This window comes from Petrotoga sp. 8T1HF07.NaAc.6.1, assembly GCF_016772115.1.
In the GTDB taxonomy this organism is placed as follows: Bacteria; Thermotogota; Thermotogae; order Petrotogales; family Petrotogaceae; genus Petrotoga; species Petrotoga mobilis.
Genome location: NZ_AUPG01000012.1, coordinates 1 through 57671, shown reverse-complemented (window position 1 = coordinate 57671; position 57671 = coordinate 1). Strand labels below are relative to the sequence as shown.

Annotated in this window: 63 protein-coding genes (1 of these 63 running past the window's edge); 36 read left to right on the top strand and 27 right to left on the bottom strand. The window is 34.0% G+C overall.

Translation table 11 applies throughout. The annotated features are described in order from the left end of the window. On the top strand, positions 1–545 hold the 3' portion of the coding sequence (locus NAAC61_RS08615) for an ATP-binding cassette domain-containing protein (protein WP_202695779.1). 388 nt of this gene lie to the left of the window's left edge; the window shows 545 of its 933 coding nt (coding positions 389–933); its start codon lies off the left edge, out of view; its stop codon occupies positions 543–545. A 289-nt stretch (positions 546–834) separates the two neighbouring features. Here the strand turns inward: NAAC61_RS08615 and NAAC61_RS08610 are convergent, their stop codons facing one another. After that, on the bottom strand, positions 835–1002 hold the full coding sequence (locus tag NAAC61_RS08610; protein WP_237729847.1) for a hypothetical protein: 168 nt from the start codon (positions 1000–1002) through the stop codon (positions 835–837). A 573-nt stretch (positions 1003–1575) separates the two neighbouring features. On the opposite strand from NAAC61_RS08610, the gene NAAC61_RS08605 reads away from it, so the two are divergent. The 29 genes from NAAC61_RS08605 (at position 1576) to sufU (ending at position 25150) form a co-directional block, all read left to right on the top strand. Beyond that, entirely contained in the window at positions 1576–2232 is a 657-nt protein-coding gene (locus NAAC61_RS08605) for a radical SAM protein (protein ID WP_202695777.1), read from the top strand. Then, the gene (locus NAAC61_RS08600; protein ID WP_202695772.1) at positions 2213–2926 is read left to right on the top strand and encodes an SPASM domain-containing protein; all 714 of its coding nucleotides are present in this window, start codon (positions 2213–2215) and stop codon (positions 2924–2926) included. The genes NAAC61_RS08605 and NAAC61_RS08600 overlap by 20 nt, the downstream gene beginning before the upstream one ends. Beyond that, complete coding sequence (locus tag NAAC61_RS08595; RefSeq protein ID WP_012208502.1) at positions 2907–4256, top strand: radical SAM/SPASM domain-containing protein; 1350 nt, start codon at positions 2907–2909, stop codon at positions 4254–4256. Before NAAC61_RS08600 ends, NAAC61_RS08595 begins: the two co-directional genes overlap by 20 nt. Positions 4257–4272: 16 nt before the next feature. Continuing rightward, complete coding sequence (locus tag NAAC61_RS08590; RefSeq protein WP_041534039.1) at positions 4273–4455, top strand: hypothetical protein; 183 nt, start codon at positions 4273–4275, stop codon at positions 4453–4455. Positions 4456–4737: 282 nt separating this feature from the next. Further along, on the top strand, positions 4738–5631 hold the full coding sequence (locus NAAC61_RS11240) for an ABC transporter ATP-binding protein (protein ID WP_337920002.1): 894 nt from the start codon (positions 4738–4740) through the stop codon (positions 5629–5631). Continuing rightward, positions 5628–6440, top strand: coding sequence for an ABC transporter permease (locus NAAC61_RS08580; protein WP_012208500.1), 813 nt, complete (start codon positions 5628–5630; stop codon positions 6438–6440). Before NAAC61_RS11240 ends, NAAC61_RS08580 begins: the two co-directional genes overlap by 4 nt. Before the next feature lie 85 nt (positions 6441–6525). After that, positions 6526–7497 (top strand): hypothetical protein, encoded by a 972-nt coding sequence (locus tag NAAC61_RS08575; protein WP_202695769.1) that lies wholly within the window; start codon positions 6526–6528, stop codon positions 7495–7497. A 13-nt stretch (positions 7498–7510) separates the two neighbouring features. Continuing rightward, a complete protein-coding gene (locus tag NAAC61_RS08570) occupies positions 7511–7879 on the top strand; it encodes a GntR family transcriptional regulator (RefSeq protein WP_103078649.1) in 369 nt (122 codons plus the stop codon). After that, on the top strand, positions 7860–8459 hold the full coding sequence (locus NAAC61_RS08565) for a hypothetical protein (protein WP_202695767.1): 600 nt from the start codon (positions 7860–7862) through the stop codon (positions 8457–8459). Before NAAC61_RS08570 ends, NAAC61_RS08565 begins: the two co-directional genes overlap by 20 nt. Then, on the top strand, positions 8456–9280 hold the full coding sequence (locus NAAC61_RS08560; protein WP_202695765.1) for an ABC transporter ATP-binding protein: 825 nt from the start codon (positions 8456–8458) through the stop codon (positions 9278–9280). The genes NAAC61_RS08565 and NAAC61_RS08560 overlap by 4 nt, the downstream gene beginning before the upstream one ends. A 117-nt stretch (positions 9281–9397) precedes the next feature. Continuing rightward, positions 9398–9616: a type II toxin-antitoxin system HicB family antitoxin gene (locus NAAC61_RS08555; RefSeq protein WP_103076169.1), complete on the top strand. Its 219-nt coding sequence runs from the start codon at positions 9398–9400 to the stop codon at positions 9614–9616. Further along, positions 9609–9860 carry a type II toxin-antitoxin system HicA family toxin gene (locus NAAC61_RS08550; RefSeq protein WP_103076168.1) on the top strand — a complete coding sequence of 84 codons (252 nt, stop codon included), beginning with the start codon at positions 9609–9611 and terminating at the stop codon, positions 9858–9860. Before NAAC61_RS08555 ends, NAAC61_RS08550 begins: the two co-directional genes overlap by 8 nt. 651 nt (positions 9861–10511) lie before the next feature. Then, positions 10512–11273: an ABC transporter permease gene (locus tag NAAC61_RS08545; protein WP_202695764.1), complete on the top strand. Its 762-nt coding sequence runs from the start codon at positions 10512–10514 to the stop codon at positions 11271–11273. A 15-nt stretch (positions 11274–11288) separates the two neighbouring features. Further along, a complete protein-coding gene (locus NAAC61_RS08540; protein ID WP_202695759.1) occupies positions 11289–12230 on the top strand; it encodes an ABC transporter ATP-binding protein in 942 nt (313 codons plus the stop codon). A 137-nt stretch (positions 12231–12367) separates the two neighbouring features. Continuing rightward, entirely contained in the window at positions 12368–12568 is a 201-nt protein-coding gene (locus NAAC61_RS08535; protein WP_202695757.1) for a hypothetical protein, read from the top strand. A 175-nt stretch (positions 12569–12743) separates the two neighbouring features. Further along, positions 12744–13454: a DUF5700 domain-containing putative Zn-dependent protease gene (locus NAAC61_RS11075; RefSeq protein ID WP_202695755.1), complete on the top strand. Its 711-nt coding sequence runs from the start codon at positions 12744–12746 to the stop codon at positions 13452–13454. Then, a complete protein-coding gene (locus NAAC61_RS11070) occupies positions 13367–13801 on the top strand; it encodes a DUF5700 domain-containing putative Zn-dependent protease (RefSeq protein WP_273542584.1) in 435 nt (144 codons plus the stop codon). The genes NAAC61_RS11075 and NAAC61_RS11070 overlap by 88 nt, the downstream gene beginning before the upstream one ends. A gap of 139 nt (positions 13802–13940) precedes the next feature. Further along, complete coding sequence (locus NAAC61_RS08520; protein WP_237729846.1) at positions 13941–14102, top strand: hypothetical protein; 162 nt, start codon at positions 13941–13943, stop codon at positions 14100–14102. A gap of 214 nt (positions 14103–14316) precedes the next feature. Continuing rightward, the gene (locus NAAC61_RS08515; protein ID WP_202695752.1) at positions 14317–15042 is read left to right on the top strand and encodes an ABC transporter ATP-binding protein; all 726 of its coding nucleotides are present in this window, start codon (positions 14317–14319) and stop codon (positions 15040–15042) included. Next, a complete protein-coding gene (locus NAAC61_RS08510; RefSeq protein ID WP_202695750.1) occupies positions 15020–15718 on the top strand; it encodes a hypothetical protein in 699 nt (232 codons plus the stop codon). Before NAAC61_RS08515 ends, NAAC61_RS08510 begins: the two co-directional genes overlap by 23 nt. A 496-nt stretch (positions 15719–16214) precedes the next feature. Further along, the gene (locus NAAC61_RS08505) at positions 16215–17420 is read left to right on the top strand and encodes a dihydroorotase (RefSeq protein WP_237729845.1); all 1206 of its coding nucleotides are present in this window, start codon (positions 16215–16217) and stop codon (positions 17418–17420) included. Further along, on the top strand, positions 17407–18276 hold the full coding sequence (pyrF, locus tag NAAC61_RS08500; RefSeq protein ID WP_202695749.1) for an orotidine-5'-phosphate decarboxylase: 870 nt from the start codon (positions 17407–17409) through the stop codon (positions 18274–18276). The genes NAAC61_RS08505 and pyrF overlap by 14 nt, the downstream gene beginning before the upstream one ends. Continuing rightward, positions 18260–19000 (top strand): dihydroorotate dehydrogenase electron transfer subunit, encoded by a 741-nt coding sequence (locus NAAC61_RS08495; RefSeq protein ID WP_202695747.1) that lies wholly within the window; start codon positions 18260–18262, stop codon positions 18998–19000. Before pyrF ends, NAAC61_RS08495 begins: the two co-directional genes overlap by 17 nt. Next, positions 18993–19895, top strand: a complete 903-nt coding sequence (locus NAAC61_RS08490) for a dihydroorotate dehydrogenase (RefSeq protein ID WP_202695745.1) — start codon at positions 18993–18995, stop codon at positions 19893–19895. The genes NAAC61_RS08495 and NAAC61_RS08490 overlap by 8 nt, the downstream gene beginning before the upstream one ends. A 180-nt stretch (positions 19896–20075) precedes the next feature. After that, a complete protein-coding gene (gene sufC, locus NAAC61_RS08485; RefSeq protein WP_103065231.1) occupies positions 20076–20849 on the top strand; it encodes a Fe-S cluster assembly ATPase SufC in 774 nt (257 codons plus the stop codon). A gap of 4 nt (positions 20850–20853) precedes the next feature. Further along, positions 20854–22269 (top strand): Fe-S cluster assembly protein SufB, encoded by a 1416-nt coding sequence (sufB, locus tag NAAC61_RS08480; protein WP_103065230.1) that lies wholly within the window; start codon positions 20854–20856, stop codon positions 22267–22269. 40 nt (positions 22270–22309) lie between these two features. Further along, positions 22310–23527 (top strand): SufD family Fe-S cluster assembly protein, encoded by a 1218-nt coding sequence (locus NAAC61_RS08475; protein WP_103065229.1) that lies wholly within the window; start codon positions 22310–22312, stop codon positions 23525–23527. Then, positions 23505–24731 carry a cysteine desulfurase gene (locus NAAC61_RS08470; RefSeq protein WP_103065228.1) on the top strand — a complete coding sequence of 409 codons (1227 nt, stop codon included), beginning with the start codon at positions 23505–23507 and terminating at the stop codon, positions 24729–24731. The genes NAAC61_RS08475 and NAAC61_RS08470 overlap by 23 nt, the downstream gene beginning before the upstream one ends. Further along, a complete protein-coding gene (gene sufU, locus NAAC61_RS08465) occupies positions 24719–25150 on the top strand; it encodes a Fe-S cluster assembly sulfur transfer protein SufU (RefSeq protein WP_233186682.1) in 432 nt (143 codons plus the stop codon). Before NAAC61_RS08470 ends, sufU begins: the two co-directional genes overlap by 13 nt. Positions 25151–25186: 36 nt before the next feature. On the opposite strand, the gene rpoD is transcribed toward sufU, so the two are convergent. Both rpoD and NAAC61_RS08455 read right to left on the bottom strand, forming a co-directional pair. Next, the gene (rpoD, locus tag NAAC61_RS08460; RefSeq protein ID WP_012208484.1) at positions 25187–26443 is read right to left on the bottom strand and encodes an RNA polymerase sigma factor RpoD; all 1257 of its coding nucleotides are present in this window, start codon (positions 26441–26443) and stop codon (positions 25187–25189) included. A gap of 221 nt (positions 26444–26664) precedes the next feature. Beyond that, the gene (locus NAAC61_RS08455; RefSeq protein WP_012208483.1) at positions 26665–27318 is read right to left on the bottom strand and encodes a histidinol phosphate phosphatase domain-containing protein; all 654 of its coding nucleotides are present in this window, start codon (positions 27316–27318) and stop codon (positions 26665–26667) included. A 257-nt stretch (positions 27319–27575) separates the two neighbouring features. On the opposite strand from NAAC61_RS08455, the gene NAAC61_RS08450 reads away from it, so the two are divergent. Then, positions 27576–28082, top strand: a complete 507-nt coding sequence (locus NAAC61_RS08450; protein WP_012208482.1) for a gamma carbonic anhydrase family protein — start codon at positions 27576–27578, stop codon at positions 28080–28082. 23 nt (positions 28083–28105) lie between these two features. On the opposite strand, the gene NAAC61_RS08445 is transcribed toward NAAC61_RS08450, so the two are convergent. The 11 genes from NAAC61_RS08445 to aroF all read right to left on the bottom strand — a co-directional run bounded on the left by NAAC61_RS08445 (position 28106) and on the right by aroF (position 39183). After that, positions 28106–29311 (bottom strand): acetate kinase, encoded by a 1206-nt coding sequence (locus NAAC61_RS08445; RefSeq protein ID WP_202695741.1) that lies wholly within the window; start codon positions 29309–29311, stop codon positions 28106–28108. A 73-nt stretch (positions 29312–29384) separates the two neighbouring features. Then, positions 29385–30323 (bottom strand): class II fructose-1,6-bisphosphate aldolase, encoded by a 939-nt coding sequence (gene fba / locus NAAC61_RS08440; RefSeq protein WP_012208480.1) that lies wholly within the window; start codon positions 30321–30323, stop codon positions 29385–29387. Between the two features lie 71 nt (positions 30324–30394). Continuing rightward, positions 30395–31087 (bottom strand): lipid-binding SYLF domain-containing protein, encoded by a 693-nt coding sequence (locus NAAC61_RS08435; protein WP_103065225.1) that lies wholly within the window; start codon positions 31085–31087, stop codon positions 30395–30397. A 139-nt stretch (positions 31088–31226) separates the two neighbouring features. Next, a complete protein-coding gene (locus NAAC61_RS08430; RefSeq protein WP_103065224.1) occupies positions 31227–31970 on the bottom strand; it encodes an undecaprenyl-diphosphate phosphatase in 744 nt (247 codons plus the stop codon). 171 nt (positions 31971–32141) lie between these two features. After that, positions 32142–32567, bottom strand: coding sequence for a type II 3-dehydroquinate dehydratase (aroQ, locus tag NAAC61_RS08425; RefSeq protein WP_202695739.1), 426 nt, complete (start codon positions 32565–32567; stop codon positions 32142–32144). Continuing rightward, a complete protein-coding gene (aroB, locus tag NAAC61_RS08420; protein WP_103065222.1) occupies positions 32564–34051 on the bottom strand; it encodes a bifunctional shikimate kinase AroK/3-dehydroquinate synthase AroB in 1488 nt (495 codons plus the stop codon). The genes aroQ and aroB overlap by 4 nt, the downstream gene beginning before the upstream one ends. Positions 34052–34062: 11 nt before the next feature. After that, on the bottom strand, positions 34063–35169 hold the full coding sequence (gene aroC, locus NAAC61_RS08415; RefSeq protein ID WP_103065221.1) for a chorismate synthase: 1107 nt from the start codon (positions 35167–35169) through the stop codon (positions 34063–34065). A 1-nt stretch (position 35170) separates the two neighbouring features. Beyond that, a complete protein-coding gene (locus tag NAAC61_RS08410) occupies positions 35171–35956 on the bottom strand; it encodes a shikimate dehydrogenase family protein (RefSeq protein ID WP_103065220.1) in 786 nt (261 codons plus the stop codon). Continuing rightward, positions 35956–37254: a 3-phosphoshikimate 1-carboxyvinyltransferase gene (aroA, locus tag NAAC61_RS08405; RefSeq protein ID WP_202695737.1), complete on the bottom strand. Its 1299-nt coding sequence runs from the start codon at positions 37252–37254 to the stop codon at positions 35956–35958. The genes NAAC61_RS08410 and aroA overlap by 1 nt, the downstream gene beginning before the upstream one ends. 31 nt (positions 37255–37285) lie before the next feature. Further along, positions 37286–38128 carry a prephenate dehydrogenase gene (locus tag NAAC61_RS08400; protein WP_103065218.1) on the bottom strand — a complete coding sequence of 281 codons (843 nt, stop codon included), beginning with the start codon at positions 38126–38128 and terminating at the stop codon, positions 37286–37288. A 35-nt stretch (positions 38129–38163) separates the two neighbouring features. After that, positions 38164–39183 (bottom strand): 3-deoxy-7-phosphoheptulonate synthase, encoded by a 1020-nt coding sequence (gene aroF / locus NAAC61_RS08395; RefSeq protein WP_103065217.1) that lies wholly within the window; start codon positions 39181–39183, stop codon positions 38164–38166. A 462-nt stretch (positions 39184–39645) separates the two neighbouring features. Here aroF and NAAC61_RS08390 point away from each other — a divergent pair, with 462 nt between their 5' ends. Together NAAC61_RS08390 and NAAC61_RS08385 are read left to right on the top strand one after the other, a co-directional pair. After that, positions 39646–40317 (top strand): zinc metallopeptidase, encoded by a 672-nt coding sequence (locus NAAC61_RS08390; RefSeq protein WP_103065216.1) that lies wholly within the window; start codon positions 39646–39648, stop codon positions 40315–40317. A 13-nt stretch (positions 40318–40330) separates the two neighbouring features. Continuing rightward, a complete protein-coding gene (locus NAAC61_RS08385; protein ID WP_012209023.1) occupies positions 40331–40600 on the top strand; it encodes an acylphosphatase in 270 nt (89 codons plus the stop codon). A gap of 32 nt (positions 40601–40632) precedes the next feature. Here the strand turns inward: NAAC61_RS08385 and trpA are convergent, their stop codons facing one another. The 8 genes from trpA to NAAC61_RS08345 form a co-directional block, all read right to left on the bottom strand. Next, positions 40633–41409 (bottom strand): tryptophan synthase subunit alpha, encoded by a 777-nt coding sequence (trpA, locus tag NAAC61_RS08380; RefSeq protein ID WP_103065215.1) that lies wholly within the window; start codon positions 41407–41409, stop codon positions 40633–40635. Next, the gene (gene trpB, locus NAAC61_RS08375; protein WP_012209025.1) at positions 41406–42587 is read right to left on the bottom strand and encodes a tryptophan synthase subunit beta; all 1182 of its coding nucleotides are present in this window, start codon (positions 42585–42587) and stop codon (positions 41406–41408) included. The genes trpA and trpB overlap by 4 nt, the downstream gene beginning before the upstream one ends. 472 nt (positions 42588–43059) lie before the next feature. Continuing rightward, positions 43060–43683 carry a phosphoribosylanthranilate isomerase gene (locus NAAC61_RS08370; RefSeq protein ID WP_103065214.1) on the bottom strand — a complete coding sequence of 208 codons (624 nt, stop codon included), beginning with the start codon at positions 43681–43683 and terminating at the stop codon, positions 43060–43062. Further along, positions 43680–44441, bottom strand: coding sequence for an indole-3-glycerol phosphate synthase TrpC (trpC, locus tag NAAC61_RS08365; RefSeq protein WP_103065213.1), 762 nt, complete (start codon positions 44439–44441; stop codon positions 43680–43682). Before trpC ends, NAAC61_RS08370 begins: the two co-directional genes overlap by 4 nt. A gap of 113 nt (positions 44442–44554) precedes the next feature. Continuing rightward, the gene (trpD, locus tag NAAC61_RS08360) at positions 44555–45589 is read right to left on the bottom strand and encodes an anthranilate phosphoribosyltransferase (RefSeq protein ID WP_103065602.1); all 1035 of its coding nucleotides are present in this window, start codon (positions 45587–45589) and stop codon (positions 44555–44557) included. Further along, positions 45582–46172, bottom strand: coding sequence for an anthranilate synthase component II (locus tag NAAC61_RS08355; protein ID WP_199171193.1), 591 nt, complete (start codon positions 46170–46172; stop codon positions 45582–45584). The genes trpD and NAAC61_RS08355 overlap by 8 nt, the downstream gene beginning before the upstream one ends. 1 nt (position 46173) lies before the next feature. Then, positions 46174–47652, bottom strand: coding sequence for an anthranilate synthase component I family protein (locus NAAC61_RS08350; RefSeq protein WP_103065604.1), 1479 nt, complete (start codon positions 47650–47652; stop codon positions 46174–46176). 446 nt (positions 47653–48098) lie between these two features. Continuing rightward, entirely contained in the window at positions 48099–48260 is a 162-nt protein-coding gene (locus tag NAAC61_RS08345; protein WP_233581217.1) for an Rpn family recombination-promoting nuclease/putative transposase, read from the bottom strand. 570 nt (positions 48261–48830) lie between these two features. Here NAAC61_RS08345 and NAAC61_RS08340 point away from each other — a divergent pair. Together NAAC61_RS08340 and NAAC61_RS08335 are read left to right on the top strand one after the other, a co-directional pair. After that, the gene (locus NAAC61_RS08340; RefSeq protein WP_237729844.1) at positions 48831–49928 is read left to right on the top strand and encodes a type II TA system antitoxin MqsA family protein; all 1098 of its coding nucleotides are present in this window, start codon (positions 48831–48833) and stop codon (positions 49926–49928) included. A 476-nt stretch (positions 49929–50404) separates the two neighbouring features. After that, the gene (locus NAAC61_RS08335) at positions 50405–51241 is read left to right on the top strand and encodes a DegV family protein (RefSeq protein ID WP_202695735.1); all 837 of its coding nucleotides are present in this window, start codon (positions 50405–50407) and stop codon (positions 51239–51241) included. 147 nt (positions 51242–51388) lie between these two features. Here NAAC61_RS08335 and NAAC61_RS08330 read toward each other — a convergent pair whose 3' ends face one another. Next, on the bottom strand, positions 51389–52285 hold the full coding sequence (locus NAAC61_RS08330; RefSeq protein WP_237729842.1) for an ROK family protein: 897 nt from the start codon (positions 52283–52285) through the stop codon (positions 51389–51391). 372 nt (positions 52286–52657) lie between these two features. Here NAAC61_RS08330 and ispD point away from each other — a divergent pair, with 372 nt between their 5' ends. Further along, positions 52658–53341: a 2-C-methyl-D-erythritol 4-phosphate cytidylyltransferase gene (gene ispD, locus NAAC61_RS08325; protein ID WP_202695733.1), complete on the top strand. Its 684-nt coding sequence runs from the start codon at positions 52658–52660 to the stop codon at positions 53339–53341. Here the strand turns inward: ispD and NAAC61_RS08320 are convergent. The 4 genes from NAAC61_RS08320 to dapD are packed head-to-tail and all read right to left on the bottom strand — an operon-like array spanning position 53338 to position 57516. Further along, on the bottom strand, positions 53338–54447 hold the full coding sequence (locus tag NAAC61_RS08320; RefSeq protein WP_202695732.1) for an amidohydrolase: 1110 nt from the start codon (positions 54445–54447) through the stop codon (positions 53338–53340). The genes ispD and NAAC61_RS08320 overlap by 4 nt on opposite strands. Further along, positions 54444–55583 carry an aspartate aminotransferase family protein gene (locus tag NAAC61_RS08315; protein ID WP_202695731.1) on the bottom strand — a complete coding sequence of 380 codons (1140 nt, stop codon included), beginning with the start codon at positions 55581–55583 and terminating at the stop codon, positions 54444–54446. The genes NAAC61_RS08320 and NAAC61_RS08315 overlap by 4 nt, the downstream gene beginning before the upstream one ends. Continuing rightward, the gene (locus NAAC61_RS08310; RefSeq protein WP_202695728.1) at positions 55580–56779 is read right to left on the bottom strand and encodes an aspartate kinase; all 1200 of its coding nucleotides are present in this window, start codon (positions 56777–56779) and stop codon (positions 55580–55582) included. The genes NAAC61_RS08315 and NAAC61_RS08310 overlap by 4 nt, the downstream gene beginning before the upstream one ends. A gap of 35 nt (positions 56780–56814) precedes the next feature. Then, complete coding sequence (dapD, locus tag NAAC61_RS08305) at positions 56815–57516, bottom strand: 2,3,4,5-tetrahydropyridine-2,6-dicarboxylate N-acetyltransferase (RefSeq protein WP_121958880.1); 702 nt, start codon at positions 57514–57516, stop codon at positions 56815–56817. Between the last annotated feature and the right edge of the window lie 155 nt (positions 57517–57671).

Below are 57671 nucleotides of genomic sequence, written 5' to 3'. Positions count from 1 at the left end.
AAAAAAGATTAGGTACATTTTCAAAAGGTATGAAACAGAAAGCGAAACTTTTGACTATTCTTATACATTCCCCAAAATTACTGATAATGGATGAACCAACAGATGGATTAGACATAGCTTCAAAGGAAGAAACAATAGAATACATGAGAAAATTAAAAAAGAAAGGAACATCAATGTTAATAGCAACTCATGATCCTTATCTTGTTGAAAACCTTTGTGATAGAATAATCATGATAAATAAAGGTGAAATCATATTTGAAGGGACAACACAACAGTTGCAAGAGGTTGCACAAAATGAACCTTGTTATGTAATCGAGTTGATGGAAAAGGTAAAAAAGGAAAAATTAGAAGAGATATTGAATAATATTGGCGAGCCACAAAAGATCATAGTTGAAGAGAATACAATAAAAATTTGGACTGATGATGAAAATATAGCTAAAAATGTTTACAAAAAAGTTGTAGATGAAGGGCTGATAGTAAAGAACTTTAATAGATATTTACCAACTTTTTCTCAAGCTTATAAGAATTTTTTGGAGGGGAAATAAAGTCAATTATTTTTATTCCTGCAATACAATAAGTCTCCTGTATAAATAACTCTTACTCACTTTAGAAATTATGAAACACAGATTCTATAAATGTTTTAAATTTATTCAGAAACACTTCCCCACTTCTAATTCTCACTAATTCTTAATTTCTTTAACTTTTTCGGTACTTGTAGCCAAGGAGGGGGAGAGGCTCCGCCCTAGACCCATTTTAAATTCAAAATTCCATTTTTAGAAAATTCTCATTTCTAAAGTCCCTAAAATAACTCTGTGTTGCAGGGATAAAATAAAATTAGTAGATTTCAAACTCTCTTTCTTTACCTTCAAAAACATAGAAAGAAATTGCAGATAATCTTCTTTTTAAAGTGTATTTCTTCACAAATATATTAATTTCTTTTGGTACTTTTGGTCTTAATTCTTTTGGTATGTTCTTTATTTCATAATACCTTCCATAGTTCATTATGAACTTTTCTATTATCTCTTTTTCTTTTGAATCAAGTTTTATATATTTTTCAAATATAAACTATCTTTTTGTAGTTTGGAATGTCTTTTTCTATTCTTTCAAAGCATTTGAATTATCTCCTTATGAATATCTACTTTTGTTCCACAATTGTCATTTAAAAATAACATAATATTTACTTTGATTCCAATGTTAACAAGTCAATAGTTAATCGTTTTTCCCTTTTTAATCAATTATATCATAACTATCATCAATAAAGAGAAAGCGAAAGTAGCATATAAAACATGATAAAAAACATCGTAATTAAAGTTTACATAAGGTTTTTTGAGGTAATCTCTGAAAATAGGTTTCAATCTATATTTGAACCTGATAAAAAAATCGCTTGAAAATCATATAAAAAAGTGTATGATAAAAATAGAACACTGAAATTTTATTTATCAAAATAAATTATCGGTGTGAAGAAAAAAGTAAAGAGTCTTATTGTAATATTCTTAATCACTATTAGATAAGCCGCATCTTAAGTGTAGCATTAAGATAACTCTACTCGAAATAAAAGAAGGAGGTTATTTGAAAATGCTAAGATATAAAAACTCGAATTATAATGTTATTTTTGAGGATGGAGACAAAGTTGTTTTTGTTAATCTTTTAACAGAAGCTATTGCGACTGTAAATAAAGAAAAATATAATAAAATAAAAGAAATAATGGAATCGCCAAATAAAGAATGGTCAAGAGAATATGCAGATTTAAAAAATGACCTTATATATGGCGGTTATTTAATAGAAGAGAATTTTGATGAAATACAACATTTAAAGGCAATGAACTATAGAAGCAGATATGATGCTAGTTTTATAAGTTTCACAATAATGCCTACAATGAGATGCAATTTGGATTGTATTTATTGCTATGAAACACATGAAGGACCAACTATGGATGAGAAAACAACTGAAACAGTTGCAAATTATATTTCAACTGTGGCAAAAAGTAAACGAAGAATACATATTGGCTGGTTTGGTGGTGAACCTCTTTTAAAATTTGATACTATGAAATATATTAATGAAAAAGTGATAAAAGCTTGTGAAGAATATAAAACTAATTTTTCTTCTTCCATTTCAACAAATGGATACTTACTTTCAGCTGAAAAAGCCAAGCTATTTGACGAATTAATGATACGCAACGTACAAATAACTCTTGATGGCCCAAAGGAATATCATGACAAGTATAGGCCTTAAAGGAGGAGGACCAACGTATGATATCATGTTTGAAAATATAAAAAATTTCTTCGAATTGACAAAAGAATCAAGAATTACTCTAAGAGTTAACGTTGGCCCAGATAATTATGACGCAATATATAAGTTGGTGGATGCGCTTGAAATTCTTCCAAAAGACCGTCTAAGAATTTATTTTAGATGGATATTTCAAGGTGGGGAAACGGAAAAAGAAATTCATCGTGAAGTTATGAATTTTAGAGGGGAAAATTCTTACGAAAAATTGGCTAAGTTCTATTACTATGCATCTCAAAAAGGATTTGAAACTTTTCTTCCTATTCTTTCTAATCCGATTTATTGTGAATATGACTGTGAATCTTCTATTTTAATAGGGCCTAAAGGCGAAGTTTTCCCTTGTACAGTTGCAGTAAATGAGGGGAACGAGTTTGGAAAAGTAACAAACAATGGCATCGAATATGATAAAACAAAGTACCTTTTATGGTATAAACACGATGCTTTTCAAGATGAAGAATGTAAAAAGTGTGAGTTACTCCCTCAATGTTTTGGAGGATGTAGAAATGCTATAGTGAATTCAGGAGTTAGAGGATGCCCAGAAGAAAAAACTGCTTTAGAATCTTTCGCAAGATTGTGGTATTTCACAAAAGACATGGAAAGAAAGCTGAAAGCGGTGAAAAAAGATGAAAATATCAAGGTATAATCAACTTATAGAAAAAGATAACTATCTCATTTTATTTAATAGCATTTCAAATGCCATTCTATATGTTGAACCAAACAAAGTAAAAGAAGTTAAAGAAGTTCTTGAAAGTGGAAATATAGAAGAAATAAAGCTATCTGATGAAGATATAGAAAAGTTGAAAAAAGGATTATACATTATCCCTGATGAATTTGACGAAATAACATATTTGAAGATGAGGTTAAACAATTACAAATACAGTGATAGATTTTTAAGATATACTATAAGTTTAACTGAAGAATGTAATTTTTCTTGTGTTTATTGCTATCAACAAATGTTGATAACTTTAATGGATAAGAAACCCGCAAAAATAGCAAAAAATATTGTAAACACAATTCTAAATATGACGGAAAAAAGATTTGAAGAAGAACATCCTAAAGTATTGAGCATAACTTTTTATGGAGGAGAGCCGCTTCTTGCACTCGATGAATTAGAAACGTTAAGTAAAGGTTTTGAAGAAATGTGTAAGAAGTTCGAAGTAAAGTATGAAGCGAATGTCGTAACGAACGGTTATTTGTTAACTCATGACATTGTCAATAGACTACTGAACTGTGGAGTAAACTCCGTAATAATAACAATTGATGGAGATAAGACTCTTCATGACAAATATAGAAAGACTAAAAGTGACAAGCCTACTTTTGATAAAATTATGGAAAATATAAACTATGCACAAGATAAGATGTATGTAACCATTAGAACAAATATCTCTAAAAATAGTATAGAAAATGTGAAAAAAATGATAAAGATACTTGCAGAAAAGGGATGGAGAGTTGATTTTGATTTTCAACCAGTTGAGGTAGTGGAAGAACTATCTACGGGATTTAATGATGAGATGCTTACATTGAGAGAATTTGCTAATGTGGAAGTAGAACTATACAAAGAAGTCATCACACTCATACCCGATTATCCATTCAATCCATTTAGAAGATTAAGAATGGCCAGATGTGATGCCTTATGTAAAAATAGTTGTGTAATAGATGTCGATGGGAGTATTTACAAGTGTTGGGGAGAGATAGGAAATAAATTTTCTTCTGTAGGTAAAATAACAAAAGAAGATATAGAATTAAACCATAAATTTGAAAAATGGATAACTTACGAACCGTTCGAAGATCAAAAATGTATGGAATGTTCTGTACTTCCAATGTGCATGGGAGGATGCGTTTTTAATGCAGTTGTTGTTGATAGGTTAAATAGCTCTCCATGGAGGAAACCATACACATGCATTCCTTTAAAATACAATCTAAAAGAAATGGTTTCTTTATTATCTGATAAAAAATTAGGAGTAAAAATTTAAAAGGGGTGGTGATATTATGGAATTCATAAATGAACCTGTGTTTGATAAAGACAGATATTTAGCTGCTTGTGGAGAAAATGGCGAGAAGGAAGGTTGCGAAACAGTTAAAAATTGTGATTATTGCCACAATCCACAGTGTAACAATCCATGTCAGGATAAAAAATTTCCTTGGCTATGTGCAAATGGAGAAAACAATTAAATTAGCCTCATTTGCAATTAGAAATGATGGCAGAGATTAATCAACCGAAAAGTGGGGTTCAATCGTAGTATCTTTAGGATGAGATTTACTGCATCCACGATATGAATAAAAATGTGATCTTAAAAATATCGAAAAGGTAATGATTATTGCATGATAATGATGTAAAATAATGTATGTTTGTTTAATTTTTATCTTTCGTAAGATATGAATGAAGGGACGATATTCTGGAAACGATAAAAACACAAAACCTAACGAAGATATTCAAAGTAAAAAAGAAAAAAAATAAGAGCCATACAAGATATAAACCTATCCATTCAAAATGGAGAGATATTTGTTTTGCTTGGACCTAATGGTGCAGGGAAAACTACCTTTCTAAAAACCATCTCCACTCTCATACTACCGACATATGGAGATGCTTGGGTTAACGGATACAACATCAAAAAAGATGAGTACAAGGTAAGAAAATCGATAGGGTTATCAACAGGATTTGAAAGATCGTTTTATTACAGATTGAATGGTTATCAAAACCTCGAGTTCTTTGGTACTTTGTACGGTATAAAAAGTAAGGACTTAAAAGAAAGGATAAACTTTTTACTCAATCTGTTCAATTTAGAAGACGCCAAAGATTTAAAGTATATGAAATACTCAACTGGTATGAAGAAAAAACTTTCTTTAGCAAGAGCATTATTACATGATCCTGATGTATACATATTCGATGAGCCAACATCTTCTATCGACCCAATAAGTGCAAATGAGATAAGAGACATAATTCTATCTCTCAAGGATAAAAATAAAACTATTATACTTTCCACACACGATATGCATGAAGCAGAACTTCTTGCCGATAGGATAGGTATATTGAACAAAGGGAATATGCTCGCTGTTGATAAAAAAGAAAACTTAAAAAGAGTATTAAAAAAAGAAATAATAAAAGTGAAAATAGATAAAGGTATCAATGAAGATTTAATCGCACAAGACGGCATCAAAGAAAAGATAAACCTATTTAGAAAGATAAAAGATAACGAATTTGAAATAGAAGTCGAAAATTCTTCAGAAGTACTTGATCAACTGATAGAAAAACTGAAAAACCAAGACAGAAAGATACTTACAATAAATGTTGAAACACCTTCAATAGAAGAAGTATTCATAAACTTTGTAAGGAATGATAAAAAATGAGTTTTTTAAAAAAATTATGGATATTCATTAAAAGAGGATTCATAACAAACTTCAGTTATAGAACGTACGCAATACTTGGAATAGCAAGTATGCTGATAGGTGTTTTAAGGTTTGGATTCATGGCTAATTTTTTGCAAGAAGGGAACACCTTCCCCATGCTCGAACCATACGGTGGAGACTTAATGGCATTTCTAATAACAGGAACAATGTATATGAGCTATGTCTCAGTTGCATTAGATTCTTTTAGAAATTCTATAAGGTCAGAACAAACAATGGGAACACTTGAATATTTATTGATGAGTAACACACCATTGTGGCAACTGTTAATATTCAATGGAATAAATAGTTTCATATGGACTACAATAAATGTAGGAGTTATTTTTTTGTTTCTGGTTTTGATATTCGATATTCAAATGACAATAAATATAATTTTATCGTTATTCATTTTAATACTTTCAATAATATGTATAAGTGGGATAGGTCTTATGAGTGCAGGAGTAATAATGGTAACAAAGATGGGAGATCCAATAAGTTGGATTTTTAGTACACTGTCTGGCCTTGTTAGTGGGGTACTATACCCAATATCCATATTACCAGCATGGTTGAGGAGTTTTTCATATTTTTTGCCGCCCACATATGCTTTAAGTGCATTGAGAAAGTCCTTACTGACAGGGGCCACCTTTGCTGATGTGAAGAACGAGATAATAGTTTTGATCATCATGAGTTTACTGACGATTCCTTTGGGATTGTTGTTGTTCAGATTCGGTTTCAATAAAGCAAGAGAAACAGGTAGTTTGATAGAGTATTAGACATTATTTAACTCAAAAAGTTGACTTTTTTGTACAATATGTGTTATAGTTAAATATAACAACAAAACATTGGGGGTGAATGTAAATGTCCAGGTACAATTATTTGTTAAAACTTGTCTTTGCAGCTGTTTTCGGTATTTCTGCTCTTTTTATACCTTCCTTCTTTTTGAAAACCATTTTTTCGACAGTTGCGATTGTTTTTCTGGCTCTTAACCTGAAAAGCTTTAAAATCTTGTTTGTTATTTTAGCGGTAGTTTTATTTGTGATTCCAGCAAGTATATTTTCTTATTTTATAGACTCGCATATAGATTGGGATAATTTATGGAATAATATTTTCAACTGGGAAGAATTATATAACCAAAACGGTTATAGCTACAATTCTAATACTGAAGAAATCCAGCCTGATATCTACATAGAAAGGGCTGAAAACCTACAAATTAATGGAATAAATTATGAAATAATTTTTGATGAAACGTCTGATCAGATCTACATTCCTAATCAAATTAATCGTATGAGAAATGAAGATACTTTAACTTTAACATCAGACGTTCAAGATCAAAAATATATCTTAGTAATTGGCTCAAAAGTACCCTACAAGAATATAAGAATAAACTCAACAGGTTTGAATGTATTGGGGAATTTAGAAGTAGAAAATTTTGATTTAAATACCACAGGGCTTGATTTCAATGTAACACTTGAATCGAGTAATCTTTCGATAAATTCTGCAGGTTTAAGTTTAGGTGATAATATACACGTAGACCAAGCTGAAATTAATGTATCAGGGATTAGTTGGGATGGCTTGGTAGATGCCGAAGAGTTAACGTTAAACGGTGCTGGTATGGAAATTGATCTCTCAGTAATTAACGCAGAACATATCTATATTAACGGCGCAGCATTGACAGGTACCATACAATACATGGATAAATGGGTAGGTACGAGGTATTTATCAATTAAAGGGGCTTATGGTGATCTAGAACTTCTAGAACCTTCGGATAATGAAGGAAGGTTAAAGCTCGATACCCAAGGCAGAATTAAGATCAGAAGAAAAAAATATTGAAAGGGTTGTAAATATGCTGTATGAAGTAGATAAACACAGTGGGATACCATCTTATTTACAAATAATGAACCAAATAAAAAAGGAAATAATTATGGGAAATCTAAAAGAAGGTGATCAATTACCACCTGTTAGGGAGTTGAGTACAGTTTTCAAAGTCAACATAAACACGATTTTAAAAGCTTTAGATAAGTTAGAAACATCAGGATACATAGAAGCCCAACATGGAGTAGGTTTTTTTGTTTCAAAGAATATAGATTTAAAAAAAGGCATTGTTGATGAGATTAGAAATTGTGTAGAAAAATTAAAAAAGGAAGACATAGACTTAGAAACTATAAAATTAATTTTGGAGGAGGTTTGGAAAGATGGTCAATTTTCTGAATAAGTTGGAAGTGTACTTTCAAAAGGAGTTTACTGAAAAAAGTGGAAGAATATTTATATTTTCTTTGATTTTTTTATTTTTCATAACCTTTGAAAAACTGTTTTTAACGTTATTTTTCATATTCCTTTTCCTTACAAACATGATCGGACATGATTTAAGAAACGGGAAGTTCTCACTTATAATATCCCTTCCTTATTCGTACAGAGAGGTATTCTTCTCATCTTATATACTTTCTCTACTTTTGATAGTCATACCTAGTTCTATTGGACTAGCTTTTTTTAATTTTGGAAATTTGTACCCATCAATACCACTTTTAAAGATCTTGGGTGTCTTAATATTTGCAACAGCTTATTTTGCTATTATTATAATCTCTGTTACATTAGGGGGAGATACCTTTGGGATACCGTTTTTGATATTAATAGCTGATTGGATACTTGGAGAAATTGGATCCAGTTCTTCTGTAAATCCCTATAAATATATTAGTCCATCATATCAAGGGAATGTTTGGGCAAGTTTGATATTTTCTGTGTTTCTTTTACTCATATCTTTATATCTGTTTGAAAAAAGAGGTGTACAAAAATGATAGTAGAAGTGAAAGACTTAGTTAAAAATTTCAATTCAAAACCGATATTGAACAAGATCAATTTTAACGTAAATGAGGGTGAAATCTTTTCTCTAATAGGTCCCAATGGTGCAGGGAAAACAACAACTTTGAGATGTTTGTACGGGGAGTTGAAACCAAACAATGGTGAGATAAAGCTTTTTTCTGAAAAAATAACTCCTAAGATAAAAGCAAAAGTTTCGGTGATGACAGAAGATAGATTGACATTTTCTAATTTTAAAGGAAGTGATTACCTAAAAATTTGGGGTATGTTGTATCCTAACTTCAATGAGGAAACATTTTCTAATTTTGTTTTACATTACAACTTCGACATAAACCAAAAAGTGGAAAGATATTCCATGGGTATGAAAACATTGTTTTATTTGGCACTAACAATATCCAGTAACGCTGATCTTTTGCTCTTAGATGAACCAACTCAGAACCTTGATCCCGTTATAAGATCGGAGGCTTTAAAAATTTTAAGAAATTATGCAAATGAAACGAACAAGACGATAATCATATCTTCTCACGAAATATACGAACTCGAGGAAATATCCTCATCTTTTGCGATTATAAAAGAAGGTAAAATATTATATACAGACGATATGGATTCTGCTAAAGAAAAGCACAGGATGATAAGAAAAGGTGAACCCATTCCAAGTGGTGAAGTTGTTGCTAACTTTGAAGAAGAGGTATTGGTAAAAACTGAAGAAGAGATTGGAAGATTTGCGACATTTAACGAAATTGTTCTGGGATATTTAAGAAGTATCCAAGCTTTCACCCCTTTTGAAGTTAAAAAATAACGGTTCTATTTCTCCCTTTTCAAAAAGACAAAAACAAAGAATGGATGCTTTTCTGACAATTTTTCCCCATATGATATAATATTATCAGAAACTAGAAAATAAAAGGGGATGAATCTGATGAAAGTCAAAGAAATAATATTTATAGTAGAAGAAGACCCAGAAGGTGGATATAATGCAAGGGCTTTGGGAGAATCAATCTTTACAGAAGGATCAACCTTAGATGAGCTGAAAGAAAATATTAAAGATGCTATAAAATGTCACTTTGATAAAGAAGAAGATGTTCCCGATATTATAAGATTGCATATTGTAAAAGAAGAGACATTCAAATATGTCTAAAATTCCAAGAAATATCTCAGGAAAAGAATTAGCAGATCTACTTCGAAAATATAATTATAAAATTTTAAGAAAGACAGGAAGCCATTTAAGATTGAATTCCGAATATATGGGGTATTCGCATAACATAACCATACCTGATCACAAATTTCTTAAAATAGGTACGTTAAATAACATATTAAGAGATGTCTCAGAATACTTAAAAATCACGAAAGAGCAGCTGGTAGAAGAAATTTTCAAAAAATAAAAAATTCTTTTCTAAACCTAAATAACCAGTCTTTATCACTTGAAGAATTTGAAATTAAAGATAAAACTACATTTGCAAAATTGATCGCAAAACTAATGATAGAATCAAAAAAGACGCCCAACATGGGCGTTTTTCAATTAAAAATTGCCGATAATTTCTACAAACTCTTCTCTTTCTTCCCCTTCAAAAGCATAAAAAGAAATAGCAGAAGGTTTTTTACTCAATAGCAATAAAAATATAAAATAAAATTTACTTCGAAAGCCCTTCCTTTGGAATGTTAACATCACTTGAAAATTCTGTATTTTTTTCTAAATTTCATTATATCATAATTCTCTTATAATAACTAAAAGAAAGACAAATGCATTACATCTGATAAAAACAATTGTAAATAATTTTAACATAAGTATTTTTCGACCGATCTCTGTAAAGCTTTATCAATACATCTTTGAAGCCAATAAAAAAAACAATTGAAAACCATATGGGAAAGGGTATAATGAAATTAAAAAGTATAAAAATTAATTTTAGCAAGTGCTATTTAAACAAAGATTAAATCAAAGGATGGCCTTGAAACATTAGTAGATATTTGTTATTATCAAAAAATATATAAACAAAAGTGAGTTATTATTTTATTTTTAAATGGAGGGATGAAGGATGATAAATGCTTTTGTTGCAAATTTCAGGAAAACTTTTATTGAAATGAAGAGATATTTTTTTGACACAGTTTCTTCATTCATAATACTTTTCATCATCTTCTATCTTATATTTTTTGGATTTAAGATAGCAAGTGGCCCTAATTTTGGAGATACCATTGATGGAATCATTGTGAGTTATTTCATGTGGATAATGTTTTTAGCTTCGTTCCAAGGTGTTTCATACTGGATAATTCAAGAGGCAGAAAGAGGAACTTTGGAACAACTGTTTATGTCTCCAGTAAAATTTGAGTTTCAAATGATTTTTCATGTGATAAGTGATTTTTGTATAAACGTTCTAATGATAGTACCTTTAATGTATTTAGCAGCTTTTACAACAGGAAGAACTTTGAATTTTGACCTTGTTACTCTCCTCTATTTAATTATTCTTGGTTCAATTAGTGCGGTTGGTGTTGGTTTAATTCTGGGAGGAATGGCTTTGATATTTAAAAAGATTTCTTCATTCATTCAAATATGTACTTTTGCTTTCCTTGCAATTTTGATGTTTGAAGTTGATGCGCTTTGGTTTGAACTTTTGCCAATGGTAAAAGCAACGGGAATGATGAGAAGTATGGCGGTTACAGGGACAAAGTTTTATCAGTTCCCGATTCAAGACCACGTAATTTTGTGGATAGCTGCAGCGTTATTTCTTTTGGTTGGAATAGTTATATTCAGGGGTTTTGAAAAACGTGCCATGGTTAGAGGAACGCTGGGACAATATTAAAGGGTGGTGAAATAGATGAACGTTATTGAAGTTAATGACTTACTAAAAAGATACCCACAAAGAACTTCAAAAGAAATGCTTACAGCGGTAGATAAGATTTCATTTCACGTGAAAGAAGGAGAGATCTTCGCACTCCTTGGCCCAAATGGTGCGGGAAAAACAACTACCATCAAAAGTATATGTGGCCTTCTTGTTTTCGATGAAGGAAAGATAAAAATAAAAGATTATGATTTGAAAACAGAGAGGTCTAAAGCTCTTAAACAGATAAGTGTAGTTTTGGAAGGGAGTAGGAACCTTTATCACAGGCTAACCCCAATTGAAAATATACAGTACTTTGTTGGAATCAGGGGGAAAAAGATATCGAAAAATGAAGCCTTAGATATTTTAGATTTTTTGGGAATTAAAGAAAAAGCCAATGAAGTGGTTTATACACTTTCAAGGGGAATGCAGCAAAAAACAGCCCTAGCTGTTTGTTTAGCAGCGGATACTGATGTTCTGCTATTGGATGAACCTACTCTTGGGCTCGACGTAATTTCTAATGTAGAATTTAGAAGATTGTTAACAAACGTGAAAGAAAAAGGAAAAAGTATTCTACTTTCTACCCATGATATGGCATTAGTTGAAGAAATAGCAGATAGAGTTGCGATAATAAACAATGGGAAAATAGTTGTGTGTGAAGATAAGAAAAAGCTAATGGATGTATTCAGTGCAACGGGTTACAAGATTAAAGTTAGATCAGAAGATACCTTAGAAAGAGAACTTGATAAAATTGGCATTACAGAATTGACAAAAGAGAGTAACGTTTACGACCTTACAGTTGACTTTAAAACATCTTCAGAATTATATGAGGTTATTGATTTTTTCAAATCACGTAATGTAGAAATAATGAGCATAGAAAAGCAAATGGTGAATTTCGAAAAGATATTCATTTCATATACTAATGGGAGCAACAGTTGAATCGAATTCTTCTTTTATTTGAAAAACAGAGAAAGTAGGATGAAAGCTTTGTTGTTAATCTACATGACAATGAAAACGAAATATTGGATATAGTTACTCAAAAAGGTAATGTGTATCTTTTGTCAGAGAACGGCTTAGTGTATTTCATAGATTCAAGGAGAAATGGAAATATTCGTGATGAAGATCTGAATATAAGATTGTATATAAATAGCCCAAATTTGCTCTACTATCCGAAGTTTGCCTTTGATAAAAATGTAAATGCCGATGGGAAAAATATCCTCTATATTTACAATCACAGGGACCTTAAGAGATATTTCTTTGAGGTTTCTCTACCTTAAAAAATAAGGAAATGGGAAACTTTTTAAACCATAAAAAAGTTAAAAGAGAAAAGGAAATATGATGGAATAAAATACGATCGAATGTGGGATATTGTTAGGAGCGGAGTGAAAGAGCCCTAAAGAAGGGTTAGAGATTCTGAAGTCAGCAATAAATATTATATGAGGAGTGTGGATTATGAGTGTGAATTTTATCTATGATCAAGTAGAATGTGTCCTGAAAATATTAGGAAAAATGCATAATAACGAGACTATCACACAATCTGATTGGGAAGATTTGTTTTTAAGCAAAGGATATCAGTGGTTAGCAAAAAGAGACGATGACATGTATGAAAAATTAAAGATAAAAGAAACTAATGAAAGTGATTTTAAGTCATTTTTGCTGGGTGAGGGTCAAGTTAGTAAATACGAAAATTTTTTGAGATCTATGGGGATCTCTAAATCCAGTGATATAGAAAGTTTTATAATTGAAAGACCTCTGAAAGATTACGAAAATTTCTTGAGAGCTTATAAGTTGTTTAAATCAATCGATATAGAACATATTATTCTTGATACCAAAAATTATCTTCCGAAAGATGCAAAAATTGAAACCTATATTATTCCTGTTATAAAACCTTTAAATAATAGCTTCGTACATACAATTGAAAATATGTTAGTTTTGTTTTTGAATTTAACACCGGATATCTCAAAAGAAAAATTGGAAAATACTTTGATACATGAACTACATCATATTGGCTTTGCTAACGTTCACAAACCTGAAAAATATAAATACCTATCAAAGCAAGCACAAATGCTAATAGAATGGACGACTGCTTTTGGCGAAGGTTTTGCAATGTTGGCGGCTGCTCGCGGCCTGATAATCATCCAAACAAGTATTGCAAAGTCTTAAAAGAAATATGGGATGTTAATATAAAAAGATTTAATGAAGATTTTTCTAAAATAGAGAATTTTTTGTTAAAGATATTAAATGAAGAGTTTCCTGATAATGAGGAATTATATAAGGAAGGTTTTGAATTAATGACAAATAATGGGGGTCAAGGTTCTTGGTACACAGTTGGTTGGAAAGTTTCTGTAGTGATAGAAAAGGTTGAAGGAAAAGAAAGGCTACTTGAATGTATGTCAGATTTAACCAAGTTATATTCAACGTACAATGAAGCCGTAATTACGTATAACAAGAAATATAATGAAGAATTGAAAAGTTGGTCCCAGAAGATTATAGATGCTTTAAAAATGTAAATCGTATTCTATTAAAACAAAGTAAAAAATTATAAATACCTATGTAGTAATGTATATAGGATAATACGCGGCTACATATACATTCTGATGTAACACAAAAGCTACATTGAAGGGAAAGTAGGGAAGGGGTGAAATAGTTATGACGATAGCGGAAAAATTGAGAAACGAAGGTAAACTTGAAGAAAGAAAAGAATTTGCAATTAGATTACTAAGCAGAAGACTCGGTAGACAATTAACCGAAGAGTTAAAAGATAAGATGAGGAACGCAGACGAAAAAATTATAGATTACATAGGAGAGTAAATGTTTGATTGAAGTATTTGCTTTATGTGAAAAAAACAACATATGAAAAAATTTACAAGATTGAAGGAAATAACTAGAATTTTTTTCTAAGGAAAAGATTATCAGGTTAGAAATTATTTGGAAGATATTTGTGGAAATTGTGAAGATCTCTGGTTTTGTTCTCGTTGTATCAGCAGAGGACTTATGAAAGCAAGAGAAAAAGGGGGAATTGTAGATGGTATCAAAAAACAAAGGAACACTTATCTCTGTTAAATCTTTAACAAAGGAACTTGGTGGTAACAAAATACTAAAAGGTATAACCTTCAATGTTGTAGAGAATGAGATTTTGGCGTTGGTAGGTCCCAACGGAGCAGGAAAGACTACAACAATAAGGTGCCTTACGGGGATCTACAACCTTGGTAAAGATCAAATAATCAAAAAAGATGGCTTAACCATCGGGGTGGTTTCAGAAAAGGATTTGCTCTGGGAAAAAGAAACGGGATGGAAAAATATCGAAATATTCAGAGAATATCTCGGTGGAAAACTATCAAATGACCAAATAGAAAGCTATGCAAAGTATTTAGACATCTCAGAATTCTTACCAAAAAAGGTTCATACTTATTCAAAAGGAACAAGAAGGAAGTTTTCTTTTATTTTAGGACTTTTAAAAGACCCAGAACTTCTCATACTTGATGAACCCATGAGTGGTTTGGATCCTGTTTCCAGGATAAAGATGAGGGAGTTAATATTTAAACTCAACAAAGAAGGAAAAAGTATATTCTACACCTCTCACGATTTGGCCGAAGTGGAAAAGTTAGCCCACAGGGTAATGCTGATGAAAAAAGGAGAAATAGTGTTGGATAACTTAAAAAGTGATATATTAAGCAATTACAGAAACTTAGAAGAGTTATTCTTAGAAAAAGTGGGGGTGTATATAGATGAAGAAAATAATGAAATATAATTTTAGGATGCTATTAACCAGTTTTGTCAATTTCTATTTTCCGGCAATTTTATTAATAGCCGTAATAACTTTTACGCTTTATGCCATCGTAAATGAGGCTCCTAATGAGGCACCAGAGTTTATTTTCAATAGAATATTTATTCTCATGGCTTTATTTATGTACATGGTAGGAGTCATCATGATGTTCAGAAACTTAGTTATACCAGAAAAAACAACAGGTAGAATAGAACTTTTACTCTCGAATGGCTTTGAAATACAACCTTATCTATATAGCTCTATTATTGTTGGTTGGATAGTTATGGAAGTTGAATTGATATTAACGTTCATCATTTCAAACATTATAACAAGTATGTTTCTAGAAAAAAACTTTTTTACTGGTTCACTCTTTAAAGTAATTATATTCGTCTCTGTCTTTGGTTTTGGATTATTTTCTATTATGTATTATCTAATTTTTAGAATCCGACGAATAAGTATAATCGATAACTTATTTCTTGTAATAGGATTCATAGTTGTTTTTGGTGGCAGTTATTTGACTTCGTTGTTTCCTGTAACAGAACAGTTCAACGACATACTGTTGTGGATATTGTTAGGAACAGGGGTATTTCTATTTTTCTTCACAGTAGTAGCGGGAAAAAAGATAACAAAAGAGACTGTAGTGTTAACGATTCCAGATTAAAGGTATTTGAGGATAGAGGTTATAATGTGTAGGAAGTAGGGCCAATTGTGGGGCAGGGATCGGGCTGGAGGGCGCTATAGATTAAGTTTTAGAGTTTGTAGGGGCAGCAAAAATTTGTATATAAAAGATGTGATTAATTATGAAAAAGAAAATACTTAAAAACACAGAAAGCAAAGAGGGAAATAATATTTTCAAAAGATTAAAAGACAAACTTAATAATTATAAGAAGAAGCTAAGGTATAACGCCATAACTCATAAAACGCCATATAGAAAAAGTAAAAAATAAACTTGATGAGGGATAATATCAGTATATCTAACAAAATAGTTGTTTAGATAACATTTTAATTATAATTAATAGTCATTGAAATAAGATAAGGGTAGGAAGGTAGTGTTAAACTTGAAGTCAAACAAAGTTAACACTACTTTTTTTCTATTTATTAATGTTAGTAGTAAAATTGAGAGAATAAAAAAGAATCTATGTAGGGGGTGAATTAAAATGAGTGTTCTGATTAAAAATTGTAGGATCGTGGATGAAGAGAAAGATTTATTCGGGGATTTGTACATTAAAGATGGGAAGATAGATAATTATGGGAGAAGTTTGAATTACGATACATATACTATAGATGCACAAGGTTTGATTGTTATGCCTGCTTTTGTAGATATGCATGCGCACTTCAGAGATCCTGGTTATACTTATAAAGAGGATTTACATTCTGGAAGTTTAGCTGCGTTGAAAGGCGGATACACATGTGTGAATCTAATGGGTAATACCAATCCTATATGCAGTGATATGGAAGTTGTTAAGTATGTGTTGAACAAAGCTAAGGAGTTAAATTTAATCGATATTCACCAAACGGTTTCTATCACAAAGAACTTTGATGGAAAATCTTTAGAACATTTGGATTATATAGATAATAATGTGAAATTCATATCCGATGATGGAAAAGGTGTTCAGTCAAATTTGACTATGTATTTAGCGATGATAAAGGCAAAAGAGAAAGGTTTAACTATCATAGCACATGAAGAAGACAATGAAATAGTAACGATAGACACGAGACTTTCCGAAAACTTGATGACTTTTAGAGATATATACCTTGCGAAATTGACAGGTGCTTGGCTTCATTTAGCCCATGTAAGCACGAAAGAGGCAATAGAAGGTATAAGAAAGGCAAAAAGAGAGATACAAAATCTTACCTGCGAAGTTACCCCCCACCACTTAGCCTTATACAATTACGATTACAAAGTAAATCCTCCAATAAGAGAAAAAGAAGATGTTTTGGAAATAATCAAGGGAATAAAGGATGGAACTGTAGATATTATAGCAACTGATCACGCCCCTCATTCAACGCAAGACAAAGAAAAAGGCGCACCTGGTATCTCGGGGTTAGAAACTGCTTTCCCCGTTTGTTATACGAAGTTGGTAAAAAATGAAGAAATTTCACTGAATCGCTTATCTCAACTTATGTCTTCAAAACCAGCACAAATGTTAGGGGTTAAAAAAGGAAAAATACAAACAGGATACGATGGGGATGTAGTTATTGTAGATTTAGAAAAAAAGGTTAAAATCAACAAAGACGAATTTTTATCCAAAGGCAAAAATACACCTTTTGATGGGATGGAATTTTATGGAGAAGTTATAGCAACAATTAGAAAGGGAGAGATCAAATATAAAAAGGGGAGTGTCAAATTTGATAATAGATAGATTATTCAACGAGGTTGAAAAAAAGGGGAATGTTTGTGTAGGATTGGATACCCATTTGGATTATATACCGGTTAACTTAAAAGAAAAGTATCAAGATATTGATGAAATTTTGTTTGAATTCAACAAAGAGATAATAGACAAAACATATGATTTGGTACCCGTCTATAAATTACAAATAGCATATTATGAAGCATATGGCATAAAAGGTCTTTTAGGGTATAAAAAAACGATAGAGTATTTGAGAAGTATAAAAAAGATAACAATCGGGGATATAAAAAGAGGAGATATTTCATCCACTGCTCAGATGTACGCTAAAGCTCATTTTGAAGGGGAGTTTGAGGTTGATTTTGTAACCCTGAATCCGTATCTTGGTTTTGATTCCTTAACCCCTTACCTTAAATACATTGAAAGTGGAGAAAAGGGAGTCTTCGTACTTCTAAGAACATCGAATCTAGGAGCCAAAGACATACAGTATTTGAAAGTATCTCCAAAAGATGAATATCTTTATTACATTGTCGGGGACAAACTCAATGAAATAGGGGTTAAGTACCGAGGGAGTTGTGGTTATAGTTCAATAGGTGCAGTTGTAGGTGGAACACATATTGAGGAAGCAAAAGAAATTAGAAATAGATATAAAAATATGTTCTTTTTGATCCCTGGGTACGGTCATCAAGGGGCTACGGGAAAAGACGTTTCCCTTTATTTAAACAAAGGTAATGGCGGCGTTATCAACTCTTCAAGGGGAATAATTACCGCTTATAAAAATTACGAGGATGGGGACCAAAGGTTTGCAGATTATGCCAGAAAAGCCGTACTTGAAATGAGGGAGGATATACAAATTGAAAGAAGGGTATAGGGAAGCAGATATTTCCTCTAATGCTGAAATTGCAAAAGATATATTCGAGTTGAAAGTTCAGATCGAATCCAACGACAGTTTGGGTGATCCTGGACAGTTTTATATGCTGCGTAGTTGGGATCTGGATCCTCTTTTGTCTAGACCTTTTAGTATATGCAATGTAGAAGAAAGCGTTGTGACTTTTTTGTACAAAGTTGTTGGGCGAGGAACTAATTACCTATCTAAACTAAAACCAAAAGATAAGTTAAAGCTTTTAGGTCCCTTGGGAAATGGTTTTAATTTGAATGTGAGTGGAAAGGTCGCCTTAATTTCAGGTGGTATCGGCATAGCTCCAATGATTTATCTTGCAAAAAAGTTGAAAGCTGAGATAGATTTTTATGCCGGATTTACAAATGAAGTTTATTATATGGATTACGTACAAAAGTATGTGGATAAGATCCATATAACGACCGATGATGGTTCTATTGGTGAAAAAGGTTTCATAACGGATATCTTCAAACCAGAGAAATATGAAGTTGTTTACACTTGTGGTCCCTCCCCTATGATGAAAAAAGTAGTTGAAAAATGTGAAAATAAGATTCCTGTTTTTGTCTCTATGGAAAATGTCATGGCTTGTGGTATGGGGGCATGCTTGGGATGCAGTATAAAGACAAAATCTGGGATGAAAAGGGTATGTAAAGAGGGGCCTGTTTTTAAGGGAGAGGAGGTATTTTTTGATGATTGATACCAAAGTGAACATCGCTGGGGTAGAGTTTAAAAATCCTGTAATAGCTGCTTCTGGGACTTTTGGTTTTGGTAGAGAGTTTTCAGAATACTTCCCCATCTCAAAATTAGGTGGACTATCCACCAAAGGACTAACTTTAAGGCAAAGAGAAGGAAATAGTGGTGTACGGATTCATGAAACTACAGGTGGCATTATGAACAGTATTGGTTTACAAAATCCCGGCATAGATGCATTTATTGAAGAAGAGCTTCCTTTCCTAAACAGCCGAGATACGGTGATAATTGCCAATGTGAGTGGAAATACGATCGAAGAATACGTTATTTCTGTTGAAAAACTAAACGAAACTGAAATTGACATGATTGAGTTGAACATTTCCTGCCCCAACGTAAAAGAAGGAGGCATCTCTTTTGGTATCAAGGCAGAGATAGCCAACAACGTTGTAGCGCAAGTTAGGAAAGTCTGCAAAAAGCCCCTCATTGTAAAATTATCTCCAAGCGCTGAAAATATAGTTGAAATGGCTGAAAGTTGCGTTGAAGCAGGAGCAGACGCACTATCACTTGTAAACACTTTTCCTGCCTTAGCGATAGATATAACTAAGAAAAAAGCCATTTTTGATAATATAACTGCGGGTCTATCGGGACCTTGTATCAAACCAATCGCCTTGAGAATGGTGTATGAAGTTTCAAAAGCTGTTGATGTTCCTGTTATAGGTATTGGTGGAATTATGGATTATAAAGATGCAATTGAGTACATAATGGCAGGTGCATGGGCTGTGCAAGTAGGTACCGCTAATTTTATCAATCCCAAGGCTTGTGTTGAAATAATTGAAGGTATAGAAGGGTACATGCAAAACGAAGGGATTTCAACTTTAGAAGAAGTAAGAGGGATAATTTAAAGTGTTGGTATTTTAGAATAAGTTGAAATTAACCAATTATGGATATTCTACTTTAAATTTTAAGAGTTGTTTAATGTACTTCTTTTTATACAATTTTTCTTGACTTAAAGTTGACTAATATGGTAGAATTTAAAAGTAAGATATATAAAAAAAGATATCAGATTAGAAGGAGGAAAAGTGATGTCAGCTCTTTTAGAAATACAGGATTTAAAGGCAAAAGTTAGAGATGAAGATGTCGAAATATTAAAAGGCGTTAACTTAACTATAAATAAGGGTGAGATACACGCGTTAATGGGTCCAAATGGGTCTGGAAAGTCTACATTGGCCCATGTTATTATGGGAAATCCAAAGTACCAAGTTACCTCAGGAGATATCTTATTCGAAGGGCAATCCATTTTAGATCTTTCTACAGATGAAAGGGCTAAACTAGGTTTGTTTATGTCTTTTCAGACTCCTGAAGAGGTTGAAGGTATAAAAATGAGACAATTTTTGATTAATTCTTTCAGAAACATTCATAAAGAAGATAAAATTACACTATTGGAATTGAATAAAGTAATTTCCGAGTTATCTCAAAATTTAGATCTCAACGGAGAATTTCTGGAAAGATATATCAATACAGGGTTTTCTGGTGGTGAAAAGAAAAAAAGCGAAATACTACAAATGGGTTTTCTTAAACCAAAATTGAGTATATTAGATGAGATAGATTCCGGTTTAGATATTGATGCCTTGAGGATAGTGGCAGAAAACATCAACAGAGTAAAAACTGAAGATATGGGCATATTACTGATTACCCACTATCAAAGAATCTTGAACTTTGTTATTCCAGATTACGTGCATATATATATAGATGGGAAGATAGTTAAAACGGGATCAGAAGAATTAGCCAAAGAAATAGAGGAAAACGGTTACTCAACGCTAGAGCAAGAGATGGGAATAACTATTTCCGAGAGGTGAAATTATGGCAAAAAATGAAAATGTTAACATAGAAGATTTGTTGGTAGACCAGAGCAAATTTGATTTTAGAAATCCCGAGACGTACGCCTACAAAACCATTCCAGGATTAAACGAGAAGGTGGTTCAGGAAATATCCGAGCAAAAAGAAGAGCCTGCCTGGATGAGAGACTTACGTTTAAAATCTTTACATATATTTGACACATGGAGAGATCCTCGATTCGGGGTTGATGTTTCTGACTTAGATGTAAGTAAAATCGTTGCATACATTAGGCCAAAGGCAAAAAAGTCTACATCATGGGATGAAGTTCCTGCCGAGATAAGGGATACTTTCGATAAACTAGGAATACCAGAGGCAGAAAAAAAGGCTTTAGCTGGCGTTGGAGCGCAGTACGACTCGGAAATCGTTTATCAAAACATAAAAAAAGAACTTGAAAATTTGGGAGTAATATTTTTAAATATGGAAAGTGCCGTTAAAGAATACCCGGATTTAGTTAAAGAGTATTTCATGAAGGCAGTAGCTCCTACAAACCACAAATATGCTGCTTTACATGGTGCCGTATGGAGTGGAGGAACATTTTTATACATTCCAAAAGGTGTAAAGGTTCCATTGCCACTTCAAGCCTATTTTAGGATGAATAACCCGGGAATGGGGCAAATGGAGCATACGATAATCGTTGCCGATGAAGGTAGCGAGGTGGCATTCATAGAAGGTTGTTCTGCTCCTTATTATGAAATAACAAACCTCCATGCAGGGATGGTAGAAATATATGTAAAAAAAGGCGCCAGGGTAAAATATGCAACGATTCAGAATTGGAGCAAAAATACATACAATTTGAATACAAAAAGAGCAATAGTTGATGAAGATGGTATAATGGAGTGGGTATCAGGCTCTTTGGGTAGTCATAAAACGATGATATACCCATCTTCAATACTCAAAGGCAAAGGAGCGAAAACGGAAACTAAGGCGATCACTTATGCCGGGCCAAACCAACACATGGATTCAGGATCAAAAGTTTTCATGTTCGCGCCATATACCAGTGCAAATGTCGATGCTCGAAGTATAAGTATCGGTGGTGGTTGGGCTTTTTACAGAGGATGGTTGAAAGTAGGAGAAAACGCCAAAGGTGCAAAAGCTTCAGTATCTTGTCAAGCATTGATGCTTGATAATGAATCTAAAAGTGATACGGTGCCTCTTATTGAGGTTTACACTGATGATGCAGATGTTGGACATGAAGCTCGCATAGGTAGAATCAAAGAAGAGCAGATTTACTATTTGATGAGTAGAGGGTTAAGTGAAGCTGAGGCTAAAGCCATGGTGGTTAGAGGTTTTGTAGAGCCTTTTGCAAAAGAGCTTCCATTAGAGTACGCTATTGAATTGAACAGATTAATTAATTTAGAAGTAGAATCAAGCATAGGATAACATTTTTGATCGAAATAGTTATAACAAGGAGTGAACAATAATGGACACAATTTTTGAGAAACCTATAGATATGAGGCATAAAGATCTAAAAGCGGTTGAATGGCAAGTCCCCCAAATTACACCAAAAAGAGATTACGGGGATTATGAATTTCAAGCATCACTGGAACACATCTCTAATGAAATGTTAAAAACATTCAAAAATTATAGATACGAAGCTTACAAAAATTGGGGTTTCCCTAAATGGAAAAGGGCTAAATTAAATGGGTATGAACCAGATAAATACGTTTCCTTTGTCCCTGTTAGCACAACAGGGAAGATATTAGGTTTGAATGGAATCGACCAGGATGGAATAGAAATTTTAGCCAAATACGACTTTGAAGGTGCTCATAGGAAGTTTTTATTGATGGCTGAAGCTTTTTCTAATACTGGTTTTTATCTGAAAACCAACGAAGGAGAAGAAAGAGAACTGATTACTTTGACGTATGACTGGAAGTTCCCAATTTATGAGACCTCAGTTTATAACATAAGCCCATTTTCTAAAGCCACAGTAATTAGGTATTTAATGCCAAGCAAAAATGAAAAGTTATTTAGAACAACTTCAAATAGAATAATAGTGAAAGAAAATGCTTCTTTAGAGCTGATAAATATAAACTTATGTAACAACGACAGTATAAATATTGATAACACACTTATTGAAGTGCAAAAAAATGGAAAAGTTGAAGTCGTTGATATAAATATTGGTGGAAGAATTTCTTCACCTCATATTGTGTTCAGACTTGCAGGAGAAGGCGCACAGGCTCATTTGTTCCCTTATTTTTTGGGAGATGAGGATAACGTTATTGACATGCTTTATTTAATGAGGTTCTATTCACCTGAAACAACTGGGGCAATCGATGCCAAGGGCGTTATAAAAGATGAATCAAAGGCGATATTCAGGGGTTTCTTGGACTTGAAAAAAGGTGCAAAGGAAGCCAATGCATCCGAATCAGAGTACACTTTAACCCTTTCTGAAAAAGCCAAAGCTGAAGCGCTTCCCAGTTTGTTGGTGGATGAAAATGAAGTAAATGCTGCACATGCTGCTACTGTAGGTACTATTGAAAAGGAGAAATTATATTATCTGATGACTCGTGGATTTTCGTTGGAAGAAGCCAAAAAATTAATCTCTTCAGGTTTATTTGAATCCGCTATAGACAGAATTAAAGTTTTTGATGAAGGGATGAGTCAGGTGGTAAAAGATGTTATCTTCCAAAGAATATGAGGAGATATTTCCAGCTTTAAAAAGAAAAATAAATGGGCATAAATTGATCTATCTTGACAATGCTGCCACCACGTTAAGGCCAAAGGAAGTTATGGATGCTGTAAATGAATACAGCCTCAACCATCATTCCAACGTCCACAGATCAGCGCACACTTTAGCAGCTGAAGCTACTCAGTATTATGAAGATGCGAGAAGTAAAGTTGCAAATTTCATAAACGCTGAAGCCGAAGAAGTTATTTTCACAAAAGGTGCGACTGAATCTCTTAATCTTATAGCATATTCCGTTGCAGTTTCAAATATTTTGCAGTCTGATGACGAAATTTTGATATCTACAATAGAACATCATGCAAATTTTGTTCCCTGGCAGCAAATAGCCAAAATTTTTAATTTAAAGATAAAATACTATCCCGCTAAAAGTGGGATTTTTGATTTATCTGATTTTCTCAAGCATATTACAAATAAAACGAGGTTAGTAAGTATTACCGCTTTGTCAAACGTTACCGGTCAACTTATTCCAGTTAATACTTTAATAAAACAAATTAGAAATATCAGACAAGATGTAATTATTGTTGTGGATGGGGCTCAAGCTGTACCTCACCTTCCTATCGATGTAAAAAAAATGGATTGTGATTTTATAGCCTTTTCTGGCCATAAGATGCTTGGACCCACGGGAATAGGTGTGTTGTATGGTAAAAGAAAGTATTTAAACATGATGACCCCTTTTTTGTTTGGGGGAGAAATGATCGATAAAGTTTCTACCGATGGAACTACTTTTAACGTGTTGCCTTACAAATTTGAGGCGGGAACTCCAAACGTTGACGGAGCCGTAGGATTAGCTAAAGCCATAGAAATACTTGAAAGTATTGGCATGGATAATATTCAAGAACATGATAAACAACTCACCTCTTATGCATTGAAAAAATTAAAAGAGTTAGATTTTTTAGAAATATTCGGCCCTCAAGACGAAACGCAGCAGTCAATAATATCCTTCAATATGAAAGGTGTTCATCCACACGATGTAGCGCATATGTTGAACGATTTGACTGGAATAGCCATTAGAAGCGGTCATCATTGTGCACAGCCATTGATGAAAGAGTTTGGTACAACCGCCACTTGTAGGGTAAGCTTCTATTTGTATAACGAAGAAGAAGATGTTGATAAATTATGTGAAGGATTAAAAAAGGTTTGGGAGTGGTTAAAATAGGTTTAGAAGAACTTTACTCTGATATAATATTAGATTATGCAAAAAATGAGAGGTACAAAAAAGAGATACAAAACGCTAAGAAAGCTGAAGGGAAAAATTTATCTTGTGGAGACGAGATAACCCTTTATTTAAAAGTAGAAGATAATATAATAAAGGAAATTACTTTCACAGGGCATGGCTGTATTATAAGTCAGGCAAGTGCATCGATGATGTGTGAATACCTTGAAGGAAAAACAGTAGACGAGGCAAATAAAATTTTTCAAGAAATTATAAAGATGTCACAAGGCAAAGAATTTGATAAAGAATTAGTAGATGGAATAGAAATTTTTTCTGATATCTCCAAATTTCCTATGAGAACTAAATGCTTCACCCTTGCTTGGCATACGTTGGATGACGCCCTCAATGGTGGAAACAAGTAAAAATTAAAAAACCGCCTCAGCGAGGCGGCTTTTTTCTTAACTTTCTACAATATCTTTTAGTTGTGCTACTCTGTTTGGATGTCTCAATTTCCTCAACGCCTTAGTTTCTATCTGCCTTATTCTTTCTCTTGTGACGTTAAAGAACTGTCCAACTTCTTCTAGTGTCTTTTGTTTGCCATCTAAAAATCCATATCTCATTTTCAAAACCAACGCTTCTTTAGAGTTTAAGGTGTCAAGAACTTCCTCCAGTCTTTCTTTCATAATCATTTTTTGAGCTTCTTCTTCCGGGGTTGTTTCTTCGGTACTAATAAAATCTCCTGTTTCAGATTCTTCATCATCACCATTACCGCTAGATATAGGTGAGTTTAAAGAAAGTACATCTTTTGCACTCATTAGGATTTCATTAATCTTATCTTCTGGTTTATCTAGAATTTCTGCAAGTTCTTGTGCTGAAGGATAATCTCCGTTTTCTTGTAAATACTCTCTGATAACTTTGTTCATTCTGTTTATAGTCTCAACTAAATGAACAGGGATTCTAATCGTTCTTGCTTGATCAGCTATGGCTCTGGTAATAGCCTGTCTAATCCACCATGTTGCATAGGTTGAGAATTTGAAACCTTTTCTCCAGTCAAATTTGTCTACAGCCTTTATCAATCCGATATTTCCCTCTTGGATCAAATCCAAAAAAGTCAACCCTCTACCCGTGTACCTTTTGGCTATACTGATAACTAACCTTAAATTTGCCTTTATCAGTTCGTCTCTGGCTTTCTGATCACCTTTTTGAGCTCGTCTTGCTAGTTGCCTTTCTCTGGAAGGACTTAAAAGCTCAACTTTGCTTATTTCTTTGAGGTATATTTTTATAGGATCACCTAAAGAAATATTGTCATACATTTTAAGCTCTGTATCCGAAAATAACTCTTCAACCTCTTCATTTTCATATTCCGTTTCATTTAAGGCATCTTTCTCTTCTTCTTCAACTTCTTCTTCTAAAATTTCTATACCTTCTGCTTCCAAAGCCTCGTAAATCTTTTCTATGTAATCACTGTCAATTTCTTCCGATAAATCTGTAGGGATCGCATGATCAATATCGGAATAAGATAATTTATTGCCTTTGTTCTTTGCTTTATTTATTAATAATGAAATGAAAGTATCTACTGATTTTGCTTCTTCGTGGGACTTTTTCACTTTTACTTTAACGGTATCTCCGTCTTTTTCGGCATCTTCAAAATCGATATTCTCTATGCTTTTCATAATTTTTTTCTCTTCTTTCTCACTTATTCTTTTGTTTTTCACTTAATTCCCTCCTTTCATTAAAAAACCAGACTCGCTTTAAAAGCTCTAAAACTTTACAGAGCGCTTCTTAACACCTTGGCACACCCGGAACCGGAACAAGCCCCTTCAATTTAGAAAGTCTAGCAATGAAACTATTTATTTAGACACCTATAATATGATTTGGTTCTAAAAGTACATAAAGAAATAAAAATTTTTGGTAAATCTTCTATTAAAAATATTATTTACAATAATTCTAAAGGGTTTCTTTCCACAATCTTTTTTGCCTCTTCTATGTTCAAACCAGCAGACATAGCTACTTTTAAACTAAAATCATAGTCTAAAAAGTCATCTGGCCCGTGCGCGTCACTATTTACGAGTAATTTTGCATCATATTTTTGAGCCAATTTTGCTACATGCCCATTGGATAAACTATGACCCTTTCTGGCACTTAATTCTAAGAAAACTCCATTGCTAGCAGCCAGGGCAACTTCTTCCTCGGTAATTAAACCAGGGTGAGCTAATATATCTACATATTTTGAATTTACAGCGTAATAGTCAGTTTTTTGAAAAACCGGTTCAACTATAGTTTCTCCGTGAACCAATACAACATCTGCACCGTTTTCTTTTGCATATTTTGCAAGTTCATCTATTAAAGAGGGAGGAACGTGAGTAATTTCAACCCCTTTTAAAATCTTGATCCCTTCAAAGAAACTGCTTTCGTTATCAACAAATTTGTTCAAACTACTTAAAACAAAATCAATGTTGGATTCATCCACATGATCGGATATTGCAATGGCTGCATAACCGTGGGTTTGTGCACGTCTTATCTGTTCGCTGCAGATTAATTCTCCATCACTCAAAATTGTGTGTGTGTGAAAATCATAGACTTTATTCAAAAAAAAGACCTCCTCATTTTTGTCTTAATAATAGTATACAAATCTTTAATTCTTTTAAATCTAATAGTAACTCATTTACCTTGAAGTTTAACACATTCTATATTATAATAGTAGTGAAAAAAGAAAGATCCCCCTATCCCCCTGAGATAAACCCAGACATTCTTGCCGGATCCCTCGTGGATCCGGTTTTTTTTTAATCTTTTTTTGATGTATAATTATATCACAAAAACTTTTAGCTAAATTAAAGAGGTGAAATTATGCTTCATGAGTACAAAGGCAAATATCCTGTTGTTCAAGAAGATGTTTTTTTAGCTCCTGGTTGTCAAATTATTGGAGATGTAAAGATTGCTAAAGGATCTAGTATTTGGTACAATGCCACATTGAGGGCAGATATTGGTTCTATAACCATTGGAGAATTCTCAAACATACAAGATAACTCAGTGGTTCATATCGACACCGAATATCCAACTATAATTGGTAATTACGTTACTATTGGGCACAACGCTATTATACACGGCTGTGAAATCTCCGATAACTGTCTCATAGGTATGGGAGCAATTATATTAAACGGTGCAAAGATAGGTGAAGGGTGTCTTATTGGGGCAGGAGCTTTGGTAACAGAAAACAAAATAATTCCTCCCAAGAGTTTAGTTTTAGGGGTTCCAGCAAAGGTCATAAGAAATCTTACTGATGAAGAGTTCGAACAAATTAAAGAACACGCTAAAGAATACTTTAATTTGGCAAAAAGTTATAGCAAAAAATAGTAATGCCCTTTAAACAGGCATTACTATTTCTCGTTCACTTCTTCCACTATTCTTTTAGTATCTTGAGCTATCATTAATTCCTCATCAGTTTTTACTATTAAAATGTCAACATCAGAATCCGAAGCTGAGATAATTCCGTTTTTTCTATTCAACAAAGTATTTTTTTCTTTATCAATTTTAACTCCAAAGAAGTCTAAGTAATCACAGACGTCCATTCTTACATGTTCGTCATTTTCTCCCACACCCGCTGTGAATACCAGCACATCTAACCCTTTTAGTGCGGTTATATAACTTCCTATGTATTTTGCTAAACGATATACATACACATCGTATGCCAACTTTGCCTTTTTATCCCCATTTTCTATTCCTTTTCTGATGTCTCTCATGTCGTTGCTCGTTTTACTCAAACCGTAGACACCACTTCTTTTGTTCAACAAATCGTCCACTTCGTCTACGCTGTAGCCTTTTCTTATAAGGAAAAAAACTATTCCTGGATCTATATCTCCGCTTCTTGTTCCCATTATCAATCCTTCCAAAGGTGTGAAGCCCATCGATGTATCAATCACTTTTCCTCTGTCGATTGCAGCTAAAGATGCACCGTTACCTAAATGTGCCGTTATCATCTTTAATTCTTTCATATCTTTTTTTAATATCTCAGAGGCTTTTTGAGATACGTACCTGTGACTGGTCCCATGAAATCCATAACGTCTTATCTTGTATTTTTGATAAACTTCGTAAGGTAAACCATACATGTACGCTTTCTCTGGCATCGAATGGTGAAATGATGTATCAAATACCGCTACTTGAGGTACGTTGGGTAATAATTTTTTAGCTGCTCTTATGCCCATCAAATTGGGAGGGTTATGTAAAGGAGCAAGATCAGAGTTCTCTTCTATAGCTTTAATAACTTCTTCATCTATCAGTACGGAAGAGAAAAACTCTTCTCCTCCATGTACTACCCTGTGCCCAACCGCATCTATCTCATTTAATTCTTTTAAACATCCATATTCAGGATCAGTGATCAATTCCATAGCTTTTTTCAACGCTTCTTCATGGTCTTTTATCTTGGTTATGTTTTTGTACTCTTTTCCTTCGTTTTCTTGTTCAATATCTGATTCTTGTTCCCCTATTCTTTCAACCAACCCTTTAACCAGACAACTTTCGTTTTCCATTTCTAATATTTGATATTTTAAGGATGAACTTCCGGAGTTGATCACTAGTATTTTCATTCGAAATCCTCCTGTTAATATTTTTGGTTAAAATAAAAAAGTACAACCATGGAAGCCATGGCTGTACTTTAAATCAAGCTTTATTAGCAGAACCTAAAAGCTCCAATCTATCTGAAACAACCTTTTTCACATAAGACTTTGCCGTTTCCATGTATTTTCTAGGATCAAACTCTTTGGGATTGTTCTGCAAGAATTCTCTTAGTCCTGCAATAAAAGCCATCCTAAGGTCAGTATCTGTATTTACTTTATTTATACCTAATCGAACGGTTTCTTTCAATATATCTGAGGGTACACCTTTTGATCCTCCGAAATCAGCTCCATAATTTTCAGCTATTTCGACCATTTCTTGCACAACACTTGAAGCACCGTGTAGTACCAAAGGCATTTTTGTCAATTCTTTAACTTTTTTCAATCTATCAAAGTCTAATTTAGCTTCTCCTTTAAACTTAAATGCTCCATGGGAAGTGCCAATAGCCGGAGCTAGAAAATCAACTTGGGTTTCCTCTACAAAATATTTCGCCTCATCGGGATTAACTAGAACAGATTCAGCTGAAGCAACGTTGTCTTCTATTCCAGCTAACTTTCCTAATTCTGCTTCCACTGAAACACCTGCTGCATGAGCTATTCTTACAATATCTTTTGTGGCTTTTAGATTTTCTTCCAATGGTTTATCAGATGCATCTATCATTACAGATGAATAACCAGCTTTAATTGCGGATATTATATATTTAAAATTCTTCCCGTGGTCTAAATGCAGAGCGATTGGTATATCTAAAGAATCTGCAAACTCTCTAACCATTTTTACAAACAGGCTTGCTCCTCTCAAAGGATCACCCATGCCAGCATACTTCATTGCCCCTTCACTTGTTTCGATTATCAGAGGAGATTTTTTCTCTATCCCTCCTTCAACTATAGCCTGGAGAAACTCAAGATTGTTAATGTTGAAAGCTGCAACCGCATAGTATTCCTTATTCGCCTTTTCTAAAATATCCTTTGTATTTACGTAAGGCATAATTTGTTTCCTCCTTTTATTGAATTTTTGTTATTATTTTTAGAGTCTCTAAAACTTTAGTAGCGCCCTTTTTAAGTTACTTCTTTATCTTTTAATTGTCTTTCTAGTACCGCCTTTTCTAGTAGTTCTACAAGCTCTTTTGCTTCGCTATCAACTTCTTTTTCTTTTAAAATTTCTTCAGGTGAAAGAGGTTCATTATAATAATCCTCATTCGCATTATCATCTGCTCTTATGTAAGCCCCTTCAACAGACACTCCAGCGTAGAAGCCCTTTGCAATTGAATAAGAATAAATGGAGGCTTGTAATTTATAATCTAAATCTGCAGAAAGCTGTCTACCCAATGGTCCAGCAGAAATACCAACTGAACCTCCTAAGGTAAAGTTGTTTCCCATGAACCCTTCCATTCCTTTTTCATTCATTACAACTAAGATTAACGCTGCGGATTGTACTCCTATTTGTGCTCCCCAGCTTAATCCATATATATTTACAAATGACGGCCCGTACCATTTTCCTGTTTCACTGTCTTTTCTTAATACAATGCCTTCACCATACTGTCCACCAACCACATAACCCAATTTATAAAATGTAGGAAAGATTACTAAGCCTTCTGACAATTCTACTAATTGAACAAAAGCTCCGCTATCTGGTTTTGATAATAACTCTTCTACAGCTAAGAGAGCTTCTTCTACGGTATCTTGAGCAGTGGCATATAAGCTAAATGAAAACAGTAGGATAATGAGAGTTGCTAAAATACTTTTTTTCATTTTTCATCCCCTCGCTTTTAAAACTTTACTTTGTTTAGAAACTTTAAGGCTGATTAGTCTAATAAAAATTTTTACTTTTTCGATTCTCTCTTAATATTATATCAAATAAAAAGATTATTTAAAAACGATGTATTTATTACTAAATAATAATGGCTACGAGTCCGATAGCAAAACAATAATATGAAAAATATTTTAGTTTTCCAACCAGTACCGTTTTTTTCAGTAGATACAGACCAAACAAACCAAACACGAACGCAAACAACCCTCCTAAAATTACCCAAGGAGAAAAAGTAACCTTATTTATTTCAAAAATACCCGCCCCAAAGGTTACAGGAAGGCTCATCAAAAAGGAATATTTTAGGGCATCTTCCCTTTTTGTTTTCATTAAAAGAGCACCGAACAACGTTGCACCGCTTCTAGATATCCCTGGAAATATTGCAAGGGCTTGCATGAGACCTATAATCAAGGCATCAACATAAGTTATCTGTGTTAAACTCTTTTTACCTTTTAGTGTGTCAGAAATTAATAAAAAGATGGCCGTCACTATTAAAAAAATCCCTATCAAATTAAGAGAAGAAAAGGCTGATTCGATCAAAGATTCCAAGGTAAAACCTACAACAGCAGCTGGGATTGAGGAAATGATTAATTTAAGGATTAGAGTAAGTGATTCTTTTTCCCATTTAAAGAGTCCCTTGATCAAATTGACAACTTCTTTCCAAACAAAGAACAATACGGCAAAAAAGGTGGCTAAATGAAGAAGAGCGAAATACGGTACATTTGTATCGATGTCCATGAATGATGAAAATATTGCAAGATGTCCAGAGCTGGATACTGGTAGAAATTCCGTTAGACCTTGTACGATTCCTAAAATGATTTCTCTCACTTTTTACCTCCTAAGTTGATAGATTTTTATAGTATTTTTATAAGCTCTAAAACCTTGATAGATAGCGCCCCTTCGCCCCGCTCCCCGCCCATAAGGAAAGGTTTGATAAGCCATCGCCCCGCTCCCCACCCATAAGGAAAGGTTTGGTAAGCCTTCACCCCGCTCCCCACTTCAGCCTTTCAACTTTTGTTTTAGGTATTCTAAAGCTAATATATATCCATAGAATCCTAGTCCAGATATGACCCCATCGCATGAGGAAGAGGTAACAGATGTTTGCCTAAAACTTTCCCTTGCCATGATATTTGTTATATGAACCTCCACTTTCGGCACATTTACAATTTCCAAGGCATCTCTTATCGCATAAGAATAATGTGTATAAGCACCTGGATTGATTATTAAAGCTTCAAAATCCAATTTTTGAATTCTATCTATGATTTGGCCTTCTGAGTTTGATTGAAAAAACTCCACATCTATACTATTATTTTGTGCAAAATGGTTTATCTGGTTTTTTAAGTCTTCGTAAGTTTCAGCTCCATAGATATCTTTAGGACGTTTCCCCAACATATTCAAGTTAGGTCCATTTATTATCAGAATCAAAAGATTTCACCTTCTTTTATTTTGATTTCTTCTATTATAATATTTCCTGGTGACTTTAAAATTGGCAGTTTTATTTTTTTATTTGCGCCTATTTTTTTGTCATTTGATAAATAATAATATATGTCTTTTTCTCCTATTTGAATGTTTTTAACTTTTTCAGGAACAAGTGTTTCTAATGTGTCTTTAATTTCTAGATAATCTTTTTCTTTCAAATATTTTTTCTTGTAGAAAAATTCTATTTCTTTGATCAAACCCCATCCTACGGATAAACCATGTGCGATTCCTGTAGTGGCTTCAAAGGCGTGACCTAAAGTGTGTCCAAGATTTAAACAACTTCTCAACCCCGTATCTTTGAAATCTTGTTCCACTATACGAAGTTTTTCCTCTACGGATCTTTTAATAAAAAAAGATAATTTATCTAGATTCCTGTTAAGTATTTCTTGCAAATTCTCTTTAAAATACTCATAAAAATCATTCCCTGAGATCAATGCCATTTTATAACCTTCGATTAAACCTTCTATGAATGTTTCTTCATCTAAGGATAATATAGAAAGTGGATCTATAACCACTTCTTTGGGTAGGTTTATTGTTCCAACGACATTTTTATATTTTTTGAAATCTATTCCATTTTTTCCCCCTATTGCGGCATCGATCTGAGAAAGAAGTGTGGTAGGGTAAAAAGAAAATTTCATTCCTCTTTTGTAAGTGGAGCCAACAAAACCCGTAAAATCGGTTATAGTTCCTCCGCCAATCCCAAGAAGCAAATTATCTCTAGAGACATTGTTTTCAAGGAGATATTCGTAAGCCCTTATTACAAAAGAAATGTCTTTTGTTTTTTCCCCATTTGGTAAGACAAGTTTTTTCTGTGGTAGGTATTCTCCGTATAGTTCATTGACCTTTTCGCTGGTAAAAACTATCGAATCTGAGGGGAGAGACTTCAGGCTTCCTGCATTTATTGATACTTTTTGAAAAGATGAATCTATTTCAGCATCGTTTTTGATATCGTATTGGTAGAGAATTTTGGCAACCGATTCCCATTCGGTTAAATTTGTGATATCTACCGTTTTGAATTGTTCATACAATTCTTTTCGATCTTGGTATATCTTTATAATATTTTCTTTGTTGTTTGCTAGAAGGGGCCTATTTTCTAAACTTACGCGATCTTTAAGCTTTTCAGGATCCACTTTCAGGTATAAGGCATTTTCTTTTTTCAATATGGCTCTGTTTTTAGCGGCTAAAATTATTCCTCCTCCAGTTGATACAACTAAGGATTGAGTGTTTTCTGCTAATTTTTCGAGAATGTCGGTTTCCAATTTCCTGAAGTATTCTTCACCGTATCTTTCAAAGATGTCTTTTATTTTAAGATTTTCATTTTTTTCAATTTCTTCATCTATGTCGATATGGGGTATGGAAAGAACTTTTGAAATCTTTTTTGCGAGGGTTGTTTTACCTGACCCCATCATACCTACCAAGAAGATTTTCATCGAATATCACCCTATTTCTTGAAGTATCTATCTTTTATGAGTTCAATATTATCGTTTCCAAATCCGTCTATAATTTCTTCCATTAATATAATAGCTAGAGTACATTCTGTTATTACAGTCGCTGCGGGAATAACAACAGAATCAGATCTTATATAAGGTGCTTCTTTTGGTTCTTTGGTTTTAAGATCAACAGAAGGAAGAGGATTTGCAAGTGTAGAAATAGGTTTGAAGTAGGTAGTAACTATTATATTTTCTCCATTAGTTATCCCTGCTTCTATGCCACCTGCGTAATTCTTTGTTCTGTGTATAATACCATCTTCAACTTTGAAAGGATCTTGGAATTCAGAGCCAGGTATACTTACATCTTCTTTGCCTATAAAAACCCCTTTCACAGAAGGGATCGACATAAAGTATTTTCCTATTTTTGAATCAACTCTGTTCAAAACATCGGCGTAACTTCCCAATCCAGGTTTCACATTTGTGGCGAATGTTTTTACACTGCCTCCCAAGGTGGTTGCTTTTTTTAGGGCATTTTCTTTTATTTCTTCCATCATTTTTTCAGAAATATCTTCAAAAGGACATTGAACTTCCGATTCATTTCTTTTTTGAATATAGTAAGTGAAATCTTTTTGGATTTCTTCGAACCTTTCTTCTTCAACACTGACTTTTCCGATCGATTTTACAAAACTCATCGTTGTAATACCGAAATTTTCAAGAAATTGTTTGGCAACGCTCCCTATCGCAGTGAGTACACTTGTCCAGCGCGCGCTGTTTCTTTCCGTGTATATATTCAAGTCATCTAATCTGTATTTATACCAACAGGAATAATCCCCATGTCCAGGCCTTGGAATATGTCTTTCTTCTTTAATGGGATTTTTTGCTTTGTTGTTTATAATTAAAACCAATGGAGCTCCAGTAGTTATTCCCTCCCATAATCCGGAAACGATGATTACTTCATCTTTTTCTAATTTCATCCTGTTCCCCCGGCCGTACCCTAACTGTCTTCTTCTTAGATCTGTGTTTATTTTTTCTATATCTATCTTTAACCCTGCTGGTATTTCATCTATTAATCCAATCATCTGTGGACCATGTGAATCTCCAGCTATCTTTACTTGCATTTTATTCACCTCGAGCAAAAGTTTTGAATGTTTCATCGAATATTTCTGGTGTATAAATCTGCCAAATCTTCAAATTTTCAATTGCTTGATGGTACCAAAAAGTACGTCCATCTATACATTTGACACTATTTTCTTTTGCAATCTTTTGAAGAGGGGTATTATTGTAAACAATATCGTAAATTAAAGATAGATTAGAAAGATCTCTAACTTCTAAATTAAATGATTCTCCAAACATTCCAATAGAAGTGGCGTTTATGAAGGTTTTAGAACTAAGGATTATGCTTTGTAGGCGATCAAAAGATTCAATTTTTATATCTATTTTTGACAAGAAAATCTTTCTTAATTTTTCTGCTTTTTCAACCGTTCGATTTACAAGAAACAACTTTTTTATACCCATTTTTGACAAAGCGTAGATGATGGATTTGCTCGCACCACCCGCTCCAACTAAAAGTACTGGTTCTTGCAGCATCGATGATTTTAACGAGTTATAAAAGCCTTTCCAATCTGTGTTGTAACCTTTATTATTGAAAATGCAGTTAACCGCATTTATTTCTTTAGCTTCTTCAACAGGTTCGACGTATTTAATCACCTTTTCTTTGAATGGAACCGTAACGTTGAGCCCATCGTAAGAATCAATATATTTGATAATTTCATCGTCAAAATTATCAGGTACTATGACTATATCTTCATATACAGCATCGATATGAGCTTTTTTAAAGTATTCATTAAAAACCTTTTTTGATAAGCTTTCTTTGTGGGGGTATTCTAATAATCCAAATTTTTTCATCATATACTCCTTATCTTCTCAAAAATCTCTGTAAATTCTGGGAAAGATATATTCACGCATTCAAAATTATCAATTTCTATAGGATTATCTGCTATCAATCCGGCTATAGCAAGTGACATGGCTATTCTATGATCGTTGTAACTTTCACAAGTACAGTTTCCTCGTATTTTCTGATTGCCAATTATATCAAAACCATCTTCTTTTTCTAAAATATCTATGCCTAATTTTTTTAATTCTCTGGTGATTGCTCTTATTCTGTCTGTTTCTTTGTAACGTAATTCTTTTGCGTCTTTTATAGTTGTTTTCCCTTTCGCTTGGGTAGCAGCTATCGCCAGTATAGGGATTTCATCGATAATCAAAGGAATCATCTCACCTTTTATTTCAACACCTTTTAACGAACTACTTTTTACGAGTAAATCCCCAACTGGCTCATTGTTTAATGTTTTTTCGTTGATTATCTTTATATCCGCTCCCATCATCTTCAACACGGATAATATGCCAGTTCTAGTTGGGTTGATTCCCACATTTTTTATCAATAACGTCGAGTTTTTTGTTATAAGGGCAGCAACTATGAAAAAGGATGCGGATGATAGATCACCCGGTACAAAGAACTCCCGACCTTCAAGATTTTTAGTGAGACCTTGGATAACAACGGTTGTATCTTTTTGAGTGATATCAGCACCAAAATATTTTAACATCCTTTCAGTATGATCACGAGATTTGGCAGGTTCTATTACTTGAGTTTCTCCTTTCGCATACAAAGCTGCCAACAAAATTGCCGATTTAACTTGGGCGCTTGCAACTGGGGTTTTATAAACAATGGGGGATATATCTTTCGTACCCAATATTGTGATGGGAGCAAATTCGCCATTTTTCCTCGCAAAAAAACGTCCACCCATTTTACTTAGTGGATCTATGACTCTTTTCATAGGCCTTTCCCTCAAAGAGTCGTCCCCTGTAATTACACTGTAAAAATTTTGAGCCGATAATACACCCATCATTAAGCGCATTGTGGTTCCAGAGTTTTTTGCGTTTAGAACGTTTGATGGTTCAATGAAATTATCCTTTCCCTTACCCTCTACAATTACCTCATCTTCGCTAATTTGTTTGATACTGGCGCCTATTGAATTTAATATATTTAACGTACTTAAGGTATCTTCAGAACTTAAAAAATTGTGTATTTTTGTTTCACCTTCAGCGAGGGAACCAATGATTAGTGCCCTGTGTGATATTGATTTATCACCTGGTAGGGTGATCTCTGCATTTATATTTTCTGTTGGAGTTACTTCAATTTTCATCTTTTCCTCCCAATATTGAGTTTTTTTGCCTTTACAACTCGAATTTACTTATTTTGATCATATCATCTTTTATTTCGTTGTATTTATCTTCGATTAAATTCTTCTTGAAGGCATTTAACTCTTTTTCAAAGTTCTCAATTGAATCTAGTATATTCTCCTTGTTTTGTTTGAATATATCGATCCACATTTGGGGATCGCTTTTTGATAATCTTGTTGTGTCTTTAAAACCAGATCCGACTAATTTTAGATAATTTTCATTATCTTCTTTTAAATTCATCAGAGTTTTTACTAGATAATAAGCAGTTATCTGCGGCAAATGGCTTGTTGTTGAAAGAATTTCATCGTGAGTTTTAGCATCTATTATTATTGGAATGGCTCCGATTTTTGTGATCAACCTTTCAAACTTATTAAAATATACTTGGTCACAATTAGCACTTTTTATCAATACATATTTTTTGCCTTTGAATAAATTCGCCTTGGCGTTTAATGGACCAGACTTTTCTGATCCTGCCAATGGATGACCTCCTATGAAATTGACCCTTTTGTTTTTAAAAGTATCAAAGAGTTGCATAATTTCATATTTAGTACTACCCACATCGGTTATAACTGTATTTTCTTTTACTAGACTAATTGTATCATGTAAAATACTTTTTATACTTTCTACTGGCGTTGCAAAAATTATTAAATCCGCTTTTGAAATTTCTGATATTTTGGCAGGTTCATCGATAGCTCCTAACTTTAAAGCTTCTTTTAAAGAGTTATTATCGATATCGTATCCAATGATATTTTTAACTTCTTTTGTTTCTTTAAAGGCTAATGCTAATGAAGTTCCAATCAATCCAGTGCCAACAATTATCGCGGTGTCGAATAACATTAATCGTTCCTCCCAATAACAACGTTGTTTGTGTCTCAGGCTAAGATTTTACTGTCTATTTCTAATAAGGCTTTTATTTGATCCATTAATTCACTGAATTGCTCAAAATTTAGAGATTGCTTACCGTCAGAGAGAGCGTTTTTAGGATCCGGATGGACTTCTATTATTAATCCATCAGCACCAGCGGCTACAGCAGCTTTTGATAGAGGAGCGACGTATCTCCAATCTCCACTGGCGTGACTTGGGTCGATTATAATAGGTAAATGGCTGTATCTTTTGATTACAGGTATTGCACTGATGTCCAAGGTATTTCTGGTTTCATCAGTAAATGTTCTAATTCCTCTTTCACACAGTATAACTTGGTTGTTCCCTTCAGAAATGATATATTCTGCTGACATTAAAAATTCTTTATATGTAGCTGATAGACCCCTTTTAAGTAAAACTGGCTTGTTGAGCTTACCTACTTCTTTTAAAAGCGCAAAATTTTGCATGTTTCTTGTTCCTATCTGTAAAACATCAGCATATCTTGAAACCAACTCGACCTCTCTGGTGTCCATAACTTCTGTAACTATCTTTAGACCAGTTTCTTCACTTACTTCTTTGAGAATTTTTAATCCTTCTTCCTTTAAGCCTTGAAAAGAATATGGAGAAGTTCTTGGTTTATAAGCTCCACCTCTTAGGAATTTAACCCCTTTCTCTTTTAAGAATAGAGCGGTTTCTAAAACCTGTTCTTTACTTTCGACTGCACAAGGTCCAGCAATCGTTAAAAAATTTTCTCCTCCTATTTTTATCCCTCCTATGTCGTATATTGAATCTTTAGATTTGAATGTTCTACTTGCTAATTTGAAAGGTTGAGTTATCTCTACAACCCTTTCAACCCCCGGGAATGTTTCAATGTTGCTTAAAATGTATTCCCTGTCACCTTCTCCTACTACCCCAACGATCGTGTGATTTTCTCCTTTATCAGGATGAGCTTTAAAACCTACTTCTTCCACTTTTTTAATAACATTTCTGATTTCCTCTTCTGTTGCATTTTCCTCCATTACAATTACCACCAGAATTCACCTCCGAATTTTAAAAATATTGTCTTTAGAGATTCTAAAACTTGTTTTAGCGCCCCTTCGCCCCCTTAATTTATTTCTAAAGTATCTGTAAAAAAAATAGGTGCCTACTAAAAGAGTAGACACCCATTTTGGAATCTTTGCGGACTATGTTTTTATACGACAAAACAAAGCCACCAAAATGGGTGTCTTGCTAAAATACCAATAATATTTATTTTCATTTTCGATTAAGACCTTTGTAACCATTTATGCTCTCTCCTCAACTTTCCTTTAAATTTATTTTATCAAGAAAAAAGATTTTTGTCAACTTCAAAAGATTTTTTTCTCCGTAATTCAAAATTAATAGGTATAAAAGTATACACATCTGTAAAATAGACTAAATGAAAAGGTGCTAAAATTTTTTATGAAGTATAGATTTAAAATGCTTATTTACAAAGTAAATGGAGGTGAATAGTCATGTATTATACTACTATGTTGTTGTTGATACCACCATTGATATTAGCTATCTGGGCTCAAAGTAGAGTTAGCAGTACTTTCAACAAATATTCTCGGGTAAAGGCATCAATTGGAGAGCCAGGCTATATGTTTGCCAGAAGATTACTTGATTCCGTTGGGTTATATGATGTTAAAGTCGAAAGAGTAAGAGGTACTTTGAGCGATCATTATGACCCTACAAAAAAAGTTTTGAGACTTTCTGACTCCACTTATAACAGTTCGTCTATAGCGGCATTAGGAGTTGTGGCTCACGAAGCAGGTCATGCTATACAACATGCTAAGGGTTATAAACCTTTAGTTCTTAGGAATCTGGCAGTACCGTTGGCAGGTTTTGGTTCTAATATGGCGTGGATTATCTTTTTCATTGGACTAATTTTTTCTACACCTTTCTTACTGAATGCAGGAATTTTCTTGTTTCTTTTCGTGGTCTTATTTTCAGTTATAACGTTACCAGTTGAGTTCAATGCAAGTAGTAGGGCTTTGAAACTTTTACCCGTTATGGGCATGTCTAAAGAAGAAGTATCAGGTGCAAAAAAGGTGTTATCAGCCGCTGCGTTGACCTACGTGGCAGCTGCGTTGATGTCGATTGCTCAACTTTTGAGAATGCTGGTGTTAGCTCGTTCAAGAAATTAAGGTATATCTTCCTATGGTTTGCAAAAGATGGATACTGTATGGGCGAGTTCAAGGTGTTGGATTAAGACATTTTTTAAGAGTGCATGGAGTAAGGCTTCAACTTGAAGGGTACGTTAGAAACTTACCCGACGGTTCGGTTGAGGTGGTTGCACAAGGAGAAAAAGAAAAAGTTTTGAAACTAAAAACTATCATCTTACAAGGAAATGGGTTCAGTAGATTAGAAGATGTTCAAGAAGAAGATTTCCCCATAGGGAATTATGGAAGTTTCCATATAGAGTATTAAACCAAAATAGAGGCGAGTAGCCTCTATTTTTTTCACCATACTTTCAAACTTTTAGTAAATCTTTTTATTTCTTTAAGCAACTTACCTTTGTCATAACTGTTTTCATCGATTATTTTTATTAGGGCACTTCCCACAATTATTCCATCGAAGTATTCAATAATATTTTTAGCCTTTGTTGGGCTATCTATTCCAAAACCGATAGCTAAAGGTATATTAACATAATTTCTCACTCTTTGTGAATACTCTTTCAAATGCTCCATAGGTGCTTGGCTATCCCCTGTTACTCCCATAATAGATACACAATACAAAAATCCAGAACATACCTTAGAGATTTCTTTTAGTCGCTCTTCAGAGGTATTTGGAGCAACTAGTAAAATAGGATCGATACCGTTTTCTTTTATTTTTGCGTAAAATTCCTCTTCTTCGTCAAAAGGCAAATCAGGAATTATTACTCCAGAGATGCCTGTATTCACGGCTTCTGTTATAAAATTGTCGATACCATAATTGAGAATTGAGTTGTAATAACCCATTAAAACGAGTGGGCAAGTAACCTCTTCTTTGATTTCATTCAAGGTTTCAAAAATTTTTTTAAGGGTAACCCCATTTTTTAAAGCTTTTTGGCTTGCTTTTTGAATTATTGGTCCATCTGCTAAAGGATCGGAAAAAGGTATTCCTACCTCTATAATATCAACACCATCTTTGTTCAATTCTAATATAATTTCTTTTGTAGCCTCTAAGTTCGGATCTCCGGCTGTTATATAGGTGATTAAAGCCTTGCTATTTTTGAAAACTTCACTTATTTTGCTCATTCTAGTGCCTCCCTACCAAGTTTTATATAAGAATCGACATCTTTGTCTCCTCTTCCAGAAAGATTTATCACCATGATTTTATCTTTATCAAGTGATGGTGCAATTTTCATAGCGTAAGCTATTGCATGGGAACTTTCAAATGCTGGGATGATTCCCTCCAATTTCGTTAAAAGTTCAAAACCTTTCAACGCTTCTTCATCTGTTATCGATACATACTGAGCTCTTTTTTCATCATGTAGATAACTATGTTCAGGTCCCACACCCGGATAATCTAAACCTGCAGAAATAGAATATGCCAGTTGAATTTGACCGTCATCATCTTGTAAGACGTAAGATTTACTCCCGTGAAGGACGCCTATTTTCCCCGCAGTTAAAGAAGCGGCATGTTGGCCAGTTTCTAATCCTTTTCCTGCAGCTTCCACTCCTATCAATTCAACATCTTTATCTTCTATAAAAGGGTAGAATATACCCATAGCGTTACTACCTCCGCCAACACATGCAACTATATAATCAGGCAACCTTCCTTCTTTTTCTAAAATCTGATTTTTAGATTCATCACCAATAACCCTTTGAAAATCTCTAACTATTTTAGGATATGGATGTGGTCCTACAACAGAACCTATAACGTAGTGGGTGTTTTCTACGTTTGTAACCCAGTCTCTAATAGCTTCATTTATGGCTTCCTTTAAAGTTTGGCTACCGCTGTATACAGGCACTACTTTTGCTCCCAACATCCTCATTTTGTATACATTGAGCGCTTGTCTTCTGATATCTTCTGCCCCCATGTAAACTATACATTCCAACCCAAATCTAGCTGCAGCGGTTGCTGTTGCCACACCATGCTGGCCTGCACCAGTCTCTGCTATTATTCTTTTTTTATTCATTCTTTTTGCAAGTAATACTTGCCCCAACGCGTTATTAATTTTGTGCGCCCCCGTATGGTTTAAATCTTCTCTTTTTAGATATATTTTTGGACCATTAAGATATTCGGTGAATCTTTCAGCAAAATATAAAGGGGTGGGCCTTCCACAGTAATCTTTCAACAAACCTTGGTATTCATTTATAAAATCAGGATCTTTTGAATATTTTTCGTGAGCTTCCTCCAACTCTTCGAGCGCTGGAATCAACGTCTCTGGAACGTATCTACCTCCATACTGACCAAAATAAGCTTTTTTCATAAAATTTCATCCTCCTTTTTTATTTTTTTGCAATTAAAAAGTTTGTTATAGCACCCCTTCGCCCCGCTTCCCACCCTTCTTTAGAAAGGGACCTGCGGTCCCATAAACCCATACATTAAGGGGCTTCGCCCCTTAAGATCCCCAAAACCAAGTTCAAAGTCAAATTCATCTAAAAACACAGTTTGCATAGTGCAGCAAACAAGGGGTAAACCCCTTAAGATCCCCGTGCATCATTTGCTGCGCAAATGAGAATTTGGAAATTATTTCAAAGGAATTATGAACAAGGCGTTTTGCATAAGGCTGCAAAATGCTGCGCAAATGAGAATTTGGAAGTTACTTCTAAAGCTTTATAAAAAACATTTTGCACAAAGCTGCAAAAGGGCTCCGCCCTGTGACCCTTTTAAAATCAAAATCTTGTTTCTAAAACGTGTGTTAAAGACCCTTCGCCCCGCTCCCTAGCCTTTTAATTTTATTATTTTATTTTGATAGAATTTATCCTATCGATAGTTTCTTTTATTAACCTAATATCTTTTTTACCTGGATACAATTCAACTTTGCTGTTTAGATCAACAGCATTGGGTTTAATCGTTTTTATAGCTTCAACTATGTTTTCTGGGCTCAAACCACCCGCTAAGATGAACGGTTTTTTTATATTAGCTTCTTTTAAAATCTCCCAATTGAAAGTATGCCCTGTACCACCTATCTTTTCACCAATTTTTGTATCAAATAAGAAGTAATCCACAAAATCATTGTACTTGGATATTTCTTCCAAAGAACTCTTATTTTCAATTTTAATAGCTTTTATTGTTTTTAACTTGCAATTTTTAATTATATTTACGTCTTCTGATCCGTGAAATTGAACGTAATCAAATACTTTACTTCTTTCAATTTTTTCAATTTCTTCTTTGACAGGATTAACTACTACAGCTACCCTACTTACAAAGGGGGGTAACTCTTTAGATATTTCAAGAACCTTTGATAATTCAATTTTTCTTGGGCTTTCAGCTAAAATGAAACCTAAAGCATCTACCCCGGCTTCGGATATGTTAATAGCGTCTTCAATGTTTGTGATTCCACAAACTTTTATCCTAATCACTGTAAATTGCTCCTTTTTTCTGGAAATAGTTCTCCAATCTTCGAAACAGGATCGTTTTCTTTCATTAGAGCTTCTCCAATTAATACCCCATCTACCCCCAAACTTCTAAGATAATCGATATCACTTTTTTCTTTAATCCCACTTTCTGAAATAACATAAAAATCCTTACGTTTATCTAATTTTTCAAGTTCTTCAAGTAGTTTTTCTGTGTTTCGTAAGCTAACAGAAAAATCATTCAAATCTCTGTTATTTATTCCCAAGATTTCAGTTTCAGTATCTAAAACCTTTGTTAATTCTTGGGGGTTATGAACTTCGACTATAGCTTCTAAACCAATATCTTTTGATATCTTAAGAAAATCAGAGATCTCTTTTTTTGTTAGTATTGAAGCTATGAGTAAAATAACGTTGGCACCAAGAAATAATGACTGGTAAATCTGTATAGGATCGATTATGAAATCTTTTCTTAAAATAGGAAGGTTTGTTTTGGTTCTTAACTCTTTTAAAATATTTGTACTACCTTGAAAGTATTTTTCATCAGTTAGAATAGAAATAGCATCTGCACCACCTTTTATATATAACTCTAACTGCCTTTGTGGGTCAAAATTCGTTGAAATGATCCCTTTACTTGGCGAGGCTTTTTTGATTTCCGCTATTAAAGTTAATTTTCCTTTTTTGAAGGTGTCTTTTAAGGAGATTTTCTTTTCTTTTAGCTTTGCTACTTCTTCCCTTTTTGTTTCTACTATTTTTTCTAAATACATCATTTCCTCCTTTATCAGAATTTTTCACTATTTTAGCGCCCCTTCGCCCCGCTGCCCACCCCACCCTTTCAGGAAAGGGCCTGCGGTCCCAGTCCCTCTTTTTCTAAGAAAATCTAAGAAGTTTTTGCTTGTAAAGATAGAAAGTTAGTAAACTCTACCATCTCTTTCAATTTCTTCATTGCTTTTCCACTATCAATTATCTCTTGTGCAAAACTGATACCTTCTTCTAAACTGTTGACTTTGTTTGCCACGTATAACCCAGCTGCCGAATTCAAAACGACCACATCCCTTTTGGGACCCATTTCACCGTTAAATATGTTTAATATTATTCTTCTATTTTCTTCTGCGCTTCCGCCTTGGATCTCTTGTATGCTGTACTTTTCCAGCCCTAAATCTTCCGGGGATATTTCTAACTTTTCTATCTTACCTTTATTCAAAAACGCCACTTTATTCTTTCCTGACAGGGAAAATTCATCTATGCCTTCCGAACCATGAACAACCATCGCCCTTTTAACTCCCAAGTTGTTCAAAACCTCTGCTATGGGGTAAACCAGCTTTGGATCGTATATACCCATTAATTGATATTTTATATTTGCAGGATTTGTTAAGGGCCCTAAGACGTTAAAAATGGTCCTTATTCCTAATTCTTTTCTTGGTACAGCAGCATGTTTAGTAGCTTTATGAAAATCTTGAGCAAAAAGAAAAGCTATATTTATCTCTTTCAAGCATCTTTCAACTGAAGAAGGGGGTAATGATATATTGATTCCAAGAGATTCCAATACATCCGCGCTTCCACTTTTACTTGATACGGATCTGTTACCGTGTTTTGCAACAACAACCCCAGCTGCTGCCAAGATAAAGGCTACAGCGGTAGAAATGTTGAAGGTTCCCTTAGCATCTCCACCTGTTCCACATGTATCCATAAGTTCGCCGCTTTCAATACTTATGGGTGTTGCCTTTTCTTTCATAACTTTTGCACTTGCTGTGATTTCTTCCACCGTTTCTCCTTTCATATGCAGAGCAACTAAAAAACCAGAAAGTTGACTGTGTGTTACTTTACCTTCCATAATCATCTCCATCGCCTGTTCCATCTCGTCCAAACTCAAATTTTCTCCTTTTACAACTTTTTGAAGATAGTAATTAAACATAGCTGACACCCCTTTCAACTTTAATATTTATAAAATTCTCTATTAATCTCGGTCCTACTGTTGTTAAGATAGATTCTGGATGGAATTGTACCCCATATATTTGGTAACTAATGTGCCTTAAGGCCATGATCTCTCCGTCTTGTGTAGAGGCGGTAATTTTTAATTCTTTCGGGAACATCTCGTTTGACACGATAAGTGAATGGTATCTGGTAGCTTCAAAGGGGCTATCTATACCTTGAAATATATCCTTTTTTTCTTTGATATATATCTTAGAAGTCTTTCCGTGGAATATCTCTTTTGCTCTGACAACCTTTCCATTGAAAGCCTCGGCAATGCACTGATGGCCTAAACAGATTCCAAGAATTGGAATTACTCCTTTAAAGTGTTTAATGGTTTCGATGGAAATTCCAGCATCTTTGGGAACACCTGGTCCCGGAGAAATTATTATGTGAGAAGGCTTGAGCATTTCAATATCTTTTACAGTTATTTTGTCGTTTCTATAGACCAAAACATCATCGAACTCACACGCTGTTTGATATATGTTGTAGGTGAATGAGTCGTAATTGTCTATCAAAAGAATCATCTCAACAATCCCCCTTTTCTAAAGATTTGAACATTGCCATTGCCTTGTTGACTGTTTCATAATACTCATTTTCAGCAATCGAATAAGACACTATACCAGCACCAGCTTGTATCCTTACTTCATTTTCTTTGCACACCATCGTCCTTATTGCAATACTTGTATCTAAATTTCCTTTTGTATCAATGTATCCAACTACGCCGGCATAGATTTCTCTTGGTTCGTCTTCCAATTCATCAATTATTTCAATTGCCCTAATCTTTGGAGCTCCTGATACGGTCCCGGCTGGGAACAAAGATTTCAATACATCAAGTGAGTTTAAATAATTCTTTTTTAAACCTTCAACTTGCGAATAGATGTGCATCACATGTGAATATTTTTCAATTCCAAAAAATTTTGTAACCTTAACACTTCCTTCTTTACATACCCTGCCTAAATCGTTCCTTGCAAGATCAACAAGCATTATGTGTTCCGCCCTTTCTTTCTCATCACTTAAGAGTTCTTTTTCTATGGCTTCATCTGCTTGGGGAGTTTCTCCCCTCTTTCTTGTACCAGCAAGGGGCCTGGTGATTACTCTTTGGCCTTCAACTTTTACTAGCATTTCTGGAGAAGAGCCAATAATGGTTGCTTCTGGAAAATTAAGATAAAACATGTAAGGTGAAGGGTTTATCTTTCTTAGATTTTCATATATTTCAAAAGGATGTTGCGTTATTTTGCAAGAAAACCTTTGAGATATGACGATTTGAAAAGCCTCACCAGCGTTTATATAATTTTTTGTTTTTTCTACTTTTTCGACGAATTCTTCTTTACTTGTGTGGTGTTTGATCTTCAATTTGACTTGATCATTATTTCTTTCTTCTTCCTTTTGAGTAGAGGCTTTTTCTAAATCTTTTAATATCTGATGATTTTCATGTTTAGCCAAAGAAATTCGACTTTCTATATCTTCTTCTGACCCGCTATTCACAACATTAACCAAATATCCCAATTTTTCATTTTGATCTAATATCAATGAGATTCTTGGAAATACTAAGATAGATAGTGGTAAATCTCCATGTTTGAGATCTTTATCCATTTCATTATGGTATATATCTTCCCAAACGGAAATAATCTCATAACCGAAGTATCCTACAAAACTTGCAAATAAATCTGGGATATTTAGAATACTTTCATACTGAATACTTTCTAACTGTTCCTTTAAAAAAGATATGTAGTCTGTATTTTCATCAAGAAAAGCTTTACCTTTTTCAAAAAAATGGAGTCTTGTCTTCTTCTTGGTTGTATAATTTAATTTCGCGACTTTTAATGGAGTGATTCCTAATAAGGAATACTTTTTTTCGTTGATCGAAAGATTTTCTAATATAAACGAATATTGATTATTTAAAGCAATTTTTTTATAAACTACTGTTGGATCAGGATTTTCCAGGCTTATTTTTTCTATAACTGGTAAAATTGTTTGATTTATTACAGACCTTTTAGTATACATATTCCCCTCCTTCTCGGCATTAATTTTTGCTTAGTTTGTGCTTTTTAAAAAAATAAAAGGAGGTCCTTTTATCCCTTTTTTAATAGGAAAAAGACCTCCTTAATTAAAAAAGGGCATCCCTGAAGGGATGCCCTTTGATTACTTTTTAGGCAGATTCATACAGGCACCCCTATCCGAGATGCCACCACCAATTAATTATATTTATTGTATTGTTTTTTAACTTGGGTGATTTAAAAAAAAGCTTTTCTTGATCAAACATGCTATTACCCCGTTAATATCAATTTAATTTTAGTATAACATAATTTTTTAACCTTGTCAAGTTTCCTTCCACTTTAGCTTTTTCTCTGTCTCTTTTTGCTATCTCTTCTAATGTGTTAAACATTTTTGGCACCTCCATTTCTTTTAACTCTTCGTAACCGGTTTGTTAGATTCATTGGCGATGCTATTTATAGTATGTCTGATTTTTTTATGGAGAAATCTTTGCCTATTAGTTCAGTTTGTTCGCATTTTAAATCTGTTTCTTTTCTTTGTTGTGTGATCTCTCTTGGTAGAAAGGCTTTTAGGAAGTCATAGAATACGGTTCTGTCTTCAAATAATTCTTTGAATATGGAGTCTTTTTAATTATACCATATGTTTTTGAAGGTGTGTTATCTTATCATATAACTCTCGTATAATGATTTTTATTAGCGCCCCTTCGCCCCGCAGCCCGCCCGGATGGAAAAGATCTTTATTAGCGTTCTTCCCCCGCTCCCCACCCGTGTGGAAGAGGGACCTGTGGGCCCTTTCCCCACTTTTCAACCATAAGGAAAGGGGTCTGTTCCTTTTTAACCCACGGACCACCCGTTTTAGGAAGAAAAAGTAGGCAAGTTGGGTTTTAAAGTTCCGTGTTTTAAAATAAGAAAGGTAATGGTATAATAGGGTTGATTGAAAAACGCTTGGGAGAGAAGAAGTGTTCGTTCATAGAGGTATATATTAAGTAGTTCAAATATAAGTCCTAAGATGAAATTTGATAGGGTGCTACGTAAAAACATTTCATAAAAAGCTCATACCGTTAACCTACAAGTTAAAAAAATATTAGTTTGTGTCATTGAGGAGGGTAATATAAAGATATATTTTTAACAATATTTAATATATTATACCATCAATTGATGGTATAATATGAGTGTAGGAGTTATAAAATGGTTGAATTTTTTCTAGAATTATTGAAACAATTTATCAATAATAATCAATTACAGCTCGTGAAAAGGGTGAAGGGAATGTATGAATTGAAAAAACCAAAAGAAAGGTTGTTCTGTGAGCAATGTGGAAAATTGGTGGGGTATAAAACTATAAAAAAGAAAGAGAATTATAACGTTAAGAATTACCCTATTGAAGTCGAACGAACTATTGCTATATGTGAAGAATGTGGGGCTGAGTTACTTGAACCCTATTATGAGAATGAGAATTTAAAAGCGGCATACAGAAAATATGCTGAGTTGAATAATTTGGTGTTACCTGAAGAGATCAAGGAAATTAGAAGTAAGTATAATGTCTCTCAGACACTATTTGCCTTGATTTTAGGTTTAGGAGAAGCTACTATACAACGTTATGAGATGGGTTCATTACCAACCAAAGTTAATAGCGATTTGATCAAGAGAGTTTCCGAACCGATTGAATTTTACAAAATTTTAAAAAGTAATCAAGATAATATTCCCGATATCGAGTATAAGAGGATCTTAGGAAACATTCAGAGAATTCTTAAAGAGTTTGAAAATAAACTTGAAGTTCAGGAATTGGAAAAAATTTTGTATATTAAACATCCTGAAATAGACATTGAAAAAATGAAAGGCTTAATAGCTGGATTATTTTATTATTCAAATAAATATCATCACAAGGATTTTTTATACAAAACCGTCTTTTTTAAATTGCTATGGTTAGTGGAAAAGGAATCTAAAAAAAGCCTTGGCAGGCAAATTGCTAATTTGAAATTCATTCATTATAATTATGGTCCGATTCCTAAAGGAGCAAAAAATGAAGAGGGCGTTCTTTTAGATTATTTGATAAAGACAAATTTAATAAGAATGAATATCGATTTTTCTAAAAAGTTTTTGCAAGAGACGTATAAGATTGGTTTGGTGGATCAAACTCCTTTAAGGAATTTAACAGATGAAGAAAGAAAGATTGTAGAAAAGATTGTTAAAAAGTATGGAGGATTGAGTGCTAGAAAATTAGTTGAAGTATCACATAATGACGTGGCTTATAAAAGTTCAAATTATGATGAAGAGATAGTGATTTAGGGTCAATCTTTTTATGGATATATCTGATCTATAACAATATACCACCTTATCACACAAATGCTGTGCAACGAGTTTTATAGCGCCCCTTCGCCCCGCAGCCCGCCCGTGTGGAAAAGATCTTTATTAGCGCCCTTCCCCCGCTCCCCACCCGTGTGGAAAAGATCTTTATTAGCGCCCTTCCCCCACTCCCCACCCGTGTGGAAGAGGGACCTGCGGTCCCTTTAACCCTGTTTTTCACACATAAGGAAAAGGATCTTTATTAGCGTTCTTTTACCTCGCAGCCCGGTCCATAGTTAGCCCTTATGCTTCACAATCTAAGTTTTTTATCCTTTGGGTGGATGTACTATGATTAATCGATTTTAAAATATCTTTATAGTAAAAATTTAATTAAAAAGTCTATTTTTTATTATATCTTGGTATAATATACCATGAAGCTGATTAAATATATATCTAAATTCAACGGAGGTAATAAAATAGTGAAGTTTAAAATAGTAGTTGACAGTTGTTGTGATTTAACAAAAGAAATTAAAGAAAGATTTGATATATCGACAGTTCCATTATTTATTGATATTGATGATCAACATTTTATAGATGATGAGAATCTAGACCGTGAAAAACTACTGGAGGCAATGAGAAACTCTACCGAAGTTCCTAAAACCGCCAGTCCAGGGCCTAAGCCATTTCTAAATTTATACGAGAAATATGAAAATGCCTTTGTAGTTACCTTATCTAAGGAGTTAAGTTCGAGTTATCAGAATGCGGTTCTCGCTAAGAATATTTTATTGGAAGAAGCTAAAGACAAATTCGTGAAAGTATTCAATTCTTTTAGCGCTTCTGTCGGTGAAACAATGATTGCTTACAAAATTGGTGAATTAATTGAAGCAAAACTCGGTAGGGACGAAATAATAAATAAAGCAGAAAAATATATAGAAGAGATGAAGACCTTATTTGTGCTTGATTCGCTAGATAACCTTATCAAGGCAGGGCGTATGGGTAAGTTGAAAGGTGAATTTGCATCTTTATTGAATATAAAACCTATTCTGGCTGGTACTAGAGAAGGTACTATAACTTTATTGGATAAAGCGCGAGGAAGCAAAAATGCGATTAAAAAGCTAATTGATAAAATAGGAGAAGTAGGGAATAATTTGAAAGATAAAGTTTTAGGAATTGCTCACTGCAATGCTCTCGAGAGAGCTGAGTATATCAAAAAAGAAGCAGCTAAAAGATATAATTTTAGAGATATAATTATTGTGGAAACTGCAGGGATAAGTACTGTTTATGCTAATGAAGGCGGAGTTATACTTGCTTTTTAAAGTGAATTAAATTTTGGAAAATCCCCGCCACTCTAGGCGGGGATAATATATAAAAAGTTTTTTTGCATTTATCTTTGTATTATATAGCAAGAATGAATGCAGGTGAAATTTTCTTTCGGTCCTAGATAAGAGATTTTTGATTATGACTTATAGGGGGTTTTCTTCGGCATAAAAGGCTGCAGAAGCTGCCCCTAAAATTCCAGCATCTTCTACTAAAGATGATTGTTCTATAGTGTAAGTATCTGCGAAACTGCTCATAACATATTTTTTTGTCATTTCTCTTAATGGAACAAAAAGAGCATCACCGGCTCTGCTTAATCCTCCGCCGATTATAATTTTTTCTGGGTTAAAGGCATGAACATAACCTCCAATAGCCCGTGCAAGTGCATCGATGGCAAAGTTACAAACTACACTGGCAAGAGGATCATTTTTTTCATAAGCTTGAAAAACGTGTTTTGATTCAATCTTTTCTTTTTTTCCGGCTAATTTTAAAACAAGGCTGTCTGGGTACCTATCTATCAAATTTTTGGCTTCTAATGCTATATATTTCGCAGAAGAAGTAGCTTCTACACATCCCCTATTACCGCAACCGCATTGTGGACCATTTGGTACAACTACAACATGTCCCAATTCTGGGGCTAAACCGTCTTTACCGGTTAAAAATGTGTTGTTACAAACCACTCCGGAACCTATGCCTGTTCCTATGGTTAAAGCGATGAAATCGTGCAAACCCTTTGCTTTCCCAAAATACCATTCACCAAGTGCAAAGGCATTGGCATCGTTTTCTAAAAAGACGTCAACGTTTATATTTTCTTTTATCAAGCGAACCAATTCAAAATTTCGCCAGTTTGGAAAATTTGGGGAAAATCTCACAATTCCATTTTTTCTATCTATAGAACCTGGTGAACCTATTCCAATTGCTGAAAATTCAGTGTTTTCCGTTAAATCTTTCACGGTTTTTGTTATATTAGCTATTACTTGGGCATTTCCCATTTCAACTTCTGTAGGTCTAGAAATCTTTTTAATTATTCCTTTTTTTTTCATCGACTAATCCGGCTTTTATCTCAGTGCCTCCCAAATCGATTCCTACTACCAACATTGTCATCACTCCTTGAAGTGTATTTGCTGTCTTCTACTATATTTGCTCCCCTCCGCCCAGCAGCCCACCCTTGGACATTAAGGGGCTTCGCCCCTTAAAATCCTCAAAATCAAAGTTTATTTTAAAAAAAGCTTTTTGCACACGGCTGCAAAAGGGCTCCGCCCTGTGACCTCACCCTGGGCACAATTCTGCCAAAAATATATTATAATAAGTTTATCAATCTATTATATCAAAAGTTAAATTAATTATTTAAAAAAAAGATGAAGTTCTACTAAATCTATTTTTTAAAATACAAAAAATAATAAAGGGTGAAGAAAATGGTCTATGCAATTATAGTAGCAGCTGGAGAAGGAAAAAGAGCGGGATTTGAAATTCCAAAACAATTTGTAAAATTAAATAACAAAACCATATTGAGAATGTCCGCTGAAAAATTCCAGAATTCAACATCAATAGATAAGTTTCTCGTCGTATCTCACAGAAACTACGTGGATTTAACAGAAAAAGAAGTTAAAATCTTTTCAAAATTTGAGAATGTGGTAATTGGCGGGAGCAGTAGACAAGAAAGCGTTTATAACGCCCTGTTGTATTTGAGTAAAAAAGATAATAAGCCTGATTTAGTTTGCATTCATGATGCCGTAAGACCTTTCGTTGATATTAAGAAAATAGATGAAAGCATCTACAAGGCCAAAGAAATAGGAGGGGCTGTTTTGGCAGAAATGGCAGAAAATACGGTTTCTCAAGTCAATAACGGTCGGATTTTAAAAACTTTAGAAAGATCCCAGATTTATCTGCATCATACCCCTCAAACTTTCGATTTTGCTAAATTACTTAAAGCTTATCAAAATGCCGAAAAGATCTTATCTTCTTTCACAGATGATGCATCTATATTTATTCATTCTGGTTATGAAACATCGATTGTGGAAGATCACAAAAATAACATCAAACTTACAAAAAAAGAGGATTTTGAACTAGCCAGATGTTTTTTTGAATTGAATCCCTAATCTAAAAATGTTTCAAAAACCTTGATTCCAACATCTATTACCTCATCGGGTGGTAAAAATTCAGGGTTATGAAGACCGTGGTGTTCTCCTTTGGAACTTCCTAACCAACACATTAGTGCGGGATATTTTTTTGATATGAAGCCAAAATCCTCACCCGTCATTTTTAAGCCACAGTCAACAAAATTAAATGTTTTTGAGAGTTTAGAAATAAATTTGTCGTATAGCAATGAATCGTTGACGACTTCCGAATAGAAAGACCCTTTGCTTAACGAATAATCAACCCCTGTCATGGTCTTTATCCCTGACAATATATTTTTCATATCTTCGAAATATTTTAGGCTATTTTCAGAATCGACACCTCTTATACTCCCCTCAACATGGGAGTTCCCTGGTAGAATGTTGATCGCGCTACCTGCACTTACTTTACCAACGCCGATTACAAAAGGTTCCATGGGATTTTTTGGAAGTTTATCAAGCACATCTAAAAATATGCGAAGGGCGTTCAACGCATTTTTGGATTGATGGGGAAAGGCAAGATGTGAAGAAACCCCTTCAAAATCCACAAAGAACTCAAGGGCTGAAGCAAAAAGCGTACCACGCGTTGAGGCTATGGTCCCCACAGGGAAGTCATCGTTGACATGTAGTGCAAAAGCCGCTTTTATATTGTACTTATCCAATATTCCACTTTCGATAACTCTTTGAGCTCCGCCCTTTGATTCTTCTGCAGGTTGAAATAAAAATATTATATTTTTCTTTACTTTATTTTTTATCACGTTGAGAAAAAAACCATACAAAATAGCAGTATGAACGTCATGACCACATGCGTGCATGTATTCATTTTTCGATTTGAAATCAACGTTGGTCTTTTCTTTTATATTTAAAGCATCGATATCTGCCCTAAAAAGAAGGTACTCCTCACCGCTGCCACCATTATACTCAACAATAAGTCCCGTTTTTAGAGGTCTGTATACGTTAATGTCAACGTTGTAAAAGGTGGCGGCTTCTTTTATGGTTGTTTCCAATAATTCGGTAGTTTGATACTCTTCAAGAGATAATTCCGGATTCTCATGTATTTTATGTCTCAATTCGTAGGGTAGAATGATCATTTTAAAACCTTCTCTAATTTTACCAGCATCTTTTCGATGTCGTTATATTCAATATTTAAAGGAGGCAATAGACGAATCACACTGTTATGAAGTACATTCAACAAAAGACCCTCTTGTAGACCTTTTACCCTCATTTGAGGGTCCTCTTCTTTTAACTCTATGCCAATCATCAAACCTTTGCCTCGTACTTCTTTTACTTTTTCAAAATTTTTCTCTTTTAAATATTGCATTATGTAATTTCCTTTTTCTTCAACATCTTTCAGAAGAGAAGGGATATTTTCCACAATGAACCTAGCTCCCGCAAGGGCAACAGGATTTGGAGCAAACGTTGAGCCATGTTCTCCTTTTTCAAAAGCCCTAGAAATATTTTCAAGAAATAACGTACCTCCCAAAGGCAAACCGCCGCCTATGGATTTACCGATGGTTATAATATTTGGAGATAGCCCAAAATGTTGGTATGAAAAAATTTTTCCCGTTCGCCCAAGCCCAGCTTGAACCTCATCGCAGACTAAAATAAAATTATATTTCCTTTTTAAGTCCTCTATCAAAGATGCGAATTCTGGTTTGATTGATACTATTCCTCCTGATCCCAGAATCGGTTCTACAAAAACAGCCAACGTTTCTTCACCGAATAGATCGAAGTATCTACGTAAATCCTCTACATCGTTGTACTTTAGTTCTATCGTGTTGGGAAGCAAAGGTTCAAACGGTTCTCTTAAGTCTTTAAAACCGTTAATAGAAAGTGCGCCTAAAGTTCTACCGTGAAAACCGTTCTCGAAAAAAACGATCTTATTTCTTTTATCTGTTGCTCTTTTTTTAATGGCTTTTAAAGCAGCTTCAGTTGCCTCTGCTCCAGAGTTACTAAAGTAAACGGTGCCATTTTTCCCAGTGAAATTGACTAGTTTTTCTGATACGAAAATTGCATCTTCATCGAGAAAAAAATTAGAAGTGTGCATATATCTATCCATCTTTTCCTTCAACGATTTTAACAAAGATGGATGAGAATGCCCAAAACTCATTACTCCTATACCAGAAAATGTGTCCAGAAACGCTTCCCCTGTTTTATCGTAAATGTAACAACCTTCCGCTCTATCAATTTTTATTGGAAACGGGTTGAATACTTGTAGTAGGCTCATAAATCAAACTCCTTTGCTATATTTTCCACGGCTTTTTGGTTATACTCTTTTGGAATCAAACATGAAATTTTTATTTCCGAAGTAGTCACCAAAAAGATAGGAATATCTTCAATAGCTTTAAAAAATCGGGAAGCCACTCCTCTTGCCTTCCTCATACCAATTCCGACTACTGATATTTTGACTAAATCATTTTTAAAATCAATAAAATTCTCATGATCATTTTTAAGAGAATCACTTAAAACTTCTCGAAAATTATCGATTACGCTATCTACGATACTGAAAGAGATATCAGCTTTTTCATTATTTTTTATTATTGATATCATATCAATGTTTAAATTTTTGTTGGCAGCGATTTCAAAAATTTTATTAATAAAAAAGTGATCCGTCGGAAGATTTAAAATAGTGACTTGGGTTTGATTTTCAGCCACACTTAAACCGGTTACAACAGGTTCTTCTAAATATTCGTTGTAATTATCCACTACGTAACTTCCCTCCTCATCTGAAAAAGACGATGCACAGTATAACTCCACATTAAACTTTTTAGCAATTTCTACAGACCTTGGGTGCAACACTTTTGCTCCTAAAGCCGCCATTTCCAGCATTTCATCGTAAGTAACGTATTTTAATTTTTTTGCATTAGGATAAATCTTTGGATCGATTGTATAAATGCCGGCAAAATTACTGTATATCTCACACTTGACTTTTAAAGAAGCGGCTAAGGCAACAGCAGAAGTATCAGAACCTCCTCTTCCCAAGGTTGTCAAATCTCCTTCTTCTGTAATACCTTGAAACCCTGTGATAACCAAAACATCATTGTTTGCAAGATTTTTGTGAATTACCTCTTTGTTTATCGCTCTGATCTGAGCCTCATTGTAATCAGAAGTGGTTAATAATCCTAATTGAAAGGCATTCATGGATTTTGATCTGACACCTCTATCGTTCAATATCATAGACAACAAAGAGGCACTGATCTGTTCTCCAGTAGCTAAAAGCATATCCAATTCTCTTGGATTAGGGTTCTTAACTGTTTCTTTAGCTAATGCAATCAATCTATTCGTGGTCTCTCCTCTTGCAGAAACCACAACTAATACTTTAAACCCTTCATCTACCTTGTTACATATTCTCTTGGCAACGTTGTTCAACCTTTCAGAATCCGCAAGAGAACTTCCTCCGTACTTTTGAACTATCAACTGCATGTTTAATCCACCCCGGTAAATTTGATATGAACAAATTATTTCAAATTTCTAAGTCCTTCTACAAGTTGCGTTTTGGCTTTTGTTTTCTCGTCAACCTTCTTAATGAATTTTGCAGGGACTCCTGCTACCACAGAGTAAGGTTCGACATCAGAAATTACAACAGAGCCAGCTCCGACTATTGATCCCTGACCTACTTTCACTCCTTCTAATACCACCGCGTTAGCTCCAATAAGAACATTATCCTCAATCACCACTGGTTGAGCGCTTGGGGGTTCTATTACCCCTGCTATAACTGCTCCTGCCCCAATATGGCAATTTTTACCTATTTGAGCCCTTCCTCCTATAACGACGTTCATATCTATCATGGTGTTTTCTTTAATGCAAGCTCCTATATTGATAACGGCACCCATCATAACAACACAACCGTCGCCTATCTCCACAAGATCCCTTATTATGGCACCTGGTTCTATTCTCGCATTGTATTTAGATAAATCTGCCAACGGAATGGCAGAATTTTTTCTATCCCTTTCTATTCTGTAATTAATTATAGAATCTTTATAAGTTTCATAAATTGGTTTGAAATCTTCTTCTTCGCAAAACAAGATTCCGAATTCATTGTTACCGTAAAATTCTACATTGGAAAGATCTACTTCTTTGAGGTTACCTTTAAGGTAGACCTTCAAAGGATTCTTTTTCTTTGAGTTTGCTATTAAATTTATTATTTCTTCGGTGTTCATGATGACCTCCTATTAACTGTTTTAGCGCCCTTTCACCCCGCTCCCCACCCGTTTTAAGGAAAGGGACCTGCGGTCCCTTAGACCTGGAGGGGGAGGGCTCCGCCCTGTGACCCTTTTAAAACACTTGTAAGCTTTGCCTAATCTTTATTTGCGCC

Bases quoted from the DNA above. Each gene is read 5' to 3' on its own strand.
- NAAC61_RS08610 (WP_237729847.1), bottom strand. From the start codon at position 1,002: ATGAACTATGGAAGGTATTATGAAATAAAGAACATACCAAAAGAATTA.
- NAAC61_RS08605 (WP_202695777.1), top strand. From the start codon at position 1,576: ATGCTAAGATATAAAAACTCGAATTATAATGTTATTTTTGAGGATGGA.
- NAAC61_RS08600 (WP_202695772.1), top strand. From the start codon at position 2,213: ATGACAAGTATAGGCCTTAAAGGAGGAGGACCAACGTATGATATCATG.
- NAAC61_RS08595 (WP_012208502.1), top strand. From the start codon at position 2,907: ATGAAAATATCAAGGTATAATCAACTTATAGAAAAAGATAACTATCTC.
- NAAC61_RS08590 (WP_041534039.1), top strand. From the start codon at position 4,273: ATGGAATTCATAAATGAACCTGTGTTTGATAAAGACAGATATTTAGCT.
- NAAC61_RS08580 (WP_012208500.1), top strand. From the start codon at position 5,628: ATGAGTTTTTTAAAAAAATTATGGATATTCATTAAAAGAGGATTCATA.
- NAAC61_RS08575 (WP_202695769.1), top strand. From the start codon at position 6,526: ATGTCCAGGTACAATTATTTGTTAAAACTTGTCTTTGCAGCTGTTTTC.
- NAAC61_RS08570 (WP_103078649.1), top strand. From the start codon at position 7,511: ATGCTGTATGAAGTAGATAAACACAGTGGGATACCATCTTATTTACAA.
- NAAC61_RS08565 (WP_202695767.1), top strand. From the start codon at position 7,860: ATGGTCAATTTTCTGAATAAGTTGGAAGTGTACTTTCAAAAGGAGTTT.
- NAAC61_RS08560 (WP_202695765.1), top strand. From the start codon at position 8,456: ATGATAGTAGAAGTGAAAGACTTAGTTAAAAATTTCAATTCAAAACCG.
- NAAC61_RS08555 (WP_103076169.1), top strand. From the start codon at position 9,398: ATGAAAGTCAAAGAAATAATATTTATAGTAGAAGAAGACCCAGAAGGT.
- NAAC61_RS08550 (WP_103076168.1), top strand. From the start codon at position 9,609: ATGTCTAAAATTCCAAGAAATATCTCAGGAAAAGAATTAGCAGATCTA.
- NAAC61_RS08545 (WP_202695764.1), top strand. From the start codon at position 10,512: ATGATAAATGCTTTTGTTGCAAATTTCAGGAAAACTTTTATTGAAATG.
- NAAC61_RS08540 (WP_202695759.1), top strand. From the start codon at position 11,289: ATGAACGTTATTGAAGTTAATGACTTACTAAAAAGATACCCACAAAGA.
- NAAC61_RS11075 (WP_202695755.1), top strand. From the start codon at position 12,744: ATGAGTGTGAATTTTATCTATGATCAAGTAGAATGTGTCCTGAAAATA.
- NAAC61_RS11070 (WP_273542584.1), top strand. From the start codon at position 13,367: ATGGACGACTGCTTTTGGCGAAGGTTTTGCAATGTTGGCGGCTGCTCG.
- NAAC61_RS08520 (WP_237729846.1), top strand. From the start codon at position 13,941: ATGACGATAGCGGAAAAATTGAGAAACGAAGGTAAACTTGAAGAAAGA.
- NAAC61_RS08515 (WP_202695752.1), top strand. From the start codon at position 14,317: ATGGTATCAAAAAACAAAGGAACACTTATCTCTGTTAAATCTTTAACA.
- NAAC61_RS08510 (WP_202695750.1), top strand. From the start codon at position 15,020: ATGAAGAAAATAATGAAATATAATTTTAGGATGCTATTAACCAGTTTT.
- NAAC61_RS08505 (WP_237729845.1), top strand. From the start codon at position 16,215: ATGAGTGTTCTGATTAAAAATTGTAGGATCGTGGATGAAGAGAAAGAT.
- NAAC61_RS08490 (WP_202695745.1), top strand. From the start codon at position 18,993: ATGATTGATACCAAAGTGAACATCGCTGGGGTAGAGTTTAAAAATCCT.
- sufC (WP_103065231.1), top strand. From the start codon at position 20,076: ATGTCAGCTCTTTTAGAAATACAGGATTTAAAGGCAAAAGTTAGAGAT.
- sufB (WP_103065230.1), top strand. From the start codon at position 20,854: ATGGCAAAAAATGAAAATGTTAACATAGAAGATTTGTTGGTAGACCAG.
- NAAC61_RS08475 (WP_103065229.1), top strand. From the start codon at position 22,310: ATGGACACAATTTTTGAGAAACCTATAGATATGAGGCATAAAGATCTA.
- NAAC61_RS08470 (WP_103065228.1), top strand. From the start codon at position 23,505: ATGTTATCTTCCAAAGAATATGAGGAGATATTTCCAGCTTTAAAAAGA.
- NAAC61_RS08450 (WP_012208482.1), top strand. From the start codon at position 27,576: ATGCTTCATGAGTACAAAGGCAAATATCCTGTTGTTCAAGAAGATGTT.
- NAAC61_RS08445 (WP_202695741.1), bottom strand. From the start codon at position 29,311: ATGAAAATACTAGTGATCAACTCCGGAAGTTCATCCTTAAAATATCAA.
- fba (WP_012208480.1), bottom strand. From the start codon at position 30,323: ATGCCTTACGTAAATACAAAGGATATTTTAGAAAAGGCGAATAAGGAA.
- NAAC61_RS08435 (WP_103065225.1), bottom strand. From the start codon at position 31,087: ATGAAAAAAAGTATTTTAGCAACTCTCATTATCCTACTGTTTTCATTT.
- aroB (WP_103065222.1), bottom strand. From the start codon at position 34,051: ATGAAAATCTTCTTGGTAGGTATGATGGGGTCAGGTAAAACAACCCTC.
- aroC (WP_103065221.1), bottom strand. From the start codon at position 35,169: ATGCAAGTAAAGATAGCTGGAGATTCACATGGTCCACAGATGATTGGA.
- NAAC61_RS08410 (WP_103065220.1), bottom strand. From the start codon at position 35,956: ATGAAAAAATTTGGATTATTAGAATACCCCCACAAAGAAAGCTTATCA.
- aroA (WP_202695737.1), bottom strand. From the start codon at position 37,254: ATGAAAATTGAAGTAACTCCAACAGAAAATATAAATGCAGAGATCACC.
- NAAC61_RS08400 (WP_103065218.1), bottom strand. From the start codon at position 38,128: ATGTTATTCGACACCGCGATAATTGTTGGCACTGGATTGATTGGAACT.
- NAAC61_RS08390 (WP_103065216.1), top strand. From the start codon at position 39,646: ATGTATTATACTACTATGTTGTTGTTGATACCACCATTGATATTAGCT.
- NAAC61_RS08385 (WP_012209023.1), top strand. From the start codon at position 40,331: ATGGTTTGCAAAAGATGGATACTGTATGGGCGAGTTCAAGGTGTTGGA.
- trpA (WP_103065215.1), bottom strand. From the start codon at position 41,409: ATGAGCAAAATAAGTGAAGTTTTCAAAAATAGCAAGGCTTTAATCACC.
- trpB (WP_012209025.1), bottom strand. From the start codon at position 42,587: ATGAAAAAAGCTTATTTTGGTCAGTATGGAGGTAGATACGTTCCAGAG.
- trpC (WP_103065213.1), bottom strand. From the start codon at position 44,441: ATGTATTTAGAAAAAATAGTAGAAACAAAAAGGGAAGAAGTAGCAAAG.
- trpD (WP_103065602.1), bottom strand. From the start codon at position 45,589: ATGTTTAATTACTATCTTCAAAAAGTTGTAAAAGGAGAAAATTTGAGT.
- NAAC61_RS08355 (WP_199171193.1), bottom strand. From the start codon at position 46,172: ATGATTCTTTTGATAGACAATTACGACTCATTCACCTACAACATATAT.
- NAAC61_RS08350 (WP_103065604.1), bottom strand. From the start codon at position 47,652: ATGTATACTAAAAGGTCTGTAATAAATCAAACAATTTTACCAGTTATA.
- NAAC61_RS08340 (WP_237729844.1), top strand. From the start codon at position 48,831: ATGGTTGAATTTTTTCTAGAATTATTGAAACAATTTATCAATAATAAT.
- NAAC61_RS08330 (WP_237729842.1), bottom strand. From the start codon at position 52,285: ATGAAAAAAAAAGGAATAATTAAAAAGATTTCTAGACCTACAGAAGTT.
- ispD (WP_202695733.1), top strand. From the start codon at position 52,658: ATGGTCTATGCAATTATAGTAGCAGCTGGAGAAGGAAAAAGAGCGGGA.
- NAAC61_RS08320 (WP_202695732.1), bottom strand. From the start codon at position 54,447: ATGATCATTCTACCCTACGAATTGAGACATAAAATACATGAGAATCCG.
- NAAC61_RS08315 (WP_202695731.1), bottom strand. From the start codon at position 55,583: ATGAGCCTACTACAAGTATTCAACCCGTTTCCAATAAAAATTGATAGA.
- NAAC61_RS08310 (WP_202695728.1), bottom strand. From the start codon at position 56,779: ATGCAGTTGATAGTTCAAAAGTACGGAGGAAGTTCTCTTGCGGATTCT.
- dapD (WP_121958880.1), bottom strand. From the start codon at position 57,516: ATGAACACCGAAGAAATAATAAATTTAATAGCAAACTCAAAGAAAAAG.